55 protein-coding genes, 2 tRNA genes and 1 pseudogene are annotated in these 53,993 nt (G+C 68.7%); 39 read left to right on the forward strand and 19 right to left on the reverse strand.

Annotated features, from left to right (window positions below):
* Together DI526_RS09905 and tatC are read left to right on the forward strand one after the other, a co-directional pair.
* A pseudogene (locus DI526_RS09905) lies at positions 1-151 on the forward strand (twin-arginine translocase subunit TatB); the annotation flags it as partial.
* Positions 148-1,044 carry a twin-arginine translocase subunit TatC gene (tatC, locus tag DI526_RS09910; protein ID WP_304277131.1) on the forward strand — a complete coding sequence of 299 codons (897 nt, stop codon included), beginning with the start codon at positions 148-150 and terminating at the stop codon, positions 1,042-1,044. The pseudogene DI526_RS09905 and the gene tatC, both read left to right, overlap by 4 nt.
* Before the next feature lie 59 nt (positions 1,045-1,103).
* On the opposite strand, the gene DI526_RS09915 is transcribed toward tatC, so the two are convergent.
* Positions 1,104-1,586 (reverse strand): hypothetical protein, encoded by a 483-nt coding sequence (locus DI526_RS09915; protein WP_304277133.1) that lies wholly within the window; start codon positions 1,584-1,586, stop codon positions 1,104-1,106.
* A 294-nt stretch (positions 1,587-1,880) separates the two neighbouring features.
* Here DI526_RS09915 and serS point away from each other — a divergent pair, with 294 nt between their 5' ends.
* The 4 genes from serS (at position 1,881) to DI526_RS09935 (ending at position 6,640) form a co-directional block, all read left to right on the forward strand.
* Positions 1,881-3,176, forward strand: a complete 1,296-nt coding sequence (gene serS, locus DI526_RS09920) for a serine--tRNA ligase (protein ID WP_304277135.1) — start codon at positions 1,881-1,883, stop codon at positions 3,174-3,176.
* A complete protein-coding gene (gene surE, locus DI526_RS09925; RefSeq protein ID WP_304277137.1) occupies positions 3,173-3,988 on the forward strand; it encodes a 5'/3'-nucleotidase SurE in 816 nt (271 codons plus the stop codon). Before serS ends, surE begins: the two co-directional genes overlap by 4 nt.
* A complete protein-coding gene (locus tag DI526_RS09930) occupies positions 3,985-4,653 on the forward strand; it encodes a protein-L-isoaspartate(D-aspartate) O-methyltransferase (protein WP_304277138.1) in 669 nt (222 codons plus the stop codon). The genes surE and DI526_RS09930 overlap by 4 nt, the downstream gene beginning before the upstream one ends.
* A gap of 94 nt (positions 4,654-4,747) precedes the next feature.
* Positions 4,748-6,640 carry a LysM peptidoglycan-binding domain-containing protein gene (locus DI526_RS09935; RefSeq protein ID WP_304277140.1) on the forward strand — a complete coding sequence of 631 codons (1,893 nt, stop codon included), beginning with the start codon at positions 4,748-4,750 and terminating at the stop codon, positions 6,638-6,640.
* 43 nt (positions 6,641-6,683) lie between these two features.
* On the opposite strand, the gene DI526_RS09940 is transcribed toward DI526_RS09935, so the two are convergent.
* Positions 6,684-7,535 carry an ATP-binding protein gene (locus DI526_RS09940; protein WP_304277141.1) on the reverse strand — a complete coding sequence of 284 codons (852 nt, stop codon included), beginning with the start codon at positions 7,533-7,535 and terminating at the stop codon, positions 6,684-6,686.
* A gap of 119 nt (positions 7,536-7,654) precedes the next feature.
* Here DI526_RS09940 and yajC point away from each other — a divergent pair, with 119 nt between their 5' ends.
* The 6 genes from yajC (at position 7,655) to DI526_RS09970 (ending at position 12,472) form a co-directional block, all read left to right on the forward strand.
* The gene (yajC, locus tag DI526_RS09945; RefSeq protein ID WP_013078592.1) at positions 7,655-7,960 is read left to right on the forward strand and encodes a preprotein translocase subunit YajC; all 306 of its coding nucleotides are present in this window, start codon (positions 7,655-7,657) and stop codon (positions 7,958-7,960) included.
* Positions 7,961-8,019: 59 nt separating this feature from the next.
* Positions 8,020-9,618, forward strand: a complete 1,599-nt coding sequence (gene secD, locus DI526_RS09950; RefSeq protein WP_304277146.1) for a protein translocase subunit SecD — start codon at positions 8,020-8,022, stop codon at positions 9,616-9,618.
* 12 nt (positions 9,619-9,630) lie between these two features.
* Entirely contained in the window at positions 9,631-10,578 is a 948-nt protein-coding gene (gene secF, locus DI526_RS09955) for a protein translocase subunit SecF (RefSeq protein ID WP_304277148.1), read from the forward strand.
* On the forward strand, positions 10,578-10,931 hold the full coding sequence (locus tag DI526_RS09960; RefSeq protein ID WP_304277150.1) for an Mth938-like domain-containing protein: 354 nt from the start codon (positions 10,578-10,580) through the stop codon (positions 10,929-10,931). Before secF ends, DI526_RS09960 begins: the two co-directional genes overlap by 1 nt.
* 140 nt (positions 10,932-11,071) lie before the next feature.
* The gene (locus DI526_RS09965) at positions 11,072-11,686 is read left to right on the forward strand and encodes a urate hydroxylase PuuD (RefSeq protein ID WP_304277152.1); all 615 of its coding nucleotides are present in this window, start codon (positions 11,072-11,074) and stop codon (positions 11,684-11,686) included.
* Between the two features lie 72 nt (positions 11,687-11,758).
* Positions 11,759-12,472, forward strand: coding sequence for a squalene/phytoene synthase family protein (locus DI526_RS09970; RefSeq protein ID WP_304277154.1), 714 nt, complete (start codon positions 11,759-11,761; stop codon positions 12,470-12,472).
* A 143-nt stretch (positions 12,473-12,615) separates the two neighbouring features.
* On the opposite strand, the gene DI526_RS09975 is transcribed toward DI526_RS09970, so the two are convergent.
* The gene (locus DI526_RS09975) at positions 12,616-14,727 is read right to left on the reverse strand and encodes a S9 family peptidase (protein WP_304277156.1); all 2,112 of its coding nucleotides are present in this window, start codon (positions 14,725-14,727) and stop codon (positions 12,616-12,618) included.
* A gap of 286 nt (positions 14,728-15,013) precedes the next feature.
* Between DI526_RS09975 and lpxC the strand changes: the two genes are divergently transcribed.
* The 5 genes from lpxC to DI526_RS10000 all read left to right on the forward strand — a co-directional run bounded on the left by lpxC (position 15,014) and on the right by DI526_RS10000 (position 21,679).
* Entirely contained in the window at positions 15,014-15,910 is an 897-nt protein-coding gene (lpxC, locus tag DI526_RS09980) for a UDP-3-O-acyl-N-acetylglucosamine deacetylase (protein ID WP_304277158.1), read from the forward strand.
* Between the two features lie 99 nt (positions 15,911-16,009).
* Complete coding sequence (locus DI526_RS09985) at positions 16,010-16,942, forward strand: outer membrane protein assembly factor BamD (RefSeq protein WP_304277160.1); 933 nt, start codon at positions 16,010-16,012, stop codon at positions 16,940-16,942.
* Between the two features lie 81 nt (positions 16,943-17,023).
* Positions 17,024-18,721, forward strand: a complete 1,698-nt coding sequence (recN, locus tag DI526_RS09990; protein WP_304277161.1) for a DNA repair protein RecN — start codon at positions 17,024-17,026, stop codon at positions 18,719-18,721.
* Between the two features lie 76 nt (positions 18,722-18,797).
* On the forward strand, positions 18,798-21,149 hold the full coding sequence (gene ligA / locus DI526_RS09995) for an NAD-dependent DNA ligase LigA (RefSeq protein ID WP_304277163.1): 2,352 nt from the start codon (positions 18,798-18,800) through the stop codon (positions 21,147-21,149).
* A 110-nt stretch (positions 21,150-21,259) separates the two neighbouring features.
* Complete coding sequence (locus DI526_RS10000) at positions 21,260-21,679, forward strand: DUF2147 domain-containing protein (RefSeq protein ID WP_304277164.1); 420 nt, start codon at positions 21,260-21,262, stop codon at positions 21,677-21,679.
* A 139-nt stretch (positions 21,680-21,818) separates the two neighbouring features.
* On the opposite strand, the gene DI526_RS10005 is transcribed toward DI526_RS10000, so the two are convergent.
* From DI526_RS10005 to DI526_RS10015, 3 genes are all read right to left on the reverse strand, one after another.
* Positions 21,819-23,630, reverse strand: coding sequence for an aminopeptidase P family protein (locus DI526_RS10005; RefSeq protein WP_304277166.1), 1,812 nt, complete (start codon positions 23,628-23,630; stop codon positions 21,819-21,821).
* 168 nt (positions 23,631-23,798) lie between these two features.
* Positions 23,799-24,665, reverse strand: coding sequence for a 50S ribosomal protein L11 methyltransferase (locus tag DI526_RS10010; RefSeq protein ID WP_304277168.1), 867 nt, complete (start codon positions 24,663-24,665; stop codon positions 23,799-23,801).
* Positions 24,666-24,710: 45 nt separating this feature from the next.
* Complete coding sequence (locus tag DI526_RS10015; RefSeq protein ID WP_304277170.1) at positions 24,711-25,184, reverse strand: hypothetical protein; 474 nt, start codon at positions 25,182-25,184, stop codon at positions 24,711-24,713.
* Positions 25,185-25,255: 71 nt separating this feature from the next.
* Between DI526_RS10015 and DI526_RS10020 the strand changes: the two genes are divergently transcribed.
* The gene (locus tag DI526_RS10020; RefSeq protein WP_304277238.1) at positions 25,256-26,497 is read left to right on the forward strand and encodes a low temperature requirement protein A; all 1,242 of its coding nucleotides are present in this window, start codon (positions 25,256-25,258) and stop codon (positions 26,495-26,497) included.
* On the opposite strand, the gene DI526_RS10025 is transcribed toward DI526_RS10020, so the two are convergent.
* Positions 26,498-28,912, reverse strand: coding sequence for an ATP-dependent helicase (locus tag DI526_RS10025; RefSeq protein WP_304277171.1), 2,415 nt, complete (start codon positions 28,910-28,912; stop codon positions 26,498-26,500).
* A gap of 122 nt (positions 28,913-29,034) precedes the next feature.
* Between DI526_RS10025 and DI526_RS10030 the strand changes: the two genes are divergently transcribed.
* A complete protein-coding gene (locus DI526_RS10030; RefSeq protein ID WP_304277173.1) occupies positions 29,035-29,226 on the forward strand; it encodes a hypothetical protein in 192 nt (63 codons plus the stop codon).
* Between the two features lie 8 nt (positions 29,227-29,234).
* Positions 29,235-29,492 (forward strand): hypothetical protein, encoded by a 258-nt coding sequence (locus DI526_RS10035; RefSeq protein WP_304277175.1) that lies wholly within the window; start codon positions 29,235-29,237, stop codon positions 29,490-29,492.
* Here the strand turns inward: DI526_RS10035 and DI526_RS10040 are convergent.
* The 3 genes from DI526_RS10040 to DI526_RS10050 form a co-directional block, all read right to left on the reverse strand.
* Positions 29,489-29,707, reverse strand: a complete 219-nt coding sequence (locus tag DI526_RS10040; protein ID WP_304277177.1) for a ribbon-helix-helix domain-containing protein — start codon at positions 29,705-29,707, stop codon at positions 29,489-29,491. The two genes, DI526_RS10035 and DI526_RS10040, sit on opposite strands and share 4 nt — an antisense overlap.
* 4 nt (positions 29,708-29,711) lie before the next feature.
* Complete coding sequence (locus DI526_RS10045; RefSeq protein WP_304277179.1) at positions 29,712-29,888, reverse strand: DUF4169 family protein; 177 nt, start codon at positions 29,886-29,888, stop codon at positions 29,712-29,714.
* 70 nt (positions 29,889-29,958) lie between these two features.
* Positions 29,959-30,543, reverse strand: coding sequence for a glutathione S-transferase family protein (locus DI526_RS10050; protein ID WP_304277181.1), 585 nt, complete (start codon positions 30,541-30,543; stop codon positions 29,959-29,961).
* A 155-nt stretch (positions 30,544-30,698) separates the two neighbouring features.
* On the opposite strand from DI526_RS10050, the gene DI526_RS10055 reads away from it, so the two are divergent.
* Positions 30,699-31,334 carry a glutathione S-transferase family protein gene (locus tag DI526_RS10055; RefSeq protein ID WP_304277183.1) on the forward strand — a complete coding sequence of 212 codons (636 nt, stop codon included), beginning with the start codon at positions 30,699-30,701 and terminating at the stop codon, positions 31,332-31,334.
* Positions 31,335-31,463: 129 nt separating this feature from the next.
* On the opposite strand, the gene DI526_RS10060 is transcribed toward DI526_RS10055, so the two are convergent.
* Positions 31,464-32,666 carry a pyridoxal phosphate-dependent aminotransferase gene (locus DI526_RS10060; RefSeq protein ID WP_304277185.1) on the reverse strand — a complete coding sequence of 401 codons (1,203 nt, stop codon included), beginning with the start codon at positions 32,664-32,666 and terminating at the stop codon, positions 31,464-31,466.
* Positions 32,667-32,923: 257 nt separating this feature from the next.
* Between DI526_RS10060 and DI526_RS10065 the strand changes: the two genes are divergently transcribed.
* On the forward strand, positions 32,924-33,514 hold the full coding sequence (locus tag DI526_RS10065; RefSeq protein WP_304277187.1) for a carbohydrate binding domain-containing protein: 591 nt from the start codon (positions 32,924-32,926) through the stop codon (positions 33,512-33,514).
* Here the strand turns inward: DI526_RS10065 and DI526_RS10070 are convergent.
* Positions 33,511-34,050 carry an NADPH-dependent FMN reductase gene (locus tag DI526_RS10070; protein WP_304277188.1) on the reverse strand — a complete coding sequence of 180 codons (540 nt, stop codon included), beginning with the start codon at positions 34,048-34,050 and terminating at the stop codon, positions 33,511-33,513. The two genes, DI526_RS10065 and DI526_RS10070, sit on opposite strands and share 4 nt — an antisense overlap.
* 138 nt (positions 34,051-34,188) lie before the next feature.
* On the opposite strand from DI526_RS10070, the gene DI526_RS10075 reads away from it, so the two are divergent.
* The 3 genes from DI526_RS10075 to DI526_RS10085 all read left to right on the forward strand — a co-directional run bounded on the left by DI526_RS10075 (position 34,189) and on the right by DI526_RS10085 (position 36,833).
* Positions 34,189-34,911, forward strand: coding sequence for a TVP38/TMEM64 family protein (locus DI526_RS10075; protein WP_304277190.1), 723 nt, complete (start codon positions 34,189-34,191; stop codon positions 34,909-34,911).
* A gap of 205 nt (positions 34,912-35,116) precedes the next feature.
* A complete protein-coding gene (locus DI526_RS10080; RefSeq protein ID WP_106907293.1) occupies positions 35,117-35,173 on the forward strand; it encodes a hypothetical protein in 57 nt (18 codons plus the stop codon).
* A gap of 85 nt (positions 35,174-35,258) precedes the next feature.
* Positions 35,259-36,833, forward strand: a complete 1,575-nt coding sequence (locus DI526_RS10085; protein ID WP_304277192.1) for a 2-isopropylmalate synthase — start codon at positions 35,259-35,261, stop codon at positions 36,831-36,833.
* On the opposite strand, the gene DI526_RS10090 is transcribed toward DI526_RS10085, so the two are convergent.
* The gene (locus DI526_RS10090; RefSeq protein WP_304277194.1) at positions 36,830-37,312 is read right to left on the reverse strand and encodes a hypothetical protein; all 483 of its coding nucleotides are present in this window, start codon (positions 37,310-37,312) and stop codon (positions 36,830-36,832) included. The two genes, DI526_RS10085 and DI526_RS10090, sit on opposite strands and share 4 nt — an antisense overlap.
* Positions 37,313-37,440: 128 nt before the next feature.
* On the opposite strand from DI526_RS10090, the gene DI526_RS10095 reads away from it, so the two are divergent.
* The 6 genes from DI526_RS10095 (at position 37,441) to rodA (ending at position 44,610) form a co-directional block, all read left to right on the forward strand.
* Positions 37,441-38,319, forward strand: a complete 879-nt coding sequence (locus DI526_RS10095) for a DMT family transporter (RefSeq protein WP_304277196.1) — start codon at positions 37,441-37,443, stop codon at positions 38,317-38,319.
* A 368-nt stretch (positions 38,320-38,687) separates the two neighbouring features.
* Positions 38,688-39,731 (forward strand): rod shape-determining protein, encoded by a 1,044-nt coding sequence (locus tag DI526_RS10100; protein WP_004623009.1) that lies wholly within the window; start codon positions 38,688-38,690, stop codon positions 39,729-39,731.
* A 47-nt stretch (positions 39,732-39,778) separates the two neighbouring features.
* Entirely contained in the window at positions 39,779-40,906 is a 1,128-nt protein-coding gene (gene mreC, locus DI526_RS10105; RefSeq protein WP_304277210.1) for a rod shape-determining protein MreC, read from the forward strand.
* Complete coding sequence (locus DI526_RS10110) at positions 40,903-41,412, forward strand: hypothetical protein (RefSeq protein WP_304277212.1); 510 nt, start codon at positions 40,903-40,905, stop codon at positions 41,410-41,412. Before mreC ends, DI526_RS10110 begins: the two co-directional genes overlap by 4 nt.
* A 4-nt stretch (positions 41,413-41,416) precedes the next feature.
* A complete protein-coding gene (gene mrdA, locus DI526_RS10115; protein WP_304277214.1) occupies positions 41,417-43,456 on the forward strand; it encodes a penicillin-binding protein 2 in 2,040 nt (679 codons plus the stop codon).
* Entirely contained in the window at positions 43,453-44,610 is a 1,158-nt protein-coding gene (gene rodA / locus DI526_RS10120) for a rod shape-determining protein RodA (RefSeq protein WP_304277216.1), read from the forward strand. The genes mrdA and rodA overlap by 4 nt, the downstream gene beginning before the upstream one ends.
* 155 nt (positions 44,611-44,765) lie before the next feature.
* On the opposite strand, the gene pip is transcribed toward rodA, so the two are convergent.
* Positions 44,766-45,755, reverse strand: a complete 990-nt coding sequence (gene pip / locus DI526_RS10125) for a prolyl aminopeptidase (protein WP_304277218.1) — start codon at positions 45,753-45,755, stop codon at positions 44,766-44,768.
* Between the two features lie 87 nt (positions 45,756-45,842).
* Here pip and DI526_RS10130 point away from each other — a divergent pair, with 87 nt between their 5' ends.
* A complete protein-coding gene (locus DI526_RS10130; RefSeq protein ID WP_304277219.1) occupies positions 45,843-46,103 on the forward strand; it encodes a low temperature requirement protein A in 261 nt (86 codons plus the stop codon).
* On the opposite strand, the gene DI526_RS10135 is transcribed toward DI526_RS10130, so the two are convergent.
* Positions 46,100-47,083: an alpha/beta fold hydrolase gene (locus DI526_RS10135; RefSeq protein WP_304277221.1), complete on the reverse strand. Its 984-nt coding sequence runs from the start codon at positions 47,081-47,083 to the stop codon at positions 46,100-46,102. The two genes, DI526_RS10130 and DI526_RS10135, sit on opposite strands and share 4 nt — an antisense overlap.
* A gap of 133 nt (positions 47,084-47,216) precedes the next feature.
* Between DI526_RS10135 and DI526_RS10140 the strand changes: the two genes are divergently transcribed.
* Complete coding sequence (locus tag DI526_RS10140; RefSeq protein WP_304277222.1) at positions 47,217-48,434, forward strand: multidrug effflux MFS transporter; 1,218 nt, start codon at positions 47,217-47,219, stop codon at positions 48,432-48,434.
* Here the strand turns inward: DI526_RS10140 and DI526_RS10145 are convergent.
* Positions 48,425-48,811, reverse strand: a complete 387-nt coding sequence (locus tag DI526_RS10145) for a DUF423 domain-containing protein (protein WP_304277224.1) — start codon at positions 48,809-48,811, stop codon at positions 48,425-48,427. The genes DI526_RS10140 and DI526_RS10145 overlap by 10 nt on opposite strands.
* 110 nt (positions 48,812-48,921) lie before the next feature.
* Here DI526_RS10145 and DI526_RS10150 point away from each other — a divergent pair, with 110 nt between their 5' ends.
* From DI526_RS10150 to DI526_RS10160, 3 genes are read left to right on the forward strand one after another with little or no spacing between them, the layout of a single operon-like run.
* On the forward strand, positions 48,922-50,028 hold the full coding sequence (locus DI526_RS10150; protein WP_304277226.1) for a hypothetical protein: 1,107 nt from the start codon (positions 48,922-48,924) through the stop codon (positions 50,026-50,028).
* Positions 50,025-51,032, forward strand: coding sequence for a phosphotransferase family protein (locus tag DI526_RS10155; RefSeq protein WP_304277228.1), 1,008 nt, complete (start codon positions 50,025-50,027; stop codon positions 51,030-51,032). The genes DI526_RS10150 and DI526_RS10155 overlap by 4 nt, the downstream gene beginning before the upstream one ends.
* Positions 51,032-51,451, forward strand: a complete 420-nt coding sequence (locus tag DI526_RS10160; RefSeq protein ID WP_304277229.1) for a hypothetical protein — start codon at positions 51,032-51,034, stop codon at positions 51,449-51,451. Before DI526_RS10155 ends, DI526_RS10160 begins: the two co-directional genes overlap by 1 nt.
* A 6-nt stretch (positions 51,452-51,457) precedes the next feature.
* On the opposite strand, the gene DI526_RS10165 is transcribed toward DI526_RS10160, so the two are convergent.
* Genes DI526_RS10165 through rlmB form a run of 3 tightly spaced genes read right to left on the reverse strand, consistent with a single transcriptional unit; the run spans position 51,458 to position 53,442 of the window.
* Positions 51,458-52,198 (reverse strand): TerC family protein, encoded by a 741-nt coding sequence (locus DI526_RS10165; RefSeq protein ID WP_304277232.1) that lies wholly within the window; start codon positions 52,196-52,198, stop codon positions 51,458-51,460.
* Between the two features lie 58 nt (positions 52,199-52,256).
* Positions 52,257-52,601 carry a hypothetical protein gene (locus DI526_RS10170; RefSeq protein WP_304277234.1) on the reverse strand — a complete coding sequence of 115 codons (345 nt, stop codon included), beginning with the start codon at positions 52,599-52,601 and terminating at the stop codon, positions 52,257-52,259.
* A 13-nt stretch (positions 52,602-52,614) separates the two neighbouring features.
* Positions 52,615-53,442, reverse strand: coding sequence for a 23S rRNA (guanosine(2251)-2'-O)-methyltransferase RlmB (rlmB, locus tag DI526_RS10175; RefSeq protein ID WP_304277236.1), 828 nt, complete (start codon positions 53,440-53,442; stop codon positions 52,615-52,617).
* Positions 53,443-53,615: 173 nt separating this feature from the next.
* Here rlmB and DI526_RS10180 point away from each other — a divergent pair.
* The 3 genes from DI526_RS10180 to DI526_RS10190 all read left to right on the forward strand — a co-directional run.
* Positions 53,616-53,701, forward strand: a tRNA-Tyr gene (locus tag DI526_RS10180).
* A gap of 90 nt (positions 53,702-53,791) precedes the next feature.
* Positions 53,792-53,865: transfer RNA gene (locus DI526_RS10185), tRNA-Gly, on the forward strand.
* A gap of 50 nt (positions 53,866-53,915) precedes the next feature.
* Positions 53,916-53,993: hypothetical protein (locus tag DI526_RS10190; protein WP_007443273.1), on the forward strand; the 78-nt coding region annotated here is incomplete at its 3' end.

Below are 53,993 nucleotides of genomic sequence, written 5' to 3' on the forward strand. Positions count from 1 at the left end.
CGCCGCCGAGCCTGCGATCGTCGAGCCGGCCAAGGCGCCGCGCAAGCGCGCGACCGCCAAGAAGGACATTTCGGTGGAGACGCCGAAGGCCGCGCCACGCAAGCGCTCGGCCAAGACGGGCGGCTCCAAAGCTTCGGACATCGTCTCGTGAACGACAAAGCCATCGGATACGACCACGAGGACGAGATCGAGGCCTCGCGCGCGCCTCTGCTGGATCACCTGGTCGAGCTGCGGATGCGGCTGATCATCTGCGTGGCCGCGATCGCCGTGGCGTTCGGCGTGTGCTTCGCCTTCGTGAAGCCGATCTTCCTGTTCCTGGTCCGACCCTTCACGGTGGCCGAGGGGCTGAAGGCCGTGCAGGACGCCGGCGGCCATCACGGCTCGTTCGACCTGATCCTGGCGCTGGTGGGGCTGAAGACCGTGCCGGCCAGCGCCATGGCGGGCGTCACCCTGCAGGCCACCGCGCCGCTGGAGCAGTTCTTCACCAACATCAAGCTGTCGGCCTTCGGCGCCATCATCCTGGCGTTCCCGATCATCGCCTGGCAGCTCTATCGCTTCGTCGCCCCTGGCCTTTACAAGAAGGAGCGCAACGCGTTCCTGCCGTTCCTGGTGGCCTCGCCGGTGCTGTTCCTGATGGGCTCGGCGCTGGTCTATTATGTGATGCTGCCGTTCGTGCTGTGGTTCTCGCTGAGCCAGCAGATCATCGGCGACGGCGTGAAGGTCGTGCTGCAGACGCGGGTGTCGGAGTATCTGACCCTGGTGACCACGCTGCTGCTGGCCTTTGGTCTCAGCTTCCAGCTGCCCGTGGTGCTGTCCCTGGCGGGCCTGGCGGGCCTAGTCGATTCCAAGATGCTGCGGGCGGGCCGTCGCTACGCGATCGTCGCCGTCTTCGTGGTGGCGGCCATCGTCACCCCGCCCGATCCGATCAGCCAGATCACCTTGGCCGTGCCGCTGTGCCTGCTGTACGAGGTCTCGATCTGGTGCGTGTGGCTGATCGAGCGTCGCCGCAAGCGGGAAGACGAAGAAGCGGGTCTGGCCGACTAGCCAAACGAAAAGGGCTCCGCGATCGCGGAGCCCTTCTTGTTTCGGTCTTGCCGCAAGCCTTAGGCGGCGACGCCGGCGCGGGCTTGCTGTTCCGGCTTGGCGATGCGGGCCTGCAGCTGGTTCTTAGCCGCGCGGACCGTGTCGTTGACGCAGCTCTGGTAGCTCACGACGCTGTAGCTGGGCTGGGTCTTGCAGACCGCCTGGGCGGCGGTGCGGATCTCGGCGTGGACCTGGTCGAGGGTCTTGCCCTTCAGCGAGATGCGGACGACCGAGACGCTCTGGGCGACCTGGGTCTTGCCGGCTTCGCGGGCGCGCAGGATCGAGGCCAGCTGGCGGTGGGCGCTGGTGATCGCCTCGTTGACGCAGAGGCCGGCCTGGGCCTGGGCCGCGCAGACGGTGTTGGCGGCGGCCTTGATTTCGGTTTCGATCTGGACCGAGCTCTTGTTGGCGATCGAGACGCGGACCTCGTTGGTGGCGGCGCTGGCCGGAGCGGCGATGGCGGCGGTGATGGCGAGGGCGGCGAAAGCGGCGAAGGTCTTCATGGGCTCAAATCCTGTGAATGATCGAGAGGGCCGGGGAGGGCCGTGAAAGGTCAAAAACGCGTACTGAATTGGGCGCGGCTTTTCGGCCCTCGCGATTAAGTCCCGGTGAGGAAGGAGCCTTAATTCTGCTTAAGCGGTAGGAATTGGGTGCGGCGTGCGGTCGCAGGGAGGCGGGACCGCTCGGCTTCCGCACGCGCGAGTCTTGAGGGCATAGGGGCGTCGCGGCGCTTGGCGCCCCCGCCGACGCGCCTTAGAGAGGGCGTTTCCCACCGCCTCTTCCCGAGCTTGCGTTCGATGCACGACATCAAGGCCATCCGCGACAACCCCGAAGCCTTTGACCGCCACTGGTCGGCCAAGGGACGTTCAGGCGCGGCCGCCGAGGCCGTGAAGCTCGACGCCCAGCTGCGGGCGGCCCAGACCACGCTTCAGGAAGCCCAGGCCAAGCGTAACGAGAGCTCCAAGCTGATCGGCATGGCCAAGGCCAAGAAGGACGAGGCTGAGGCCCAGCGCCTGATGGCCGAGGTCGAGGCGCTGAAGGGCGTGATGGCCGCCGCCGCCGAAGAGCAGGAGCTGGTCGGCGGCAAGCTGAAGGACCTGCTGGCCTCCTTGCCGAACATTCCCGCGCCCGAGGTTCCGGCCGGCGAGGACGAGCACGGCAATGTCGAGCAGCGCCGCTGGGGCGACGCGGCCAAGCTGCCGGCCGGCAAGCTGAACGCGCCCAAGGACCACGTCGACCTGGGCGCGGCCCTCGGCGGCATGGACTTCGAGGCCGCCGCCCGCATGAGCGGCGCGCGCTTCGTGGTGCTCAAGAAGGAGATCGCCCGCCTGGAGCGCGCGATCGGCCAGTTCATGCTGGACCTGCAGACGGTCGAGCACGGCTACACGGAGGTCAGCCCGCCGCTGCTGGTGAAGAGCGATGCGCTTTACGGCACCGGCCAGTTGCCGAAGTTCGCCGAGGATCTCTTCCACACCGACGACGACCGCTGGCTGATCCCGACCGCCGAGGTCTCGCTGACCAACATCGTCCGCGAGCAACTGGTGGCCGAGGAAGAGCTGCCGATGCGCCTGACGGCCCTGACGCCGTCTTTCCGCGCCGAGGCCGGCTCGGCCGGTCGCGACACGCGCGGCATGATCCGCCAGCACCAGTTCTACAAGGTCGAGCTGGTCTCGATCACAACGCCCGACCAGTCCGAGGCCGAGCACCAGCGCATGGTCGAATGCGCCGAGACCGTTCTGAAGAAGCTGGAGCTGCCGTTCCGCACCATGCTGCTCTGCACGGGCGACATGGGCTTTGGCGCCAAGAAGACCTACGATCTCGAGGTCTGGCTGCCCTCGCAGGACATGTACCGCGAGATCAGCTCGTGCTCGAACTGCGGCGACTTCCAGGCCCGCCGCATGGAGGCCCGCTACCGCAAGACCGGCGAGAAGGGCGGCCACTTCGTCCATACCCTGAACGGATCGGGTCTGGCGGTCGGCCGCACGTTGGTGGCGGTGCTTGAGAACTATCAGGACGAGGGCGGCCGCATCCACATCCCGGCCGTGCTGCAGCCCTATATGGGCGGGATCACGCACATCGGGGGCGCGGCGTGAGGATCCTCCTCACCAACGACGACGGGATCAACGCGCCGGGCCTCGCCGCGCTCGAGACGATCGCCCGGGCGCTGAGCGACGATGTCTGGATCTGCGCGCCCGAGTACGAGCAGTCGGGCGCCAGCCGGGCGCTGACGCTGTCGGATCCGATCCGCGTGCGAAAGCTGGACCCGCGCCGCTTCGCCGTCGAGGGCACGCCGACCGACTGCGTGATGATGGCCGTCCAGCAGCTGATCGACGGCCCCGCGCCGGACCTGGTGCTGTCGGGCGTCAATCGCGGGCAGAACCTGGCCGAGGACGTCACCCTGTCCGGGACGGTGGCCGGCGCGATCGAGGGCATGGCGCACGGCATTCGCTCGATCGCCCTGTCCCAGACCATGAACTTCTTCCACGACGAGGTTGTGGCGCACTGGGAGACCGCCGAGCAGTTCGGCCCGGGGATCGTCCAGCGCCTGCTGGAGGTGGGCTGGCCCGCCGACGTGGTCATGAACGTCAATTTTCCGGCCTTGCCGCCCGAGAAGGTCGGCGCGGTCGAGGTGACCCGCCAGGGCTTCCGCGACGGCCTGCTGCGCAACATGGAAAAGCGCACCGACCTGCGCGGCCGCGACTACTACTGGATGGGCTTCTCGGCCAAAGCCTCGGAGCCGGCCGAGGGCACCGACCTGCGCGCCGTGTACGAGGGGCGCATCTCGGTCACGCCGCTGCACATCGACCTGACGCACCACGAGACCGTCCACAAGCTGAAGAGCGTGCTGGGCGGCGCTCCGCCCAAACTCAAGACGCTTTCAGATCCCTCCGGGGGGAGCGAATGAGCGGACGGACGACCAAGGCGGCCGAGAACGCCAAGGCCGACCTGCCGCGCCTGATGCAGGCCCTGCGCGACCAAGGGGTCACCGATCCCCAGGTGCTGAAAGCGATCGAGACCACGCCGCGCGACCTGTTCACGCCGGACCTGTTCAAGGACCGCTCGTGGGAGGACTCGGCCCTGCCGATCGCCTGCGGCCAGACGATCAGCCAGCCCTATATCGTCGGCCTGATGACCCAGGCCCTGACCGTCGAGCCCCGCGCGCGGGTGCTGGAGATCGGCACCGGCTCAGGCTACCAGACCACGATCCTCAGCAAGGTCTCGCGCCTCGTCTACACGATCGAGCGCTACCGGACGCTGATGAAGGAGGCCGAGGGCCGTTTCCAGACGCTGGGCCTGACCAATGTCATCACCAAGTTCGGCGATGGCGGCGAGGGATGGTCCGAACAGGCGCCGTTCGACCGCATTATGGTCACGGCCGCGGCCGAAGATGATCCCAAACGGCTGCTTTCGCAGCTGAAACCCAATGGCGTGCTGGTCGCGCCGGTGGGGAAGGGGCCGGTCCAAAGCCTTCGCCGCTACGCCGGCGACGGCAAGGGGGGCTTCCGGGTCGAAATCCTTTGCGACGTGCGGTTCGTGCCGCTGCTGGCCGGCGTCGCGAAAGATCAGTGAGTTTGGGGCGCCGGAGGTTGTCCGGCGGCCTTGGTGTTAAGACTTGATTCACCCTGGCGGCGCCTTGTGAAGGCCCGACGGGAAAGGAGACGTCATGAGGCAGTTGTGGACGCAAGCGGCGGTGATCGCCCTGTCGGCTGGAACGCTCTCCGCCTGTGCGACCGCTCCGCAATACGCGACGCGCGAGGGCCAAGGCCCGGCGCCCGCGATGCAGATGCCGACGCCCAACTTCCCGATCACTCAGCCGCCGTCTTCAGCCCTCCAAGTCGCCCCCGCGCAGGCCGCCGCCCCTGAGGCCGGCGCCGAGAGCGACGCCGTGGCGACCGCGCCGATGGTGGCCGCCGCGCCGGCCCCGGCGCCCGTGACCTCCCAGCCGCTGGCGCCGGTGACCCAGTCCGAGCTGCCCGCGCCCGCGCCGGCCCGCGCTTCGGCCAAGCCGACCCTGCGCGCCGTGCCGCCCAAGACCGTGGTGACCACCTCGGTGACCGGCCCGGTCGTCGAGGTCGACGGCAAGGCCCAGGTCCACACCGTCAAGTCGGGCGACACCCTGACCTCGATCGCCAAGAAATTCGGCGTCAACGTCAACGACCTGGCCAAGGACAACGACATCAAGAAGGGCCAGAAGCTTCGCCTGGGCCAGAAGATCAGCGGCCCGGCCAGCGAGCAGAAGGCCTATGTCGTCCAGACCGGCGACACGATGTTCGCGATCGCCAAGCGCTTCAACGTCACGGCTTCGGCCCTGGCCGAGGAGAACGACCTGTCGACCGGCGCGGCGATCAAGAAGGGCCAGAAGCTCAAGCTGCCTGACGGCTACAAGGACAAGGGTCCGATCAAGACGACCTCGGTCGTTCCCGGAACCGCCGCGCCCGAGACGGCTGTCGCCGAGGAGGAGGCCGCGCCGACGCCGGCCCCCACGCCGAGCCGCGCCGGGTCGTCGAAGGCCTCGCGCCAGCAGGCCGCCGCCGCGGAACCCACCACCGTCAGCACGACCGCGCTCAGCGTCACCGGCGCCGTGGTCGAGGTCGCCGGCAAGCGCCAGATCCACACCGTCAAGTCGGGCGACACCCTGACCTCGATCGCCAAGAAGTTCGACGTCAACGTCAGCGACCTGGCCGAGGACAACAAGATCAAGAAGGGCCAGACCCTGCGCCTGGGCCAGAAGATCAAGGGCCCGGCCAGCGAGCAGAAGGCCTATGTCGCCCAGTCTGGCGACACCCTGGCCGAGATCGGCAAGCGCTTCGGCGTCACCGCCAAGGCCCTGGCCGCCGAGAACGGCCTGCGCGCCACCGCCACGATCAAGAAGGGCCAGAAGATCCGTCTGCCCGACGGCTTCAGGGATAAGGGCCCTCTGAAGACCACGACCACGGTGACCAAGCCGGCGCCGGTCGAGCCCTCGAACACCTATGCGCGCGTCGAGACGCCGACCACGACCCCCTCGGGCACGCCGTCGGCTCCGGTCCCCTACACCCCCAGCTATCCGCGCCCCAGCGCGCCGGTCGCGGCCCAGCCGATCACGCCTCCGCCGGCCTCGTCGCGCCCGATCATCGAGAGCAGCGCCGCCCCGACCGAGGCCGAGATCATCGCCTCGGGCAAGGGCAAGTTCGCCTGGCCGCTGCGGGGCGAGGTGATTTCCGACTTCGGCGTCAAGGGCACGGGCCAGCGCAACGACGGCCTCAACATCCGCGCGCCGCAGGGAACGCCGGTCCTGGCTTCGGCCGATGGCGAGATCGCCTATGCCGGCAACCAGGTTCCGACCTTCGGCAACCTCGTCCTGGTCAAGCACGCCGACGGCTGGGTGACGGCCTACGCGCACCTGTCCAGCACCACCGTCAAGATGCGCCAGCAGGTCAGGCAGGGCGAGCCAATCGGCGCGGTCGGCGCCACCGGCGGGGTCAACGAACCGCAGCTGCACTTCGAGATGCGCTACGCCCCGACGGTCAAGGACAAGGCCAAGCCGGTCGACCCCTCGCTGCTGCTGCCGCGCTAAAGAAAAGAGGCCCGCTTCGAGAGAAGCGGGCCTTCTTGTTTGATCAGGCCGGCAGTTTGACGCCCAGTTCGCCCGCCAGGTCGCGCACGAACTGCCAGGCCACCCGGCCTGAGCGGCCGCCGCGCTGGGTCGACCACTGCAGGGCCCGGCGGTCGAGGTCGGGGGCCGAGAGGCCGAACCGCTCGGCATAGGCGTGGATCGCGCCCAGATAGGTGTCCTGGTCCATCGGCGGGAAGCCGATCCACAGGCCGAAGCGATCGGAGACGCTCATCTCCTCCTCGGCGTTCTCGGCCGCGGCGATCGCGCCCTGGCTCTCGACGTGGTCGCGCGGCATCAGGTGGCGACGGTTGGAGGTGGCCACGAACAGCACGTTCTCCGGCGGGCCCGAGACGCCGCCCTCCAGCGCCGACTTCAGCGCCTTGGCCGCCGCCGCGCCGTCCTCGAACGAGAGGTCGTCGCACAGGACGACGAAGCGTTCGCCGCGGGCGCGCAGGAGGTCAAAGAGCGGGGGCAGGGCGGTGACCTCGTCGCGGTCGACCTCGATCAGCTTCAAGTCCGGATAGCTGTCGGCCAGGGCGACGAAGGCGGCCTTGGTCACCGAGCTCTTGCCCGTGCCGCGCACGCCCCACAGCAGCACGTGGTTGCAGGGCAGGCCGACGGCGAAGCGGCGCAGGTTCTCGACGAAGCGCGCCTTCTGCCGGTCGATGCCGACCAGCAGGTCCAGCGACAGCGGATAGTCCGGCGCGGGGGCGAAGGCCCCCGTGGCGGGCTCATGCCGAAACAGGCGCGCGCCCGAGAAATCCGGCGCGACCGGCGGCGGCGGGGCCAGGCGTTCCAGGGCGTCGGCGATGCGGGCGAGCAGGGGTCCAAATGGCGGGGGGGCGGCGTCGGTCATGGGCCGTTCCATACCCTCGCGGGCTCGCATTGCAAAAGGGAAGGCGAACGCATAGCTTCCGCCGACTTGGCGCGACCCTATGTAAGGCGGCGCGCCTCATCGGATTTTTTGGAGTCTCCATGAACAGCCTGAACGCCCAGATCCTGCAGCTCGCCCCCATCCTCCTGATGGTTGTGCTGTTCTATTTCATGCTGATCCGCCCGCAGCAGAAGCGCGCCAAGGAGCATCAGACCATGCTCGCCAACCTGAAGCGCGGCGACAGCGTCGTCCTCTCGTCGGGCGTGCTGGGCAAGATCGTGCGCGTCGAGGACAAGGAAGTGGGCGTCGAGATCGCCCAGGGCGTCACCGTCAAGGTCGTCAAGGGCATGATCACCGAAGTCCGCGCCAAGGGCGAGCCGGCCGCCGCCAACGACGCCAAGAACTAAGGCGCACTCCACCCTTCGCGAGGCGTTCGTAGCGGCGCCGCCTGAAAAGTCTCTGATCCATGCTGACCCTCTCCCGCTGGAAGATCATCGCCGTCACCCTGTCGGTGATCTTCGGGATCCTGTTCTCCCTGCCCAACGTGCTTCCTCAGAAGACGTTGGATGCGCTGCCCGGCTTCCTGCCGCACAAGAAGCTGAACCTCGGCCTCGACCTGCAGGGCGGGTCCTACCTGCTCTATGAGGTCGACACCGAGGCGCTGCACCGCGAGCGGCTGTCGAACCTGACCGAAGACGTCCGCACCCAGCTGCGCAGCGAGCAGATCCCGTTCGGCGAGCTGAACCAGCAGGGCGAGATCATCAGCGTCCGCATCGGCGACGCGGCCCGCTACAACGACGCCCTGAACCTGCTGCGCAAGAACCTCGGCGCGCCGCTGGCCGGCGCGATCGGCGGCAAGGACGTCGCCATCTCGGGCAAGGGCGACAACCGCATCGAAGTCCGCTTCGTGCCCGAGGCGATCAAGGCCGACGCGGTGAAGGCCGTCGACCAGTCGATCGAGACGATCCGCCGCCGGATCGACAGCCTGGGCACCAAGGAGCCCTCGATCAACCGCCAGGGCGAAAACCGGATCATGATCCAGGCCCCGGGCGAGAGCGATCCGGGCAAGCTGCGGGACATCATCGGCAAGACCGCCAAGCTGACCTTCCAGATGGTCGACGAGACGGTGACGCCGGAGGACGTCCAGGCCGGCCGCATTCCGCCTGGCTCGGAAGTCCTGCCGGGCGACCAGTTCTCGCCCTACTACGTGGTCAAGAAGCGCGCCCTGGTTTCGGGCGAGGAACTGACCAACGCCCAGCAGCAGTTCGACCCGCAGACCGGCAATCCGGTCGTCCAGTTCGCCTTCAACGCCGCGGGCGCGCGCAAGTTCGGCGACGCCACCGCCCGCAATATCGGCAAGAAGTTCGCGATCGTCCTCGACAAGAAGGTGATCTCGGCGCCGGTCATCAACGGCGCTATCACCGGCGGCAGCGGCATCATCACCGGCAACTTCACGGTCGACAGCGCCAACGAGCTGTCGCTGCTGCTGCGCTCGGGCGCTCTGCCCGCGCCGCTGAACGTCGAGGACCAGCGCACCGTGACCGCCGAGCTCGGCGCCGACGCCGTGCGCGCCGGCTCGATCTCGCTGGCGATCGGCGCGGTGTCGATGTTCGTGTTCGTGATCCTGGCCTACGGCCTGTTCGGCGGCTTCGCGGCCATCGCCCTGGTGGTCAACGTCCTGCTGATCGTCGGCATCATGTCGGCGACCCAGGCGACGCTTACGTTCCCCGGCATCGCCGGCCTGATCCTGACCCTGGCCGTCGCCGTCGACGCCAACGTGCTGATCTACGAGCGCATGCGCGACGAGGCCAACGCCGGGCGCACGCCCATGGCGGCGGCGGACCACGGCTACAAGCTGGCCCTGACCTCGATCCTGGACGCCAACATCACCAGCCTGATCTCGGGCCTGATCATGTTCAGCTTCGGTTCGGGCCCGGTGAAGGGCTTCGCCTGGACCCTGGTGATCGGCGTGTTCACGTCGCTGTTCACCGCCATCTTCATCACCCAAGTGCTCATCGGCTGGTGGTTCAAGGCCACCAAGCCGAAGAAGCTGCCGATCGCATAGGAGACCCGACCAATGCGTTGGCCCCTCATTCGCTACATTCCGCGCGCCACCAAGTTCCGCTTCGTGCGCTGGGCGCCCATCGCGGCGATCTTCTCGGCGATCCTGATCGTCGGCTCGATCGCCTCGCTGTTCGTGCAAGGCCTGAACCTCGGCATCGACTTCAAGGGCGGCAACGCCCTGGAAGTCACCATGCCGCGCCCGGTTCCGCTGGCCGAGCTGCGCGCGACCATGAACCAGATCGGCGTCCACGACGCCCAGGTCCAAGGCTTCGGCCAGCCGACCTCGGCCATGGTCAAGTTCCTGCCCGCCAAGGGCGAAGCCCCCAGCGCCGCCTCGGCCAATGTCGAGCGCGAGCTGGTCAAGCGCTTCCCCGACCTGAAGGTGACCAGCCGATCGGAAGTGGGCGCCAAGGTCTCGGGCGAGCTCCTGATGTCCGGCTTCAAGGCGCTGGGCGTCGCCCTGCTGCTGACCCTGGGCTACATCTGGTTCCGCTTCGGCCTGTCCTACGGCACGGGCGCGGTCGTGGCCGTGATCCATGACATCGTCCTGACGCTGGGCCTGCTGTCGGTGGTCGGCATCGAGTTCTCGATGACCGAGATCGCGGCCCTGCTGACCGTGATCGGCTACTCGATGAACGAAAAGGTCATCACCTTCGACCGACTGAAGGAGAACCTGCGCAAGTACAAGACGACCCCGCTGCGCGACATCATCGACCTGTCGGAAAACGAGCGTCTGTCGCGGACCATCATCACCGGCACCACGGCCTTGCTGGCCCTGGGCGGCACGATGGCGTTCGGTGGGCCGGTGCTGTTCCCGCTGGTGACGACGATGATCTTCGGCATCGTGATCGGCACCTATTCGTCGATCTACATCGCCCTGCCGATGATCCTGATCTGGGGCGTCAAGCGCAACGACGACGAGGCCACGCCGATCAAGCTCGGCGCGGCGTCGCGGCCCTGATGCGGCAGCCGCCCTCCATCGACGCCTGGGGCGGCGGCGGCTTTCGGGTCGCCGGCGTGTGGCGGCCCGGCTCGCTGCTGATCCTCGACGATCAGCCGCGCGACTGGGCCGCGACCAGCCTGGCGGAGCTGACGCCCGAGTCCTTCGCCGAGGTCTTCGCGGCCGGCGGATCGGTCGAGTTCGTGCTGCTCGGCGTGGGTCTGGCCAACGCCCTGCCGCCGCGTCCGGTGCGCGACGCCCTGAAGGCCGCCGGCTTCGGCCTCGAGTTCATGAGCACCGAAGCCGCCGCCCGAACCTACAACGTGCTGGCCAGCGAGGGCCGGCGACTGGCCGCGGCGCTGATCGCGGTCTGAGCTCGTTTCACCGTCATCTCGCCAACAAGTCGCGGGATAACAGGGTAAGAGCGCCCAGAACCGCGTTCGCCCCAACTTTGCCCGCGGCGGCGAACACCCCTATGGTCTCGCCAAGCAAAAGGGATCCGAGGGGGAAACCGATGTCTGGACTGCTCTCCAACTTCCGCAACACCATCATCGTCAGCTTCATCCTGGCGCTGGTGATCGTGATCGGCTACGGCCACGGCCCGCAGGGCCACGGCCTCGTCTATGCGCAGGCGATCTTCCGTTGGCTGCACGTGTTGTTCGGCATCCTGTGGATCGGCCTGCTGTACTATTTCAACTTCGTGCAGATCCGGGTGATGCCGCAGATCCCGGCCGAGCTGAAGCCGGCGGTCACCCAGTACATCGCGCCGGAGGCCCTGTTCTGGTTCCGCTGGGCCGCGCTCGCGACCTGGGTGATGGGCGTCATCCTGGCCTATAGCCGCGGCTACATCCTGGAAGCGTTCACCCTGGGCCTGGCCGGCGGCTACACCCCCGGCGTCGATATGGGCTTCACCTTCATCGGCACCGGTATGTGGCTGGCCACGGTGATGTTCCTCAATGTCTGGGGTGTGATCTGGCCGAACCAGAAGCGCGCCCTTGGCATCATCGAGGTCGACGCCGACGCCAAGGCCAAGGCGGCCAGGACGGCCATGCTCTTCAGCCGCATCAACACGCTGCTCAGCATCCCGATGCTGGCGACCATGGCGATGAACCAGACGGTGTTTGGCTGACGCCGACGACGACACGCTGTAAGGGGAGGGCCCGCCGCAAATTCGCCGGCGGGCCTTCTTCGTTTTGAGCGCATGGCCGACACCGAAACCCTCGAAGACCTCGTCCGCCGCGTCGATCCCGACCGCTGGCTGACGACCCGCTTCATCGCCGACCCGGCCGCGCGGGCCGACGTCATCGCGCTGTACGGCCTGAACTACGAGCTGGCCCGCGTAGCCGGCGGCGTCTCCAACGCCCTGATGGGCGAGATCCGCATCACCTGGTGGCGCGAGGCCATGGAAGAGGTGGCGGTCGGCAAGGCGCCGCGCAAGCATCCCAATGTCGAGGCGCTGGCCGCGTCGGGCTTCGATCCCAACGCCCTGGCCGCCCTGGCCGACGCGCGCTTCACCGACCTCGACGAGGGGCCGCTGAAGGACGAGGCGGCCGTGATGGCCTATGTCGACGGCACGGCGGGGGCGCTGGCGGTGCTGGCCGCGCGGCGGCTGGACGCCAGCGCCGACCCGCACGCCGTGAAGGGCGCGGCGCGGGCCTGGGGGCTGGCGGGGCTGTGGCGTCTGAAGCAGGCGGGCCGCGCACGGCTGCCGGAGACCTGGACCCAAGCTGACGTCAAGCAGCGGGTCGAGGCGCAGTTGAAGGCCGCGCGGAGCGAGGTGAGGCGCCTGCCGGTCGCGGCGTTCCCGGCGGTGGCCCCGGCGGCTCTGGCGCGGGCCTATGCAGCTGGGCGTGAGATGGGCGAGCTGGAGAAGAAGGCGCGGCTGACGTTTTCGGTGGCGACGGGGCGGCTGTAGCCCTTCTCCCGACCTCCCCGGCGAATGCCGGGGCCCAGATCGTATGGCTTTGAAGCGCATGCAAGAACGCCCGCGACCTTTCTAGGATCGCGGGCGCTTTGGCATCTGGGCCCCGGCATTCGCCGGGGAGATCGGGTTTTAAGCTAGCGGCCCGGCCGCGTGTTTCCCGTCCACTGGTCCAGCCAGTCCAGCACTTCCTTGTGCCACTGCACCGAGTTCTGGGCCTTCAGCACCCAGTGGTTCTCGTTCGGAAAGTACAGCAGCTTGCTGGGCACGCCGCGCCGTTGCAGGGCGGTGAAGGTGGCCAGGCCCTGTTCGACCGGGATGCGATAGTCGAGCTGGCCCTGGACGACCATCTGCGGCTTGGCCCACTTGTCGACGTGCAGCGCGGGATTGAACTTTTCGTAGGTCGTGCCCGGCTGCCAAGGCGTGCCGCCGTTCTCCCATTCGGTGAACCACAGTTCCTCGGTGGCGAAGCCCATGGCGCGCGTGTCGAAGACGCCGTCATGGTCGACCAGGCACTTCCACGGCTGGTTCCAGTTCCCGGCGATCCAATTGATCATGTAGCCGCCGTACGAGGCGCCCAGGGCGCAGGCGCGGTCGGCGTCGAGGAACGCATACTTCTGGGTCGCGAAGGTCCAGCCCTTCTGCAGGTCCTCCAGCGGGCGGTCGCCCCAGTGCTGGCTGATCGCGTCGGTGAACGCCTGGCCATAGCCGGTCGACCCGTGGAAATCGATCATCACCACGGCGTAGCCGGCGTTGGCGTAGACCTGCGGGTTCCAGCGGTAGGACCAGCTGTTGCTGAACGAGCCCTGCGGGCCACCGTGAATCAGGAAGGCGACCGGGTACTTCTTGGCCGGATCGAAATTGGCGGGCTTCAGCACGAAGCCGTGGACCGTCTCGTCGTTCCATCCCTTGAAGTTGAACTGCTCCGGCTCGCCCCAGGCGACGTCCTTCAGGGCGTCGCTGGAGACGCTGGCGACCTTCACGGCCGGGCCCTTCGCCGGCAGGAAGAACAGTTCCGACGGGCTCTTCAGCGAGTCGGCGGCGTAGACGATGCCGTTCGGACCAACGTCGAAAGCGCTGACATGGCCCTCGCCGGTCAGGGCCGTGACCTTGCCGGTCTTCACGTCGATCGCGAACAGCTTGCCTTGGCCGACATCGAGGGCGGTGGCGTAGATCGTCTTGCCGTCGCGGCTCCAGGCGATGGCGTCCGCCGAGCGGTCCCAGGCAGGGGCCAGTTCACGATCTTCCTTCGTGGTCCGATCGCGGATGATAATGGCGAACCGATCCGCCTCGAAGCCGGGGCGCTTCATGGCGCGATAGGCCGCGAACTTGCCGTCGGGCGAGATCACCGGCGCGGTGTCCCAGGCCTTGTTGGCCTCGGTGCGGTTGCGCGGCTTCTCGGAACCGTCGATCTTCACCGCCCAGAAGTCGAAGTTGGTGGTCCAGGCCTCGTCCTTGCCGGCGACCTTGGCCGAGAACACCACGGCGTCGTTCTCGGGCGTGATCGCGAAGTCGTTGTCGTCGCCGAACGGTTTGGTGGGCGTGTCGCCATCGAACCCCTTCATCAGGTCGATCGGCTGGCCGGTCGCCACGCCGCCGGCGTCGAGCGCATAGGCGAACAGGTGATTCTTCGTTCCGTCGTTCCAGGTGTCCCAGTGGCGGACCATCAGGCGGTCGTAGACGACTCCGGTGGCCTTGGTGTCGGCCTTGGCGGCGAGCCGCGCCTCGGTGCAGGCCAGGTCGGCGCAGTCGGGGAACACGGCCATGCCGACGACGATCGTCTTGCCGTCCGACGCCACGCGGTAGGCCTGGACGTCGAACGGGGTGCGGGTCACCTGGGTCGCCGTCTCGCCCGTCGCGTCGGTCCGGAACACCTGGTCGGTCCCGCCCGCGCGGCCCGAGATGAAATAGATCGCCTTGCCGTCGGCGCTCCAGCGGCCGCTGCTGGCGCCGCCGTCCGAGATCTTCAGCCGGCGTGGGGCCATCTTGGTCTTCAGGTCGGCGATCCACAGGGACATCGCGGCCTTGTTGGCCGGATAGTTCATGGTCCGCACCGCGTAGAGCACGTAGCGACCGTCCGGCGAGACGCGCGGATCGCTGAGGCGATCCAGGCTGGCCATGTCCTTGGCCGTGAACACGTGCGGCTTGGAAGCGGCCGGCGGTCCCGCAGGGGCTTGCGCGTGGGCCGCGCCGGCGAGGGCGATGGACAGCGCGGCGGCGGAGGCGACGAAACGCAAGCTCTTGATCATGAAACCGAAAACCCTGGAGACGGTTATGCCTTTTGCGGCGGAGCCTAGACCTGCTTTTCACCGGCCGCTAGGCGAGACTCGCAAGAGATCACCGCCCACAGATCGTCGAGCGACGTTCTGTTTCATGGCGCGCATGCGTGCAATAAAAGTGAAATAAAGTCAGAAGCTTAGAGCGTAACAATCCGAAACAGGACTTGCTTTGCCGCGACGCAGCATCGCTCCTACATGCTAAGTCGGGGCGAAAACGGCGGACCTTGGTTCGACCGTCTAGCAATAAGGGTCTCTAGTGTCGGCTTCGGGTTATTTTCAGCACACGGTCGCAGGACCGGTGATCTTCGCGGGGATCGGCCTGCACACCGGCGCGCATGTGCGCGTCGTGGTGCGTCCGGCGGCGCCCGACGCGGGGATCGTCTTTGTGCGGACCGATGTGCATGACCGCGACAACCGCGTTCCGGTGAGCGCCCAGTCGGTCTGCCAGACTCAGCTGGGCACCGTGATCGGCAACGCCGACGATGTCCGCGTCTCGACCATCGAGCACCTGATGGCGGCCCTCGCGGCCCTGTCGATCGACAACTGCGTCGTCGAGCTGGACGGCCCCGAAGTGCCGATCATGGATGGCTCGTCCGAGCCTTTCGTCCAGATCCTGGACCGCGCCGGCCGCCGCAAGCAGGAAGCCGTCCGTCACTACATCGAGATTCTCGCGCCGATCGTGGTGGAGGAGGGCGACAAGCGCGCCGCTCTGCTGCCGGCCGACCGATTCGAGGTCGCCTTCGAGATCGCCTTCGGCAGCAAGGCCATCGGACGCCAGGCCGTCGATCTCGCTATCGACGAAGAATCGTTCCGTTCGGAGCTGTCCAACTGCCGCACCTTCGGCTTCCTCCGCGATGTCGAAGCCCTGCGCGCCATCGGCCTAGCCCGTGGTGGCTCGATGGAAAACGCCGTCGTGATCGATGGCGACCGCGTGCTCAATCCCGAAGGCCTGCGCCGCCGGGACGAGTTCGTTCGCCACAAGGCGCTGGACGCCATCGGCGATCTTTATGTGCTGGGCAAGCCGATCCTCGGCCGCTTCGAAGGCGTTCTGGCCGGTCACGGCCTCAATAACGCCGTGGTTCGAGCGTTGCTGGCCCAGCCGCGCGCCTGGCGCCTGCGCGCCCTCGCGTCGGAACTGGCTGAAGCGGTTTAAGAGCGTCTCGAAGAGTCGGGGCTCGGCCTTCGCATTTGCGCCTTTTGCGGCGTGGTGTAGAAGCCTTGCACGGCGCAGGGGCGCACGTTTGCTTCGAGGGTGAGAGACTCCGTGCTTCGTAATTTCTCGGGACGTTCGGCCGTCACTATCGCCGCTGTTCTCGCCGCCGTGTCGGTGGCGGGCTGCGCCGGCAAGTCCAAGAAGCCGAGCCTCGCCTACGAAGAACGCCCCGTCGAGCTGCTGTATTCCACCGGCGCCGACCGCCTGGACCGCCGCGCCTGGAGCGAGGCCGTGGACTATTTCCGCGAGGTCGAGCGCCAGCACCCCTATTCGGAATGGTCGCGCCGCTCGATTCTGATGACCGGCTACGCCCACTACATGGGCAACAACTACAACGACGCCATCGGCGACGCCGACCGGTTCATCTCGCTGTATCCGGGCAATCCTTCGGCCAGCTACGCCTATTATCTGAAGGCCGTCTGCTACTTCGAGCAGATCGTCGACGTGAACCGCGACCAGGCCGCCACCGAACAGGCGCTGGCCGCCCTGCGGGACGTCGTCCAGCGCTATCCCAATAGCGAATACGCCACCGACGCCCGTCTGAAGATCGACATGGTCAACGACCAGCTGGCCGGCAAGGAAATGGCCATTGGTCGCTACTACCTGAAGAACGGTCAGACCCTGGCTGCGATCGGCCGTTTCAAGGCCGTGATCGAGCGTCACCAGACCACGTCGCACACGCCCGAGGCGCTGTATCGCCTGGTCGAGGCCTATCTGACTCTGGGCCTGATGGACGAAGCCAAGCGCAACGGCGCGGTCCTGGGGTACAACTTCCCGGGCGACCGCTGGTACGCTGACGCCTACAAGCTGCTGAACGACAACGGCCTCAAGCCGGCCGTCGAGCCGCTGAAGGCTGGCACCAAGCGCAACGCGCTCGAGCGCCTGCTGTCGAAAGACAAGGACACCACCCTGGCCCCGCCCGGCGAGAAGAAGTCCAAGAAGGGCGGCGTGATGGGCGTTCTGGGCATGTGATGCGACGGGATCGTGGCTCGATCCCGTTTCGTTCCGCCTTGGCGCTTTCAAAAACTCTGATTCCCGGCGATCCTGCGCACCATGCTGATCGGCCTTTCCATCCGTGACGTCGTGCTCATCGAGAGCCTGGACCTCGCCATCGGCGAGGGCCTGACCGCGCTGACGGGTGAAACCGGCGCCGGCAAGTCGATCATCCTGGACGCCTTGGGCCTGGCGACGGGCGCGCGCGCCGACGCCGGTCTGGTGCGGCGAGGGGCCGCCGGCCACGCCTCGGCCACGGCGATCTTCGCCCTGCCGGCCGACCATCCCGCCTTCGCCTATCTCGACGACAAGGGCCTGGACTACGCGCGCGACGAGGACCTCGTCTTGCGCCGCCAGCTGTCGCCGGACGGCCGCAGTAGAGCCTTCGTCAACGACCAGGCCACCAGCGTCGGCGTGCTCAAGGACCTGGGCGGGCTGCTGCTCGAGGTTCATGGCCAGCACGAGACGGTCGGCCTGCTTGATCCCAAGACCCACCGGGGTCTGCTCGACGCGTTCGGCGGCGTTTCCGTTTCGGCGGTCGGGGCGGCCTGGAGCGCCTGGCGCGCGGCGCGTGACAAGGCCGAGGCCCTGCGCGATCTCGCGGGCCGCGCGGCGGCCGAGACCGAGGAACTGACGCTTCGCCTGTCGGAGCTCGACAGGCTGGACCCTCGCGAGGGCGAGGAGGCCACGCTGGCTGAGGAGCGGGCCTTGCTCAGCTCGGCCGAGAAAGCCATCGCCGACATCGCCGCCGCCCAGGACGCGCTCGGCGGCGACAGCCTGTCGGGCAAGCTGGCCCAGGCCTTCCGCGCCCTGGAACGGGCCCGTGACCGCGCCCTCCAGGCCGGCGCGCCCGCCGATGGCGTGGCCATGACCCGGCTGTCGGCCGCCTGCGAGGCGGTAGACCGCGCCATCGTCGAGGCCCAGGAAGCCAGCGCTTCGATCGACGCCGTGACCGAGGCCTTCGAGTTCGAGCCTGACCGCCTGGAGAAGGCCGAGGAACGGCTATTCGCCCTGCGCGGCATGGCTCGGAAGCTGAATATCCTGGTCGAGGACCTGCCGGCCAAGCGCGCCGAGTTCGCCGCGCGGCTGCAGGCGATCGAGACGTCCGAGGACGCGCTGAAGGCGGCTGACAAAGAAGCCGCCGAAGCCCGCGAAGCCTATCTCTACGCCGCCGAGGCCCTGTCGGCCGAACGCCGCGCCGCGGGCGACGCCCTCGCCGTGGCCGTCGAGGCCGAACTCGCGCCGCTGAAGCTGGAGAAGGCCAAGTTCCGCGTCGCGCTGGAGCCGCTGGCCGAGGATCGCGCCGGCCCGACCGGCCTGGACCGCGTCGCCTTCGAGATCTCGACCAACCCCGGCGCGCCGTTCGGGCCGATGGAGGCGATCGCCTCGGGCGGCGAACTCGCGCGCTTCGCCCTGGCCTTGAAGGCCGCCCTGGCCGGACGTGGCGGCGGCCCGCAGCCCTTGATGATCTTCGACGAGGTCGACCAGGGCGTCGGCGGCGCGGTGGCCGACGCCGTGGGCCTGCGGCTCAAGCGCCTGGCCCAGAACGCCCAGGTGCTGGTCGTCACCCACTCGGCCCAGGTCGCCGCCCGGGCCGACGCGCACTGGCGGATCTCCAAGTCCGGCGACGAGACCTCGACCCGAACCAAGGTTGAACCGCTCTCCCCCGCCCAGCGCGAGGAAGAGATCGCCCGCATGCTGTCGGGCGCGGAAGTCACCGAAGCGGCGCGAGCGGCGGCCCGGGCGTTGATGGCTTAGGCCGATCGCTGACTCCCCCCGTCAGGAGGAGGTTGCTAACCTCGCGCCTCGTTCCCGTCCTGCCGGATTCGCCGCCGTGTCCCTGATCCCCGTCGCCGACCTCACCGAAGCCCAGGCCGTCGAGGAACTGGAGCGCCTGGCCGACACGCTGGCCACGCACGACATCGCCTATCACCAGCAAGACAACCCGACGATCAGCGACGCCGAGTATGACGCGCTGAAGCGGCGAAACCTGGATATCGAGACCCGATTTCCGCACCTGGTGCGCGACAACTCTCCGTCCATGCGCGTGGGCGCGGCGCGGGCGGAACAATTCGCGCCGGTGCGCCACGGCGTGCCGATGCTGAGCCTCGACAACGCCTTCTCGAACGAGGAGGCCGAGGAATTCGACGCCCGCGTCCGCCGCTTCCTGCGGCTGTCGCCGGGCGAGACCCTGGCCTATACGGCCGAACCCAAGATCGACGGCCTGTCGGCCTCGCTGCGCTACGAGAAGGGCGTCCTGGTCCAGGGCGCGACGCGCGGCGATGGCCAGACCGGCGAGGACGTCACCGCCAATCTGCGCACGATCGGCGACATCCCGCACCGCCTGAAGGGCTCGGGCTGGCCCGACGTGATCGAGGTGCGCGGCGAGGTCTATGTCGAGCTGGAGGCCTTCGCGGCCTTCAACGCCGCCGCCGAGGCCGCCGGTCAGCGGACCTACGCCAATCCCCGCAACTTCGCGGCCGGCTCCTTGCGTCAGATCGATCCCGCGATCAGCGCCCAGCGCCCTTTGCGGTTCTTCGGCTACGCTTGGGGCTTGGTGTCCGAGCCTTTCGCAGCGGGGCAGTGGGAGGCGCTCGAGACGCTACGCTCCTGGGGTTTCGTGACGACGGCGCCGCCCGCCCGCCGCGTCGAGAACGCCCAGGGCCTGCTCGATGTCTACGCCGCGTTCGAGGCGCTGAGACCGACCCTGAACTTCGACATCGACGGGGTGGTCTACAAGGTCGACGACCTGGAACTCCAGCGTCGCCTGGGCTTCGTCTCGCGCTCGCCGCGCTGGGCCATCGCCCGCAAGTTCCCGGCTCAGAAGGCCCGCACGGTCCTCGAAGCCATCGACCTGCAGGTCGGTCGCACGGGCGCGATCACGCCGGTGGCGCGTCTGAAGCCTGTGACCGTCGGCGGCGTCGTCGTGACCAACGCCACCCTGCACAATGGCGACGAGATCGAGCGCCTCGACGCCAGGATCGGCGACACCGTCGTCGTCCAACGGGCTGGCGACGTCATCCCGCAGATCGTCGAGGTGGCGCTCGACGCGCGGCCCGACCCGGCGCCGGAGCCCTACGTCTTCCCGCACGAGTGCCCTTGCCCGCTGAAGACGCCGCTGGCCCGCGAGGTCACGGCCTCGGGCCAGGAGTCGGTGGTCCGCCGCTGCACCGGCGAGTTCGCCTGTCCGTTCCAGCGGGTCGAGCACCTGCGCCACTTCGTCTCCCGCCGCGCTTTCGACATCGAGGGGCTGGGCGAGAAGCAACTGCAGGCCTTCTTCGACGAGGGCTGGATCACCGAGCCAGCCGACATCTTCAAGCTGGCCCGCGACGAGGACAAGCTGGCGGCGCTGCGTGAACGTGAGGGCTATGGCGAGACCTCGGTCGCCAATCTGGTGCGGGGCGTCGAGGCCCGGCGCACGATCAGTATGGACCGCATGATCTACGGCCTGGGCGCGCGCGACATCGGCGAGACCACCTCGACCGTGCTGGCCCGCAACTTCGAGCGGTTCGAGGATCTGCAAGCCGCGGCCGAGGCCGCCGCCAAGGGCCTGCCGGGCGAGACCTATCTGGAGCTGTCCACCGCGCCGGGCGTCGGCCCCAAGGCGCTGGACACGCTGGTCGAGGCGGGCAGGGGCGGGCTCAAGGCCGATCCCTGGCCCCAGACCGACGACCTGGAGATCAAGATCGGCCACGCGGTCCCCAAGCTGACCCGGCCCGCGCGCGCGGCCCTGGCCCAGCGCTACGGGACCTGGGACGCGTTCGCCGAAGGCCTGGCGGCTGCGGCCGCCGGCGCGCCGGGCGACGACTATCTGCATCTGGCCGCCATCGACGGCGTTGGCCCGGTGGCGGCTCAGTCGCTGGCGCGCTTCTTCGCCGAGGATCACAACCGCCAGAAGGTGGCCAACCTCGTCGCCCAGCTCGACATCCAGCCGGTCGAGAAGCCCAAGACCGACACCGCGGTCGCCGGCAAGACCATCGTCTTCACCGGCGCGCTGGAGAAGATGACCCGCGAAGAGGCCAAGGCCCAGGCCGAGGGGCTGGGCGCGAAGGTCGCCTCGTCCGTGTCGAAGAAGACTGACCTGGTCGTCGCCGGACCGGGCGCGGGCTCCAAGCTCAAGACCGCGACCGAGCTGGGCGTCCAGGTCATGACCGAAGACGAGTGGCTGGCTCTGGTCGCAAGCTGATCGCTTTCCGAATTCTCGCCGCGTTTTCGTGTCAGCCCTTGTCCCGAGGGACGAGATCGCGCAACCAAGCGATCAAACGCGCATTTGAAGCGCGATCCAGGGAGTCCTTGATGTTCCGCACCACGATGATCGCCGCCGCCGCGCTCGGCCTGCTGGCGACCCCCGCCTTGGCCGCCGATGTCGCCGGCCTGTGGCAGACCCCCACCAACGGCGGTCAGGTCGAGATCTCCCACTGCGGCAACAGCCTGTGCGGCAAGCTGGTCAGCTCGAACCACATTCGCGAAAATCCGGCGCTGAAGGACGTCAAGAACAAGGACGAGTCCCAACGTGTCCGCACGCTGAAGGGGCTGCAGATGCTCTACGACTTCACCGGCGGTCCGACGAAGTGGAAGGATGGCAAGGTCTACAACCCCGATGACGGCGGCACCTATTCCGGCACGATCGAACTGATCGGCGAGAACCAGCTGAAGCTGAAGGGCTGCATCGTCGCGCCGTTCTGCAAGACGCAGGTCTGGACGCGGTTGCGGTAATTTTTCCTTCTCCCCTTGCGGGAGAAGGTGTCATCCGCAGGATGACGGATGAGGGGTTTCTCGGCGACGCCTGCGCGACCCCTCACCCGACCCGCTTCGCGGGCCACCCTCTCCCGCAGGGGGAGAGGGTTTTCTTTCCTCACAACGGCGCGCAGGCCGCTTCCATCCAGGCCCGGACCTCCGGCTCAACGCGGGGGCCGATCTCGCGCAGCACTCGTGCGTGATAGGCGTCGAACTGGGCGATTTCCTCGGGCGTCAGCAGCGACTTGTCGATCAAGCGGCGGTCGATGGGCGCCAGCGTCAGGGCCTCGAAGCGGTGCATCGGGCGCTCGCCGCCCGGCACGTCCTCGGCCGGCATGACGACTTCCAGGTTCTCGATGCGGATGCCGTATTCGCCGTCCTTGTAGTAGCCGGGCTCGTTCGAGACGATCATGCCGGGCTGCAGGGCGATGGTGTTGGGCGCCTTGGAAATCCGCTGCGGGCCCTCGTGGACCCCCAGATAGACGCCGACGCCGTGGCCGGTGCCGTGGTCGTAGTCCAGGCCATGGGCCCACAGGGCCGCGCGGGCGAAGGCGTCGATCGCCGAGCCGGTCGTGCCGGCCGGGAAGCGCAGGCGGGCGATGGCCAGGTGGCCTTTCAGCACCAGCGTGTTGCGCTGGACCATCTCGGCCGAGGGCTCACCGATCGCCACGGTGCGGGTGACGTCCGTGGTGCCGTCCAGGTACTGGCCACCGCTGTCGACGAGCAGCAGCGAACCCATCTTGGCGCGTTCGTTCGACCGTTCGGTCGGGCGGTAGTGGGGCAGGGCGCCGTGGCCGTTGGCCGCGCCGATGGTGTCGAACGATAGATCCCTCAGCACGCCCGTGGCCTCGCGGAAGGCTTCCAGCTTGGCGACCGCTTCCTTCTCGTCGGGCGGATTGACCTGGCCCTCGGTAGCCAGCCAGTGCAGGAAGCGCGTCAGGGCCGCGCCGTCGCGGCGGTGCGCCTCGCGCGTGCCGTCCAGCTCGACCGCGTTCTTGCAGGCGCGGGGCAGGGTGCAGGGGTCCATGGCCCGCACGATCCTGGCGCCGGCGGCGGCCAGGGTGTCGAAGTACCAGGCCGAGGACTGGGCCGGATCGACCACCACGCTCTTGCCCGACAGGTCGCCCAGGGCCTCGGCCAGCTTGTCCGGGGCCTCCAGCGAGACCTGGTTGCCGAGCCAGGCGGGCAGGTCCGGCGTCACCTTCGCCGGCTCGATGAACAGGCGCGCCGAGCCGTCGGCGTTCAGGATGGCCTGCGACAGCGGCAGGGGCGTGCGGATGACGTCGCCGCCGCGCACGTTGAACAGCCAGGCGATCGAGGCCGGGGCGGTGATCACCGCCGCCTCGGCGCCAAGCGCCGCCACCGAGGCGCCGACGCGGGCGCGCTTGGCGTTGGACTCCTCGCCGGCGTACTCGATCGGCTGCGGGACGATCGGCGCCATCGGTTGGGCGGGGCGCGCCTCGCCCCAGGCCTGGTCGACGGGATTGGCGGCGACGGGCTTCAGGGTCGCGCCGGCGCGGCTGGCGGCGGCCTTAAGGCCCTCCAGCGCGGCGGGGCTGTGCAGGCGGGCGTCGTAGCCGATCACCGCGCCCTTCGAGACGGTCTCGAGATAGGCGGGCACGCCGCCCTCGACGAGGTCGCGGATCTCGAACACGCCCTGATCGACCTGCTCGCGGACCTGCAGGGTGTAGCGGCCGTCGACGAACACGGCGGCGCGGTCTTTCAGGATCACGCCGGCGCCGGCCGAACCGGTGAAGCCGCTGGCCCAGGCCAGCCGGTCATTGGCGGCGGGCAGGTATTCGTTCTGGTGCTCGTCCTCGTGCGGCACGAGGAAGCCGTCCAGCCCCTGCGCCGCCATGGCCTGGCGGATCAGCGGGACGTGCTTGGGGCCGAAGGAGGGATCGGTGGATTCGTCGAAGGTCTGGCGCATGGGGAGGATTTAGGCCCGTCCGAGCGCGCAGGGAAGACGTTCAAATCCTCCCCCTCGCGGGGGAGGTGTCGGCTCGAAGAGACGACGGAGGGGGAAGAAGCAAGTCTTCAGCACTTCCCCCACCGGCCTTCGGCCACCTCCCCGCTAGGGGGAGGATTGGCTTTCGTTTTACGGCCGTTGCAAAACCAACGTCGCCCAGGCGTCGCGGTGGATGCGGCTCTTCACCTTGAAGCCGCGCGACAGGTAGGCGGCCTTGACCATCCGCTCCTGGGTGCGCAGCAGGCCCGATAGGATCACCGTGCCGCCCGGAACCAGGGCGCGCTTGATGTCCTGGGCCAGGCTGATCAGCGGGCGGGCCAGGATGTTGGCGAAGACGAGGTCATAGGGCGCGTTCTCGGCGACCAGCCGGTGGCCCAGGCCCGAGGCGTGGACGAAGCGGGCGTTGGCGCGGTTCACCTGGGCGTTCTCCTTGGCGATCCGGACGCTGGGCTTATCGATATCGGTGCCGACGGCCAGCTTGGTGCCCGTGCGGGCGGCGGCGATGGCCAAGAGGCCCGTGCCGGCGCCGACGTCCAGCACCTTGTTGAACTTGCGCGCCTTGATCAGGCGGTCATAGGCCTGCAGGCAGCCGACGGTGGTGCCGTGGTGGCCGGTGCCGAAGGCCGCGCCGGCCTCGATGCGCAGGTTGACCGTGCTGGCCGGCAGGCGGCCGCGATCGTGCATGCCGTAGACGAAGAAGCGGCCGGCGCGCACCGGCGGCAGGCCCGACAGCGCCATGGCCAGCCAGTCGGCGTCGGCCAGGGTGTCGCGCGTGACCTTCAGGTCGTACTGCGCCAGCAGCGCCATCAGGCCGTCGTCTTCCTCCTGGGTGGTGGGGAAGGCGTCGATGCGCCAGACGTTCTTGTCCTCGTCCTCTTCCAGGATCGAGTAGGTCGCGCCTTCCAGGCCGGGATGGTTGTCGATGGCGTCGGCGGCGGTCTCGGCATCGGCGCGCGCGCCGCGGGCGACGATCTGCTGGGGCGTATAGTCGGTCATGCCGCTCCGTTAGCGGCAAAACCGCCGAAAAGCGAGCCTCCAGCGCTAGGGATTGATGCCGGCGAGCACGGTCGGGACCGGCGCGCGGGGCGCGTCCTCGGGCAGGGAGACATTCAGGATGTCGCCTTGCGCGGAAGCCCACCGGCTCTCGTCGGGCGCCGGCGGCGGATCCGCCGGGCCGTGGTCCGCCGGGACGTAGGGCGGCAGCTCCGGCGCGGGGGGCGGCTCGTAGTCCGCATACTGAACGACGGGGATGGGCGCGGGCGGCGGTCTCAGGGCGTCCGTGCCGATCACATAGTTCGGGACCTTGCCGCTCGGCCAGGCGATCGGCTCGGCTTCGGCCAGAACCGGGCGTTCGACCCGCTCCATCTCCGGGACGTAGGGGCCGTCCTGGGGGCCGGTCTGCAGGACAAGGCCCGCCAGCACGCCGGCGATGGCGACCGACGGCGCGCCGTAGGCCACCGGGCGGGTGGTGACGAAGGCCTTCAGGCGATCAAGGATGGCGTCCAGGCGTTCCATGTCGCTAGAGCGCGCGAAACGACGGTTGGTTTCTGACCGACGGCCGCGGGACTGGCTTCAAGGCCTTGACTGTGGTCAACCAGGGCATGGCCGACACCAAGACGCCGCTCCTGCGCGAGCGCAAAGCCGCCGAGCACGCCCGCGTGACCTATGCGGAGCTGTTCTTCGACCTGGTGTTCGTGTTCGCGGTCACCCAGCTCTCGCACGCGGTGTTGCGCCATCCGGACGGTCCCGGCCTGATCCACGCGACGGTGCTGCTGCTGGCGGTGTGGTGGTCATGGATCTACACCGCCTGGGCGACGAACTGGCTAGACCCGGAGCGGGGCCCCGTCCGGCTGATGCTGTTCGTCATGATGGCCGCCGCCCTGGTGCTGGCGGCCGCGATCCCCGACGCCTTCGGAGAGCGGGGCCTGGCCTTCGCCGCCGGCCACGTGATCATCCAGGTCGGCCGCACGGCCTTCTTCCTGTGGAGCGCCTGGCGCGCGCCGCAGCACCGGCGGAACTTCGCGCGCATCCTGTCCTGGCTGGTGTTCGCGGCGGTGTTTTGGATCGCCGGCGCCTTCGTGAAGGGCGAGGCGCGGCTGCTGATCTGGGGCCTGGCGCTGGGGATCGAGTATCTGTCGGCGGCGGTCGGCTTCTGGACCCCGGGCCTGGGCCGCACCAAGAGCCAGGAGTGGAAGGTCGAGGGTGGCCACATGGCCGAGCGCTGCGCCCTGTTCACGATCATCGCCCTGGGCGAGTCGATCATCGTCAGCGGCAGCACGGTGATGGGCATGCCGTGGGACCTGCCGGTGATGGCGGCCTTCGCCAGCGCCTTCCTGTGCAGCCTGGCGATGTGGTGGATCTATTTCTCCTCGACCGCCGAGGCGGCCAGCAAGGCGATCGAGGAGGCGAGGGACCCCGGCGCGATCGCCCGCGTGGCCTATACCTACACCCACATCCTGCCGGTGGCCGGGATCATCGTCGCCGCGGTCGGGGACGAGTGGGTGATCCACCATCCGCTGGGCCATGCGGACTTCAAGATCGCCGCCGCCGTGATCGGCGGGCCGTTCCTGTTCCTGCTGGGCACGCTGCTGTTCAAGCTGGCGGTCTTCCGCCGCTGGTCGCGGTCGCGGATCACCGGGCTGATCGCCCTGGCGGCCCTCGCGCCGGTGGCGCTAAGCCTCAGCCCCCTGGCGCTGTCGGCGCTGTCGACCCTCGTCCTGGTCGCCGTCGGGGCCTGGGAAAGCCTGACCCCGCGCCCGGCCGAGAAGCCGCCCGAGCATGACGGGATCAAGCCCGGGCTGAAGCCCGAAAAGACCAAGAAGCGCTGATCAGGCCTTTTCGACGAAGCTGTCGATCACCTTCTTCTCGCCGGCCTTGTCGAAGGCCACGGTCAGCTTGTTGCCCTCGATGCCGGTCACCTTGCCGTAGCCGAACTTGACGTGGAACACCCGGTCGCCGCGCGAATAGGCGCTGTTGGTCGGGGCCGAGACGGCGACCAGCCGGCCTTCGCCCTCGATCGGGGCCGAGCGGGCGGCCGAGCCGGCGCGCACGCCGCCGCCGCGCCAGGAGCCGCCGCGTTCGGCGAAACCGGAGGTCCGCTCCTGGGCGCGTTTCCAGCCTGGGCTGTCGTAGCTGCCGGCCTGGAAGGCCGATGTGCCAGGATCGTCCCAGCGCGACGCCGCCGTCGACTGCATGCCGGGGCCGCCGCCATAGTAGCCGGTCTCCGACGCCGCATCGACGTGGGCGATCGGCAGTTCGTCGACGAAGCGGCTGGGCAGCTGTGACGTCCAGCGGCCATAGACCTGCCGGTTGGCCACGAAGCTGATCCGGGCCTCCTCGCGGGCGCGGGTGATGCCGACATAGGCCAGGCGCCGTTCCTCTTCGAGGCCCTTTTCGCCCTTGTCGTCCATGCTGCGCTGGCTGGGGAACACGCCTTCCTCCCAACCGGGCAGGAAGACCAGCGGGAACTCCAGGCCCTTGGCCGAGTGCAGGGTCATGATCCACACGGCGTCGCCGGTGGCCTCGCGATCCAGGTCCATGACCAGCGACACATGCTCCAGATAGGCCTCCAGTGTGTCGAACGCGCCCATCGACTGCACCAGTTCCTTCAGGTTCTCCAGCCGCGTCTGGCTGGTCGGGCCCTTGTCCAGGCGCAGGGCGTCGGTATAGCCGCTCTCCTCCAGCACCGTTTCCAGCAGGCGCTGGTGGTGGACCGACCCGACCAGCGAGCGCCAGCGATCCAGGTCGCGGATGAAGTTGCTGAGCGCGGTGCGCGTGCGGGCCGGCAGGTCGTCGCTGCCGATGATCACGCGCGCAGCCTCGACCGTCGAAATCCCTTCCAGGCGGGCGATCTGCAGCAGCTTCTGCACCGAGGTGTCGCCGATGCCGCGCTTGGGCGTGTTGACGATCCGCTCGAAGGCCAAATCATCGTCCGGCGACTGAATTAGGCGCAGATAGGCGTGGGCGTCGCGGATTTCGGCGCGTTCGAAGAAGCGCGGGCCGCCGACCACCTTGTAGGGGATCTGCAGCATCACGAAGCGCTCTTCGAAGGCGCGCATCTGGAAGCTGGCGCGGACCAGGATGGCCATCTGGCTGTACTTGCGGCCAGCCTTCTTGGCCCGCTCGATCTCGTCGGCGATCAGCCGGCTTTCGGCTTCGCCGTCCCAGACGCCCGAGACCTTGACCTTCTCGCCGCCCTTGGCCGGGGTCCACAAGGTCTTGCCCAGGCGGCCCTTGTTGGCGGTGATCAGGCCCGAGGCGGCGGCCAGGATGTGCTCGGTGGAGCGGTAGTTGCACTCCAGGCGCACGACCTTCGAGCCTGGGAAGTCGCGCTCGAACCGCAGGATGTTGTCGACCTCGGCCCCGCGCCAGCCGTAGATCGACTGGTCGTCGTCGCCGACGCAGCAGACGTTCTGGCGGCCCTGGGCCAGCAGGCGCAGCCACAGGTACTGGGCGACGTTGGTGTCCTGATATTCGTCGACCATCACGTATTTGAACCGGCGCTGGAACTCGTCCAGCACGTCGGGATGGCCGGTGAAGAGGCTGATGTTGTGCAGCAGCAGGTCGCCGAAGTCGCAGGCGTTCAGGATGCGCAGCCGCTCCTGGTACTGGCGGTAGAGGGTGATCCCCTTGCCATTGGCGAACTCGCCGGCCTCGCTGGTCGGGACGCGGTCGGGCGTCCAGCCGCGGTTCTTCCAGCCGTCGATGATCTGCGAAAGGATCCGGGGCGTCCACCGCTTGGCGTCGATGTTCTCCGCCTCGATCAGTTGCTTGAGCAGCCGTTCCTGGTCGTCGGTGTCGATGATCGTGTAGTTGGACTTCAGCCCGATCAGCTCGGCGTGGCGGCGCAGGATCTGGGCGGCCACCGAGTGGAAGGTGCCGAGCCAGCGCAGGCCCTCGGCCTCCGGGCCGATGATGTGGGTGATCCGCTCGCGCATCTCGCGCGCGGCCTTGTTGGTGAAGGTGACGGCCAGTAACTCCCACGGGCGCGCGCGGCCCGTCGCGAGAATGTGGGCCAGTCGCGTCGTCAGCACGCGGGTCTTGCCGGTGCCGGCCCCGGCCAGGACGAGCAGGGGGCCTTCGGTGGTCTCGACCGCCTCGCGCTGTTCGGGGTTCAGGCCGTCCAGATAGCCGGGCGCCGCGCCCGCAGGCGGCCGGGCCCGGGCGAGGTCGGAAATACGCGGAGCGGGAAGGTCGCCCGGGAATTCATCGTGGAATTCTGGCGAGTCGGCGTTGGAATGCATGGGAACATATGTAGCACACGGAACGCGCGGCTTAAGCCCCAACCCGTCCTTTCCGGGAACTCCCCGCCCGTCGTGTCGTTGATCCGACACTGGAAAAAACGCCGGAAGGCAGGGAGAGGAATATGGCTGAACAGACCAGCAGCGGCGGCGGCAACAGCGGCCTGGCGTTCATTGTCGGCGGCTTGGTGGTGATCGTCGCCGTCCTCGCCTTCTTCATGTGGTCTGGCGGCATCGGCCACAAGAAGCAGGTCGACGTGAACATCTCGGCCTCGGCGCCGAAGCTGCCCGACGCGCCTAAGGCGCCGGGCGGGTGAAGCCGGGCATGACCGCCATGGCGCAGGAGCGCCGTTCGGAAGCCCGTCGCGACCGCGGCGGGCTTTGGGCGGCCGTCTTGGTTCTGGCGCTGCTGGCCGGCGCCGTCTGGGGCGCCTGGCGGCTGGGGGTGATGGCGGGCGAGGGCGCGTCCTGGCGTCAGTCGCTGCCCAGCGTGCCGGAAGCCTTGCGCAAGACCCCTATGCCCAAGCCGCCGACCCTGCCGACGCAGCGGAGACCGGCGGTCGAGCCGGGCGTTGGCGGCTAGCCGGCCCCGCGCGCGGCTTGCTCCAGCGCGAACACCCGGCAGGCCGAGGCTAGGGCGCGATCGCCCCGGGCGTTGTCGATCCGCTGGATCAGAGCGGCCAGGCTGCCGCCATCCGTCGCGGCGGCGCGTTCTAGCACCGCCCAGAACTCCGGCTCGAGCGCCAGCGAGGTGGCGTGGCCGGCCAGGTTCACCGATCGCTTCTTCAGTCCGGCCAAGCGGTCAGTCCTCGCGCTTGGCGCCGTCCAGCTCGCGCCGCAGCTTGTCGGCGCGAGCCGCTTCCAGGGACTTCTCGGCCTTCGTCCGGCCGAAGCGAGCGCGGTTCTCGGCCGCGCGCGCCTTGTCGTCGGCCTTGGCCTTGGCCTTGCGAGCCTGGTTCAGATTGACGACGTCGGCCATGGCGCTTGCCTCCGAGCTGCTCGGTTCTCGACGGTAATCGGACGATCCCGCCGAGGACGCAAGCCCCGCCTCAGGCGTCGTCCTTGGCCAGGGCGCGGGCGAGCGCGGGGCGGGCGTTGGCGCGCGCCAGCCAGTCGTCATAGACCTTGTGCGGCGGCAGCATCTGTCTGGCGAACTGCAGCAGGCTCACGAACATGATGTCGGCGGCGGAGAAGGTGTCGCCCAGCAGCCAGGGCGAGGCCTCCAGCGTGGTGCGAAGGCGGTCGTCCATGGCTTGGTACTGCGCCTTGTCCTGGTCGTCCTGCCGCTGCTTCCAGAGATTGGTCACCGCCGGTTCCAGCACCCCGGCATAGTAGGCCAGCCAGGTGAGATAGGGGCCGCGCAGGGGCGCGCCGATAACCGGTCCCAGGCCCGCCTGCGGAAACTTGTCGGTCAGATAGAGGGCGATGGCCGCCGATTCCGTCACCAGCACGCCGTCGTCCATCAGGGCCGGCACCTGGCCATGCGGGTGCGGATTGGCGGGGTCGCGGGCGCCGGTGTTGCTGACACTCCGATAGACATCGACCTTGCGGATCTCGTAAGGCGCGCCGAGCTCCTCCAGCAGCCAGATGAACCGGGTCGAGCGTGAGCGGGGCGCGTGGAAGAGTGTCAGCATAGGGCTTCCTCGGTCTGTCTTATTGATCAGAGCCTGCCTTGGCTCCGAACGCCAGGGTGGCCTCCTTCGATCCCGGATCTGGCAGCAGGCGTCTTCGTCTTGACGGTTAGCCAGAACCACTCGCCTATCCGCCGCGACAGCGCGGAGGCTCGACGATGTATACGCTCTATGGTTCGCCCAGCACGGCCGGCACGGCCACCCACTGGATGCTGCTGGAGCTGGGCGTCCCGTTCGAGCTGAAGCTGCTGGACTTCGACAAGGGCGAGCACAAGACGCCCGACTATCTGGCGCTCAATCCGGACGGCGTGGTGCCCACGCTGATCGTCGATGGCGCCCCCGTGACACAGATGGCCGCGCTGGCGACCCTGCTGGCCGAGCGCCATCCGGAGGCTGGTTTCGCGCCGGCGGTCGGCTCGCCAGAGCGCGCGGCTTATCTGAGCTGGAGCTTCTGGCTGGCCAACAGCTTCCAGCCCCACTTCCGCGCCTGGTTCTATCCGCACGAGCCGGCCGGCGGCGAGGCGCAGGAGGCGGTGAAGGCGGCGGCCCGCAAGAGCATCGAGGCGGGGCTGACGCGGCTGGACGCCCATCTGGCCGATCGGGACTATATCGTCGGCGACAGCTTCACGACGGTGGACCTCTTGGCCACGATCCTGTGCCGCTGGTCGCGCAACATGCCTCGGCCCGCCACCGACTGGCCGAACCTCAAGCGCTACCTCGACCGCATCCGCCAGCGCCCGGCGCTGCGCGAGGTCCACGCCCGCGAGGGGCTGACGGACTGGATCGATGGGTAGGAGCTAAAGTCCTCCCCCTAGCGGGGGAGGCGGCCGAAGGCCGGAGGGGGAAGTGCAGTTATCCGGCCTCTTCCCCCTCCGTCGTCTCTTCGAGCCGACACCTCCCCCGCTAGGGGGAGGATTTGGGGTCTACTTCACGTTCGCGCAGAAGCGCTGGATGCGCGAGCAGGCGTCTTCCAGGACCTCGTTGCTGGTCGCGTAGCTGATGCGGAAGAACGGCGAGAGGCCGAACGCCGCGCCGTGCACGACGGCCACGCCTTCCGACTCCAGCAGTTCGGTCGCGAAATCCTCGTCGCTCTCGATGACCTTGCCCGAGGGGGCGGTCTTGCCGATCAGGCCGGCGCACGAGGGATAGACGTAGAACGCGCCTTCCGGGGTCGGGCAGTGCAGGCCGGTGGCCTGGTTCAGCATCGACACGACGAGGTCGCGGCGCTCCTGGAACAGCTTGGCGTTCGGCTTGATGAAGTCCTGCGTGCCGTTCAGCGCCTCGAGCGCGGCCCACTGCGAGATCGAGCAGGGGTTCGAGGTCGTCTGGCTGATCATCTTGCCCATGGCCTTGATCAGCGGCTCCGGGCCACCGGCGTAGCCGATGCGCCAGCCGGTCATCGAATAGCCCTTCGACACGCCGTTCATCGTCAGGGTGCGGTCATAGAGCTTGGGCTCGACCTGGGCGATGGTGGTGAACGCGAAGTCGTCGAACACCAGGTGCTCGTACATGTCGTCGGTCAGCACCCAGACCTGCGGGTGGCGCAGCAGCACCTCCGCGATCGCCTGCAGTTCGGCGCGGGTATAGGCGCCGCCCGAGGGGTTCGAGGGGCTGTTGATGATCAGCCACTTGGTCTTGGGCGTGATCGCCGCTTCGAGCGCGTCCGGGGTGATCTTGAAGCCGCTCTCGGCGGTGGTCTCGACCGAGACGGGCGTGCCGCCGGCCAGCAGGGTCATGTCGGGGTACGACACCCAGTACGGCGCGGGGATGATCACCTCGTCGCCCGGGTTCAGGGTGGCGACCAGGGCGTTGTAGATCACCGGCTTGCCGCCCGGGGCGACGTGGATCTGGCTCGGCTTGTACTCCAGGCCGTTCTCGCGCTTGAACTTGGCGCAGATGGCGGCCTTCAGCTCGGGCATGCCGTCCGGGTCGGTGTACTTGGTCTTGCCGGCCTTGATGGCCTCGATGGCGGCGTTCTTGATATTGTCCGGCGTGTCGAAGTCGGGTTCGCCCGCGGAAAGGGCGATCACGTCACGACCGGCGGCTTTCAGCGCGCGCGCCTTGGCGCTGATGGCGATGGTGGCCGACGGTGCGATGCGCCGCAGGGCGGCGGACTCGAGCGACATCTTGCAGGACTCCCCTGGGTTTGCCTGGTCCGACTGGAGGACCGTTTCAGGATTGCGGGGGTCTTTACGCCCCCGTTCGCCGCGGTGCAACGCGGCGCGGCGCGTTTCGTCGAGGTTTTGGCCCCGCTTGCGCCGCGCGGCGTTCTTGCGCCCGGCGAGCCCGCGCGATAGCGGTAACAGGCGTGAGGTCGATCACCGCCAAGGTGACGGCCCTCGCGGGGGAAACGGCGGCCGCTCGTCGGCCGGAAGGGGGCATCGTGAAGACGAAGATCCTGTACATCGCCTTGGCCGTCGTGGCGCTGGCGATCGGCGCGGCCTCGCCAGGCCTGGCCCGCCAGTCGGGCGATGGCGACATCATGCAGAAGGCGATCAACAAGCCGTCCGCGAACTGGACGATCTATGGTCCCGACCAGAAGACCACGGCGATCAAGGACAAGTCCGTCCAGGGCGGCGGGGCGCTCAGGGTCGAGGTGCTGGCCGGAAGCGACAAGCCCTGGGCCGTCGGGGCCTATCAGTCGATCACCGGCAAGGTCGCCAAGGGCGACGTGCTGCTGGTGGCGTTCTGGGCCAAGGCCGAAAGCGTCGACGGCGGACCGGCCAGCGCCGACATCTCCGCCGTGCGCGTGCAACGGGCCGCCGATCCCTACGACGCGGCGATCGAGCGCGGCGTCAAGGTCGGGCCGGAGTGGAAGATGTACACCGTGCCCGGCCGGGCCACGATCGACATCCCGGCGGGGGGCGGCGGAGTCGGTCTGCACCTGGGCTCGGCCAGGCAGACCGTCCTGCTGGGCCCGGTGTTCGTGCTCGACTTCGGGCCGGACTACGACCTGAGCAAGCTGGGCGGCTAGCTTCGCGCCGTCAGGACCGCGGCGAAGCGCGCCAGATGCCCCGCGATCGCCTGGCGGGTGCGCTCGTCGGTCAGCGCGCCGTTCTCGAACTTGGCGTGAGCCTGGCCGACCAGGATGTCCGCCAGCGGGGCCAGGTCGCAGCCGGCGCGCTTGAGGTTCAGGCGCAGGGCGTCTTGGGCGCGGACCGTGCCGGTGATCCCGGGAGTCGCCCCCATCGCGCAGGCGATCTTGCCGTCCAGCGGCGCGGGCTTGCCGCGCGAGGCCCAGTCGATGGCGTTCTTCAGCACCGCCGTCAGGCCGCCGTTGTACTCGGGGCAGGCGATCAGCAGGCCGTCGGCGGCGCGGACGGCGTCCTTCCAGGCGGCGACCGGCGCCGGGTCGCCCTGGTCCTCGACGTCCTGGTTGAAGAACGGCAGGTCGCCCAGGCCGAACATCTCGATCGCCATCCCGGCCGGCGCCAGTTCGCGCGCGGCGCGGAGCAGGGCGGTGTTGTACGAGGCCGCGCGCAGGCTGCCCGAGACGGCGAGAATCTTCATGCGACCAAGTTAGCCCACCTCCATCCCGCATGTCTCGCCGGCGCCCCGCCGGAAAAACGCCGTGATCGCGGCGGATGTCCGCGCCGTGGTTTCCGCGGCGCCGCTTGACCCTGGCCGGCGCCTGCGCGAGGAGGGGCCGTGATCCGCCGTTTCATCGACTTCGTGACCAATATGGACGCCCGCGCCTGGCGCATGGTGGCGGTCTCGTTCGTGCTGTTCGGCGGGGTGGGGGTCGTCTTCCTGTTCGGCGCGCAGCTGCTGGGCGTCAACGGCGAGGCGGCGGTCGAGCACTGGCTGGGCGCGGCGACGGGGCCTTGGGCCCTGCCCGTGGCGGTGGCGGCCTTCGCGGTCATGGCCTTCCTGGGCGTGCCGCAGTTCGTGCTGATCGCCGCGGCGGTGGTGGCGTTCGGCCCGTGGACGGGCTTCGCCTACAGCTGGATCGGGACCCTGGTGTCGTCGCTGGTCGGCTTCTGGCTGGGGCGGATCTACGGGGCCAAGATCCTGCGCGAATTCGCCACCGAGGGCGTCAACAAGTTCATGCGGATGATCGGCAAGAACGGCTTCATGGCCAGCCTGATCGTGCGCCTGGTGCCTTCGGCGCCGTTCATCGTCGTCAACATGGCCGCGGGCGTCACGCCGATGCGGCTGCGCGACTTCACCGGCGGCACCGCCATCGGCATCGTGCCCAAGATCGCCCTTACCGCCTTCGCCGGTAATTCGATCGTCCAGGCCATGAAGGGCGGCGGCAAACAGCACATCCTGATGATCGTGCTGGCCATCGTCATTTGGCTGGGCATGGGCCTGATCAGCCGCGCCTGGCTGAAGAAGCGCGAGGCGGCGGAAGAGGGCGCTTCGTCCTAGGTTCATCCTCCGGCTCCGCCGCTGGGCAAGAAGCGTGCAGATGAACGGCCGATGGCGGGCGGCCTTGGCGCGCAGCGGCGCTTAGCTCGCAAGCTTATCTCTGACTTTGGTTCAGCGTGGGATAAAAATCCTCATTCCTGCGACCGATCGCGCCCTGGGCGCAAATTGCTTGCTCGATTCAAGGCGCCTGTGTAGAAAGTCGCTCATGACTGTCGCGCGCGACCTGCTTTCGCTTCGGCTTACCAGCCCCTGGGCGCTCTAGGGGCCGCGCTTCGTCGTGGCCGGGCGCACAGGGGATTTCTGACCCGCAGCCCGCACGCCACACCCCCCTTTCGACGAGTATCTCCATGACTTCCGTATCCGCCGGCGCTTCCGACAAGCGCGACAACGTCGTCATTTTCGACACCACGATGCGTGACGGCGAGCAGTCGCCCGGCGCTTCGATGTCGCTGGAAGAGAAGCTGGAACTGGCCAAGATCCTCGAGGAGATGGGGGTCGACATCATCGAGGCCGGCTTCCCGATCGCCTCGAACGGCGACTTCGAGGCCGTTCGCGAAGTGGCCAAGATCGTCAAGAACTCGACCATCGCCGGCCTGTGCCGCGCCCACCAGGTCGACATCGACCGCTGCGCCGAGGCCCTGAAGCCCACCCAGCGCGGCCGCATCCACGTGGTGATCGCCACCTCCGATCTGCACATGAAGCACAAGCTGCAGATGGAGCCGGATCAGGTCATTGACGTGATCGCCCGCTCGGTCAGCCACGCCCGCAACCTGCGCGACGACGTCGAGTGGTCGGCCGAGGACGCCACCCGCAGCGACCGCCAGTTCCTGCGCCGCGCGGTCGAGACCGCCATCAAGGCCGGCGCCACCACGATCAACCTGCCCGACACTGTCGGCTACACCTATCCGTCGGAATACGCCGACCTGTTCAATTGGATGGTCAACAACGTCGAGGGCGCCGATCGGGTGATCTTCTCGACCCACTGCCACAACGACCTGGGCCTGGCCGTGGCCAACAGCCTGGCCGGCGTGCAGGGCGGGGCCCGCCAGGTGGAGTGCGCGATCAACGGCCTGGGCGAGCGCGCCGGCAACGCCGCGCTGGAAGAGATCGTCATGGCCCTGAAGGTGCGCGGCGACCGCCTGCCGTTCCGCACGGGCATCGACACGACGCACATCACCCGCGCCAGCCGTTATGTCTCGGCCATCACCGGCTTCCCGGTCCAGTACAACAAGGCCATCGTCGGCAAGAACGCCTTCGCGCACGAGAGCGGCATCCACCAGGACGGGATGCTCAAGAACCGCGAGACCTACGAGATCATGACGCCGGAGTCGGTGGGCCAGGCCCCCTCGAGCCTGGTCATGGGCAAGCACTCGGGCAGCCATGCCTTCCGCGCCAAGCTGAAGGACCTGGGCTACGAGCTGGGCGAGAACGCGCTGAAGGAAGCCTTCGGCCGCTTCAAGGACCTGGCCGACCGCAAGAAGCACGTCTACGACGACGACATCATCGCCCTGGTCGACGACGCCCTGGCGCGCGGCTCGGAGAAGATCCGCGTGTCGCGCCTGCGCGTGGTGGCCGGCACCGACGGCCAGTCGGCCGAGCTGACCCTGGATGTGGACGGCGTCTCCAGCACGGCGGAAGCGACGGGCGATGGTCCCGTCGACGCGGTGTTCAACGCCATCCACAAGATCGTGCCGCACAGCGCCGCCCTGCGCCTCTTCCAGGTGCACGCGGTGACCGAGGGCACCGACGCCCAGGCTCAGGTCTCGGTGCGTCTGGAAGAGGACGGCCGCATCGCCACCGGCGCGGCCGCCGACACCGACACCCTGACCGCCTCGGCCAAGGCCTATGTCAACGCGCTCAACAACCTCTTCGCCCGCAAGGAGAAGAGCCGGCCCGAAGCGGCGATCGCCAGCGGCTTTTAGGCTGCGTTAAGTCGACTGAACGGCCGCGTCGCCAGGATTTCAGCCCCCAGGTGCGCCTGGGGCTGAACGTCCAGACCCAATTCCCGCAAGCCTTCGGCGAGCGCCCTGCGGGGCGTCTCGTCGAGAAGTGCGCTCGCGTCCACGACGAGCGTCCCGCCGGGGCGCAGCATCGTGTAGGTCGCGGCGACGACGGCGCGCGCGTCATGAGCCGTGGGGCAGTCGATGACCAGCAGGACGTCGCTGCGTTCGTCCGCCGCGCCGCAGGTGGCCCGGCGGGCGGCCTCCACGCGCTGATAGCCGCGCCGCCAGAGCTGGCACATCGCATCCCCCGCCCCGGGACCGGCCACGGCCACGAAGCATAGCGGCGTGGCCTGGGCGAGCTCGAGCATCCGGTCCAGGGCGGGATTGATCCCCTCGGCGGGCAGGCCCAGCAGAAACTGGGCGGCTTGTTTCAGGGGACGAAGTGGCTGGGGCGACATGGCTGAAACCTCATCAACGCAAGCGTTCGCGTGTCGGCGACGCCGGACGCCGTGTCTTGCGCCCGGGGCGCGTAAAGGCTCCATGCGAGACCGCCCCGTCCGCCTAAAGGCGGCGTAAAGGTAGAGAGATGATCTGGATTCCCATCACCGTCGCGGCCGCCGGCCTGCAGGTCGCGCGTAACGCCGCCCAGCGCTCGATCATGGGCGGCGCGGGGCCCTGGGGCGCGACCCTGGTCCGGTTCCTGTTCGGCCTGCCGTTCGCCACGGTGTTCGCGGCCGTCGGATGGCTGCTGACGCCTGGGGCGAGCGCTCACCCGACCGCGGCGTTCTGGCTTGCCTGCTTCGCCGGAGCGGCCTTGCAGATCGCCGCGACGGCGGCGCTGCTGACGGCCATGCACCGTTCGACCTTCGCCCTGGGCACGGCCATGCAGCAGAGCGGCTTGCCGTTCTCCCTGGTCTGGGGCGCGCTGTTCTTCGGCGATCACGTCGGCGCGGTGACCTGGATCGGCGGCCTGATCGCCAGCCTGGGCCTGGCGGCCTTGACCTGGCCGCGCGGCGAGGTGGTGATGCGCCGCGGCGCGGTGCTGGCGGGCCTGAGTTCCGGCGCGGTGTTCGCCCTGAGCGCCAACTGCTTTCGCCAGGCCAGCCTGGCCTTCGAGCCCGCGCATCCGGCGGCGTCGGCGTTCGTGACGGTGATGGTCGTGCAGGCCATCCAGACCGTCGGCCTCACCGGCTATCTGGCCTGGCGAAATCCGGACTCCCTGAAGGCTGTCATCGCCGCCTGGCGGCAGTCGCTGGGCGCCGGTTTCTGCGGCGCGGCGGCCTCGGGGCTGTGGTTCACGGCCATGGCGCTGTCGCCGGTGGGGCCGGTGAGGGCGGTGGGGGTCGTCGAGATGCCGATCGCCGCGATCGCCGGGCGTCGTCTGTTCAAGGAGCGTCTGACCCCGCTGCAAATGCTGGCGGGCGCGGTGACGGCCGTCGGCGTCGTCATGGCGGCCTTGGGCTAGATTTCGCCACGATCGGGCGCCAGGACGCATTGGTTGCAGAAGCCTCGATGTCCGGGCCGAATAGACCTTGAAATCAACGCTTTCGCAGGGCAAACGGCTTCGGTCGATGCGTTTTGACGATCAGGACCACGGCGCGGCCCGGAGGCGGCGCTCAGGACCGGCGTTCGCGCGCTCTGACCGGGTCGAAATCCTCAATTTGCGGGAATCATGTTGTCCTCGCATTGATTTGAAGTAGGAGCCTTTTCTCTTCGTCGCCTCCGCCGCCGGATGTTCGGACGGAACGGCCTCCCTGCTTCCTCGACCTGCCCAGCCTAAATCGATCTGCCCGCCCCCCTTCAAGCCCCTCCTACCCTCAACCAGGGCCTTCAATGTTTTCTTCCCTCTTCGGCGTGATCTCGAACGACATCGCCATCGACCTCGGCACGGCCAACACCCTCATCTATATGAAGGGCAAAGGGATCGTGCTGAACGAGCCGTCGGTGGTGGCCCTGCGTAACGTCGGCGGTCGCAAGATCGTCCACGCCGTGGGCATCGAGGCCAAGCAGATGCTGGGCCGCACGCCGGGCCACATGGAAGCCATCCGCCCGATGCGCGACGGGGTGATCGCCGACTTCGAAGTCGCCGAGGAGATGATCAAGTACTTCATCCGCAAGGTTCACAACCGCAAGGGCTTCGTGAACCCGAAGGTGATCGTGTGCGTGCCGTCGGGCGCCACCGCCGTGGAGCGCCGCGCCATCAACGACAGCTGCCTGAACGCCTCGGCCCGTCGCGTCGGCCTGATCGACGAGCCGATGGCCGCCGCGATCGGCGCGGGCCTGCCGATCCACGAGCCGACCGGCTCTATGGTCGTCGACATCGGCGGCGGCACCACCGAGGTGGCCGTGCTGTCGCTGTCGGGCATCGTCTATTCGCGCTCGGTCCGCGTCGGCGGCGACAAGATGGACGAGGCGATCATCAGCTACATGCGTCGCCATCATAACCTCTTGATCGGCGAGACGACCGCCGAGCGCATCAAGAAGGAAATCGGCACCGCCCGCGCGCCGGCCGACGGCGAGGGGCTGTCGATCGACGTCAAGGGCCGCGACCTGATGCAGGGCGTGCCGCGCGAAGTCCGCATCAGCGAGAAGCAGGCCGCCGACGCCCTGGCCGAACCGGTCGGTCAGATCGTCGAGGCCGTGAAGGTCGCCCTGGAAGCCACCCCGCCGGAACTGGCCTCGGACATCGCCGACAAGGGCATCATGCTGACGGGCGGCGGCGCGCTGCTGCGCGGCCTGGACGCCGAGATCCGCGACCACACCGGCCTGCCGGTCACCGTGGCCGACGACCCGCTGTCGTGCGTGGCCCTGGGCTGCGGCAAGGTGCTGGAACATCCGAAGTGGATGAAGGGCGTCCTGGAATCCACCCTGGCCTAGTCTTGCAGCTCCTCTAGAGGCGCCGGGGGGCGCCAGGAGAACAGTACGTGCCCTTTCGCGAAGGTCCCCTCGGCGACCTGAAAGTGCCGCTTACCTGGACGGCCGCCGTGGCCTTGGTGGTGGCGGCCGTCATCGCCGTGGCCTTTCTGCTGGCCGACCGGCGCGAGACCCTCCAGGAGCAGGCCTACGGCGTCACCCGCCAGACGGTGGACACGGTGGCCAAGCCCGTCAGCGGGGCCATCGCCGCGCCCGGCCGCTGGACGGGCCTGGGCGTCGACTATGTGCGCAGCTACTTCTTCACCGCGTCGGAGAACCGCCGCCTGAAGGTCGAGATGGCCGAGATGCGCCAGTGGCGTGATCGCGCCCTGGCCTTGCAGGATCAGAACGAGCGCTTCCGCTCGCTGCTCGGTCTGCGCACCGACCCGCCGATCCCGATGACCGCCGCCCGGGTGGTCAGCGACAGCCGCGGCCCCTTCGCCAATACGCGGCTGGCGGACGCCGGCTCCGAGCGTGGCGTCGAGGTCGGCAATCCGGTCCTGAACGAGCGGGGTCTCGTGGGGCGCGTCGTCGGCGTTTCCAAGGGCGCCAGCCGCCTGCTGCTGCTGACCGACATCGCTTCGCGCACGCCGGTAATGATCGACCGCACCAACGCCCGCGCCATCCTGACCGGCGACGGCGGACCCAATCCCAAGCTCGAGTACCTGCGCGGCGTCGATCCGATCCAGCAGGGCGACCGGGTGGTGACCTCCGGCGACGGCGGCGTGGTGCCGCGCGGCCTGCCGGTCGGCGCGGCGGTGAAGGGGCTGGACGGCCGCTGGCGGGTGGTGCTGTTCGCCGACCAGTCCTCGATCGACTATGTCCGCATCCTGCTGTTCAAGGACTTCGCCCAGCTGGCGAACCAGAAGGAGCTGCAGACCCACAGCCTGCCGCCGGTGACGACCGAGGATCCGCAGGCCTCCATCCTGTCGACGCCGGTCGCTCCGGCCGCCGCGCCGCCGGCGCAGGCGCCAGCCGCTCCGGCGACCACGGCGCCCAAGCCGGCGGCGGCCGCGCCCTCCACGACGGGCAAGCCTGCGCAAGCCTCTTCGACCCCTCCGGCCGCCGCCAAGCCGGCGCCCGCGCCCGCCAAACCCGCGGCGGCCAAGCCGGCCGCCACGACGGAACCACCGCGATGAGCGGCGCGCGGCCGCTGAACCCGGTCATCTGGCTGGGCGGCCCGATGCTGGCCTGCGTGGTGGCGACCGTGCTGCTGGCCGCGCCGCTGCGCGTCTGGGGCCTGCAACTGCCCGAGCCGGTCTTCGCCATGGTTCCGGCCTTCGCCTGGGCCCTGATCCGTCCGTCGATCCTGGCCCCGTTCGCCATCCTGCTGCTGGGGCTGTTCCTCGACGCCTACTGGGGTGGGCCGACGGGGCTTTGGGGCCTGTCGCTGCTGCTCGGCTATGCGGTCGTGCTGCTGTTCCGCAGCATGATGACGGGGCAGAGCCAGCCAATCCTCTGGGGGTGGTTCGCGGCGATCACCGCCATCACCATGGCGGGCGGCTATCTCTTCACCATGCTCGACAGCCTGGCCATGCCCAGCCTGATGGCCGTGTTCTGGCAATTCCTGGCGACGGTCGTGCTGTTTCCGTTCGCCTATCGCCTGATCGACCGCTTCGAGGACGCCGACGTGCGGTTCCGGTGAGGTCATGAGCGAGCCTTCGATCTTCTTTTCCGAGGTCAACGAGCGCCAGGGCGTCTTCCACCGTCGCGCCTTTCTGCTCGGTGGCCTGACGGGGGCGGGCCTGCTCGCCCTAGGCGGCCGGCTGGCGCAACTGCAGTTGGTCGAGGCCCAGCGCTACCAGAAGCTTTCGGCCGGCAACCAGTTCAACTACCGCCTGGTGCCGCCGCCGCGCGGCCTGATCCTGGACCGCAACGGGGTGTCCCTGGCGTCCAACCGGCCGAACTTCCGGCTGATGATCAACAAGGACAAGGACCTCGACGCCGAGGGGGTGCTCGACGACCTGTCCAAGCTGGTGCCGATCGACGGCTCGCGCCGGGCCCGCGTGCTCAAGGAGCTGGATCGCGCGCCCAAGAAGGCGCCGGTCGTGGTGATGGAGGACCTGTCGTGGGAGGAGTTCTCCCGCGTCAACATCCGCGCGCCGGAACTGCCCAACGTCACCGCCGACATGGGGGAGGTGCGGGTCTATCCGTTCGGCGGCGCCTTCGCCCACGTGATCGGCTATGTCGCCAAGGTCTCGGACCGCGACCTGAAGGCCGCCGAGGGCGACACGACCCAGGACCAGGAGCTGCTGCATCACCCAGGCTTCCGGATCGGCAAGCAAGGGGTCGAGAAGGCGTTCGACAAGCAACTGCGCGGCCGCGCCGGCGCCACCAAGACCGAGGTCGACGCGCAGGGGCGGGTCGTGCGGCTGGACCCGGCGGGCGACATTCCCGCTACGCCGGGCAAGGAAATCCGCCTCACCCTCGACGCCGACATCCAGAACCGCGCGCTGGAGGTGATGGGCGACGAGAGCGGCGCCATCGTCGTGATGGACGTCCGCAACGGCGACCTGCTGGCCATGGTCTCGGCCCCCAGCTTCGACGCCAACCGCTTCGTCAAGGGGCTATCCGGCGCCGAGTACAAGGCGCTGGCCGAATACGAGCGCAAGCCGTTGCTGGACAAGTCGATGACCGGCCTGTTCCCGCCGGGCTCGACCTTCAAGCCGACGGTGGGCCTGGCCGCGCTGACGGCGGGCATCGATCCTGAAATCCGCATCAACTGCCCGGGCAGCTGGTACTATGGCGGCCGGGTCTGGCGCTGCTGGGAGAAGGGCGGCCACGGTCCCCAGAACATGCACGACGCCATCAAGAACTCGTGCGACATCTACTTCTACCAGACGTCCCTGAAGATCGGCCCGGACGCCATCGCCGCCGCCGCGCGAGCCATGGGCTTTGGCCAGCTGTTCGATATCGGCATTCCCGGCCAGAAGAAGGGCAATGTGCCCGACCGGGAGTGGAAGAAGCGGGCCTTCAAGAAGAATCCCGCCAACCAGATCTGGTTTCCGGGCGAGACGCCCAGCTACGGGATCGGGCAGGGGGCCCTGACCGTCAACGCCCTGCAGCTGGCCGTGATGACCTCGCGCCTGGCCAACGCCAAGAAGGCGCTGGTCCCGCGCCTGATCAAGTCGGTCGGCGGGGTCGAGCAGCCCAGCGGCGCCGAGGTGCCGGACCTGCCGTTCTCGCAGGAGCACCTGGACTACGTGCGCGGCGGCATGGCCGCCGTGGCCAACGACGTCCGAGGCACCGCCTACAAGCAGAGCCAGCTCGGGCTGGGCGACGTGCAGATGGCCGGCAAGACCGGCACCGCCCAGGTGCGCAGCTACGATGGCGTCGCCAACCGCAAGGGCACGGGCACCATCTGGCGGCTGAAGGACCACAACCTTTTCGTCGCCTTCGCCCCCTATGACGATCCGCGCTACGCCGTGGCCGTCATCGTCGAGCACGGCGGCATGGGCGGCGCCACCGCCGGCGCCCCGCGCGCCCGCGAGGTCATGCGCGTGGCCCTGCTGAAGGACCGCGAGATCCGCGCCCGCATCGAGCGGCCGATGCCTCTGCCCGAGGCGGCGCCGGACGACGTCATGGAAGGCGCCGCGCCAGACGATCCGGTCGAGACGCCGCCGCCGCCGACCGGGGCGGCCCCGGCCGCTACGCCTCCATCCACCCCTTCGCAGGGAGCGCCCCGATGACCCTCAGCGGCGGCCTGACCCGGCCCGGCGAACGCGACCGGCCGATCATCAAGTTCATGGAGGTCGACTGGACCTTCTGCCTGGTGCTGGCGCTGATCGCCGGCGTCGGCAGCCTGATGCTGTTCTCGATCGCCGGCGCCTCCTGGGAGCCGTGGGCCGACAAGCATCTGCTGCGCTTTGGCGTCTACTTCATCATCATGATCATCCTGGCCATGTGCGACCTGCGCTGGTGGTTCGCGATCGCCTATCCGGTCTACGCCGTGGGCCTCGTCCTTCTGGTCGCCGTCGATCTGGTCGGCGACATCTCGCTGGGCGCGCAGCGCTGGCTGCAGCTGGGGCCTGTGCGTTTCCAGCCGTCCGAGGTGATGAAGATCGGCCTCGTCCTGGCCCTGGCCCGCTATTACCACGGTCTCTCGGCGGACTCGGCGCGCCTGTCGTGGCGACTGCTGATCCCGGCCGCCATGATCGCCGTGCCGTTCCTGCTGGTGGCCAAGCAGCCGGATCTGGGCACGGGGATCCTGCTGGCCGCCACCGGCGGCGCCATCATGGTGCTGGCGGGCCTGGACTGGCGGATCATGGCGGCCGGCGCCGGCGCGGCGCTGGTGGCGATCCCGCCCTTCATCATGTTCGGGCTGCACGACTATCAGCGCAACCGGATCCTGACCTTCCTCAATCCCGAGCAGGACCCTTCGGGCGACGGCTATCACATCCTGCAGTCCAAGATCGCCCTGGGCTCCGGCGGTCTGCTGGGCAAGGGCTTTGGCCTGGGCTCGCAGAGCCAGCTGAATTTCCTGCCCGAGAAGCAGACCGACTTCATCTTCGCGACCCTGGCCGAGGAGTTCGGGTTTGTCGGCTGCTTTGGCGTGCTGTTCCTGTATGGCGCGGCCATCTTCATGGCGCTGCGGATCGCCTCGATCAGCCACAGCCACTTCGGCCGGCTCGCCGCGGCGGGCGTGACGGCGACCTTCTCGTTGTACGTGCTGATCAACGGGGCGATGGTCATGGGCATGGCCCCCGTCGTCGGCGTGCCGATGCCGATGCTGTCCTACGGCGGCACCGTCATGGGCACGGTCATGATCGGCTTTGGCCTGGTCCAGGCCGTGCGCGTGCATCGCTATACTGAAGTCACCAGCGGCAAGGGCTCGCTGGTTTAAGACCAACCCCGCAAACCGATCTCCCCGGCGAACGCCGGGGGCCAGATTCATCCGGAACGGTTTGGGTGTTCGCGCCCTTGCGCCGCGACGCGATGGTCGAACCTTGGCGCGTTCGGTCTGGACCCCGGCGTTCGCCGGGGAGATCGGATGGATTGTTAGCTGATCAGCGCCGCGTCCGTCGCCCGCACCAGGCCGTCGATGACGCCGGGCTCGGTCGAGGCGTGGCCTGCGTCCCAGATGATGTCGAAGCGCGCCTCGGTCCAAGCCTTGTGCAGCCGCCAGGCGCTGTCCAGCGGCGTGACGACGTCGAAGCGGCCCTGCACGATCCAGCCCGGGATGTGCCGGATCCTGTCGATGTTCTTCAGGATCCAGCCGTCCTCGTCGAAGAACCCCTTGTGGGTGAAGAAGTGGCATTCGATCCGCGCGAAGGCGATCGCGAAGTCTTCCTCGTTGAATTTCGGCGGCCGCGCCTCGGGACCGCGCAGCGAGATGGTGTCGCCCTCCCACTGGCTCCAGGCCGCGGCGGCCTGGGCCTGCACGCGACGGTCGGGCGAGGTGAGGCGACGATGATAGGCCGCCATCAGGTCGCCGCGCTCCTCGACCGGGATCGGCGCCAGGAACCGCTCCCAGGCGTCGGGGAACAGCATCGAGGCGCCGTCCTGGTAGAACCAACCCAGCTCGCGCTCGGTCAGCAGGAAGATGCCCCGAAGAACAAGGCCCTCGACGCGGTCCGGATGGGCGATGGCGTAGGCCAGGGCCAGGGTCGAGCCCCAGGAGCCGCCGAACACCGTCCACTTCTCGACGCCCAGGTGCTCGCGCAGCCGCTCGATGTCGGCGATCAGGCTCCAGGTCGTGTTGTCGTCCAGGCTGGCGTTCGGACGCGAGCGGCCGCAGCCGCGTTGGTCGAACAGCGCCATGCGCCACTTGGACGGATCGAAGAAGCGGCGCATGGTCGGATTGACCGCGCCGCCGGGGCCGCCGTGCAGGATCACGCAGGGCTTGCCGCGCGGATTGCCGCATTCCTCGTAATAGATCTCGTGCGGGCCGCCGGTCGGCATCCAGCCGAACGAGAACGGCTCGACCTCGCGGAACAGGCCGCGACGGCCAACGGAGCTCATGGCGGCGGCGGAGGCATGACGATCCATGTGCTAACCTAACTTGGTTTCCGTTCGCCTGTGAACGGAGGATCGCCACGGGCTCGCGCCTTTCCGCGGCTCCTGTATTCTGCACGCATGATTCAGCCGGCGCCTGAAGACTACACCGACGAAGAACTGCTCGAGATGCTCAACCCTCGGCAGCTGGCGCAGCTTGACCGCCAGATCGGCGAGATGTTCGGCGCCGAGGGCGTCGATCGGGTCGAGGCGCTGTTCGCCATGGCCAATGTCTATTCCATCCGCGCCGCCGAGCGCGACGAAGTCACCGCCCTGGCCATGCTGCAACTGGCCGCCGCCATGCGCCGCCGGGCCGATGCGCTTCTGAACGCGCGCGGCTAGCCGTTCAAGGGAAACTTCCGGTCCAGCCAGTCCAGCAGCGCGGCGTTCACTTCGGCGGGTTTTTCCTGCTGCGTCCAGTGACCGCTGCCTTCGATCAGCACCTTCTCGAGGTCGCCGATCTGGTCGCCCATGCGGTCGGCCATCGCGGGGGGCAGCACCACGTCGTGCTCGGCCATCAGCATCAGGCAGGGCACGCCGTCGATCCGGTTGGGCAAACCCTCGGCCATGCGCCAGTTGCGGCTGAAGTTGCGGTACCAGTTGATGCCGCCGGTGAAGCCGGTGCGCTGGAACGCCTCGACGAACACAGACAGTTCCTCGGGGGAGAGCAACTGGTGTTCGTCGGTCGTCGGGTCGTAGTGCGCCAGGCCATCCTGCAGCGCCAGGCTGCGCTGCTCGGGCGGGCGGGATGCAAAGTCCTGCTGCGTCCCCTTGGGGAGCCGCATGAAGAAGCGGATCGTCTTCTCGACGTCCGCGCCCAGCTGGGCGTCGGCCACCCCCGGCTTCTGGAAGTGGACGATATACATGTCCTCGCCATAGGCGTTGCGGAACATCTCGATCGGGTCCAGCGGCAGGCGCGGAATGAAGGGCGTGTTCAGGCCCACGACGCCCGCGACGCGGCTGGGATGCAGCAGCGGCAGGGCCCAGACGACGATCCCGCCCCAATCGTGGCCAACGAAGATCGCCTTGTCCGCGCCCAGGTGATCCAGCAGTCCGACCAGGTCGCCGGTCAGGTGCGCCATGTCGTAGGCTTCGACCGCATCCGGCCCCTGCGTGAGGCCGTAGCCCCGCTGGTCCGGCGCGATCACCCAGCGGCCGGCGGCGGCGAGGGCGGCGATCTGGTGGCGCCACGAAAAAGCCAGCTCGGGAAAGCCATGGCAGAGGACGATCGGCACGCCGCCGCGCGGTCCGGCCTCGTAATAGGCCAGGCGGACGCCGTTGATGTCGGCGAACTGTGGCGCGGGCAGGGCTGGGGCGGGCATGGCGGGCGTCTCCCTTGGCGTCTTCTTATGTGATTGGCGTTCACCCTGATGCCTGGCGCGACAGGGCGCAAGTATTCGGCGTCGGTTCGCCATCAAGTATTTCCTGCGCGGCGAACGCGCGTAAAAAGCGCGGATGACCGAGACCGTTTCGCCGCCCGCCGTCGTTCCCTGGCGACTTGTCGTGCTTCTGGGCGCGCTGACGGCGTTCGCGCCGATGTCGATCGACATGTACCTGTCCAGCCTGCCGGCGATCGGACGGGCCCTGCGAGCGGGCCCGGAGCAGACCCAGGCGACGCTGGCGGCCTTCTTCGCGGGCATGGCGATCGGCCAGTTCATCTATGGACCGGCGTCGGACCGTCTGGGCCGCCGGCCGCCGCTGCTGATCGGCATCGCCGTCTTTCTCGTGGCCTCCGCCGTTTGCGCCCTGGCGCCGAACATCGAGACCCTGATCGCCGCCCGCTTCGTGCAGGCCCTGGGCGGCTGCGCCGGGGCGGTGATCGCCCGGGCGGTGGTCCGCGACCGCTTCGGCCAAACCGACACCGCGCGGGTGCTGTCGCTGATGATGCTGATCATGGGGCTCGCGCCCGTGCTGGCGCCGCAGCTTGGCGGCGTCGTCCAACTGGTGGCGGGCTGGCGCGGGGTCTTCTGGACTCTGGTGGTGTTCGCGGTGGTGATCGGCGTCTGGGTGACGTTCGGCCTGCCGGAGTCGCGCTCGCCCGAGACCCTGGCCCAGGCGCAGTCCGAGAACCCGCTGCGGGCCTATGCGGCGCTGTTTCGGATGCGGCGGCTGGTGGGCTACGCCCTGGCCGGCGCGTTGAACGGGGCGGTGCTGTTCACCTATATCTCGACCGCGCCGGATCTCGTGATGGGGACCTATGGCCACACGCCGCTGGTCTTCAATCTGATCTTCGCGCTGAACGCCGTGGGCATCATCGGCGCCAGCCAGATCAACCGCTGGCTCCTGCGGCGCTCGACGCCCGACCAGGTGCTGCGCAAGGCCAGCATCGCCTCGATCGCCGCCGCTCTGCTGCTGACGCTCGCCGCCTGGACCGGCTGGGGAGGGCAGTGGACCGTGCTGCCGCTGCTGTTCGCGGCCCTGTCGGTCTATGGCCTGATGGGCGGCAACACCATGGCCGGCGCGCTGAGCGTCGATCCTCGCCGCGCCGGTTCGACCTCGGCCCTGATGGGGGCGGCGTCGTTCGGGGCGGGGGCCCTGGCCTCGTGGGTGGGCGGCCTGCTGCACGACGGCACGCCGCGTCCGGTGGCGGCGGTGATGTTCGCCTGCCTGGTCGGCTCGTCGCTGGCGATCTTCTTCCTGGCCTTGCCGGGCGGGGCCAAGGTTCAGGCCTGAGCCTCGGCCGACATGCGGAACGCCCGGTCAGCCATCACCGCCCAGCCGATGATGAACGACAGGCCTCCGAACGGGGTGATCGCGCCCAGGATGCGTGGCGCACCCAGGGCCATGGCGTAGAGCGAGCCCGCGAACAGCAGGCTTCCGCCCAGGAAGAATGCCGACGCCAGGCCCATGCGCTTCGCGCCGGCGCGATGCAGGCCAAAGGCCGCGAACACCGCCAGGGCGTGGACCATCTGGTACTGCGAGCCCGTGTGCAGCCACTCGACCGGCTTGGGCGCGCTCATCCCGTGCGCCGCGAACGCGCCGAACGCCACGGCCAGCATCCCGCTCGCCGCCGCCAGACCCGTCCAGGTCCTGGGTGTCCACCCGCTCATCGCCTTGACGCTCCGGAAACATTGCAATCGTCGGGCGCGACCTTAACGTCGTTCATCCGGACGTAAAGCGGCGTCGCCAGAGCGTCGCGTGATCCGGGGGGGAGGACGGCATGGCGCTCACCTGGGGCGACGATTATCCGATCCATCAGACGCCCGAGCCGGTGGCCTATGCCGGCACGGATCGGAATTTCTACGACCGCTATTTCTTCAACGGCTACGCGCCGTCCGACGATGGCGACGAAGTGTTCTTCGCGGCCGCCTTCGGTGTCTATCCACACCTGAACATCGCCGACGCCGCCTTCTGCGTGATGAAGGACGGCAAGCAGGTCAACCTCCACGCCAGCCGCTGGCTGGAGATGGAGCGGATGGACCTCACGGTCGGGCCGATCGCCATCACGGTGTTGGAGCCCCTCAAGCGTCTCAAGCTGACCGTCACCGCGCCCGAGCAGGGGATCGCCGCCGAGATCGTCTTCGAGGGCCGAGCCTTCCCGATCGAGGAACCGCGTTTCGTCCGCCGCAACGGCCCGCGCGCCTTCATGGACTACACCCGCCTGACCCAGAACGGCCGCTATTCGGGCTGGGTCGAGGTCGACGGCGTCCGGTCCGGCGTCGATGGCTTCGTCGGCACGCGGGACCGCTCGTGGGGCGTGCGGCCAGTCGGCGCGCGCGACCCCCAGGAGCTGGCGCCGCCGGTGCTTCCGCAATTCTTCTGGCTATGGGCGCCGTGCAATTTCGAGGACGGCGGGCTCTTCTTCCACACCAATGACGACGAACTGGGCCGCGCCTGGAACCGCCGCGCGCTGTGGCTGGGCGACGGCGAGCGCGAGCTGGAGTTCGGCGGCTTCGCCGAGGCCTCCTACGCCATCCACTGGAAGAGCGGCACGCGCCACGCCCGCGCCGCCACCCTGGACTTCGGCGCCGACGGGGCGATGACGGTCGAGCCCAAGCGCGAGTTCTTCATGCTGGGCCTGGGCTACACCCACCCGACCTGGGGCCACGGGCTGAACCAGGGCAAGTTGAAGGTCGAGCGCGAGGACTTCGTCACGGCCGACCTCGACCGCGCCGTTCCCCAGCACCTGCACGTCCAGGCGCTCAGCGACGTCACCTATGTCGACGGCGCTGGCCGGACGCGGAGGGGGCGGGGGGTCTTCGAGCAACTGGCGATCGGACCGCACGCGCCGTCCGGCTTCGCCTCGATCCTGGACATGGCGCCATGAGCCTGGCCGAACGCCTGGAGGCGTACCTGTCGCGCGTGTGGGGCGAGGCGGTCACGGTGGTCGATCTCTCGCGCATTCCCGGCGGGGCCAGCCGCGAGACCTATCGGTTCAGCGCGCGGACGGCCAAGGGCGAGCGGCCGCTGATCCTGCGTCGCGACCCGCCCGGCAGCCTGATCGAGACCGACCGCAACCAGGAATATCTGGCCTTCGAAAGCTTCCACGACCGTCTGCCGGTGCCGCGTCCGGTGGCGATGGAGGCCGAGGGCGCGGAGCTGGAGCGGCCGTTCTTCATCATGGAGCGGGTCGAGGACGGGGCGGCCGCCTCGCCGTTCACCGTCGTTCCCTATGGCGAGCACGCGCGGGCGATCGGGGAGCAGTTCTTCTCGATCCTGGGGACGATCGCGGCCGCCGATCCGGCCGGCCTGCCGCTGGCCAAGGCCGCCGAGGCGCCCGCGCCCGACGCTTGCTGGAAGGTTGCCCTGGACCACTGGGCCGCGGTGATCGAGGCCGACCAGCAGCATCCGCAGCCGATCGTCTGGGCGGCGATCCGCGCCCTGCGCCGCCGCCCGCCGCCGGCGGCCCAGGCCATCCGCGTCGTGCATGGCGACTACCGGACCGGCAACTTCCTGCACGACGGCGCGGGGAAGATCCTGGCGATCCTCGACTGGGAGATGGTCCACTTCGGAGATCCGCTGGAGGACTTGGGGTGGGCGCTCGATCCGCTGTGGGGCCACTTCGAGGCCGACAAGGTCTCGGGCATGCTGCCGCGCGACGAGGCTCTCGCGATCTGGAAGCAGGCCAGCGGCCTTGAGGTCGACGAGACGGCCCTGGCCTGGTGGAGCCTGTTCAACGCCGTGAAGGGCCAGGCGATCTGGACCTCGGCCGCCAAGGAATATCGCGACGGCGGCTTCAAGGATCCGGTGCTGGCCATCTCGGGCTGGTACACCGCCCGCCGCCACGACGAGATCCTGGCCGAGGCCTTGCTTCAATGGGAGGGCCTGTGATGACGCCCAGCCTGCCCGACATCCTGGTCGGCAACTTCCTGTGCATGATCGACCCGCCGCCGCCCGAGCAGCAGGGCGAGTTCATGGCCGGCAAGGTGGCGGTGGTGGCGCTGCTGTCGCTGCTGGCCGCCCAGGAGGCCGAGCGCGGCGTCGCCGCGCGCGTGGCCGAGAACGCGGCGATCGCGACCCTGCTGGACGAGGCGTCGAGCGACTATGGGATCGAAGGTGTCGAGATGACCGACGACCTGTCGATCGGCGGCCTCGACAAGGTCAACGCGCAGCTGCGCCGGGCGTTGATCGGCTTGCACGAGGCGGTCGAGGCTCGCGGCGACACTGCGCGCCACCACGCGATCCTGCGGCTGTACGCCCGGATGGCGGACCTCCGTCGCCTCGACATGCCGCCGCTGCCGGGACGGTAGTCCCGGCTATTTGTGCCGGTTGTGCTTGGCCACTTCCTCTGGGCTGATGTCCAGAGGGGCGGGGGCCGCGGCGTTGTAGGCGCCGGTCTGGTTGAGGTCCATCACCACGCTGCGGTGGCCTTCCCAGATCATGTGGACGGCGACGTAGAGCACGATGGCCAGGCCCACGAAGCCTATCCAGCGGTGCTTGTGCAGCAGGTTGGCGATGGCGCTGGCGGCCAGGCCCATCAGGGCGATCGACAGCAGCAGGCCGAAGACCAGGATCGCCGGATGCTCGCGGGCCGCGCCGGCCACGGCCAGCACGTTGTCCAGCGACATCGAGACGTCGGCGATCAGCACCTGCAGGAAGGCTTGCTTGAACGACTTGGCCGGTCGGGCGCGCGGCTCGGTGTTGGGGTCTGCGTCGACCATGGCCACCGCGTCGGCCTGATCGTGCGAGGCCTGTTCGCGCAGCTCGCGCCACATCTTCCAGCAGACCCACAGCAGCAGGAAGCCGCCGGCCAGCAGCAGGCCGATGACGCGCAGCAGCCAGGTGGTGATCAGGGCGAAGCTGATCCGCAGCACGACGGCCGCGCCCAGGCCGTACAGAATGACCTTCTTGCGGTCCTTGGGCGGCAGGCCGCCCGCCGCCAGGCCCACGGCCACGGCGTTGTCGCCCGCCAGCACGAGGTCGATCATCAGGACTTGCAGGAACGCGGTCAGCGGTCCCTGAAAGCCATCCAGGTGGGCCATCAACGTGTCGAACATGCGCCCTCAATGGGATGACGCGCGCAGGGATGCAAGGCGCAAAACGGCGGCTCGCGACCTAAACGCGCTTGGCCGCCGATCGGCGGCGCCGGGCCAGCCATCGTACGAGCGCGACGATACTCAGCAAGGCGGGGATCAGCAGCAGCAGGCCTGCGTCGCGACGCGGCGCGGGTTTCGGGGAGGGCGCTGGCGGGGCCGGCAGGTTCGGCCTCGGCGCCGCCGTCGTCGCGCCCGGACCGGGGGGCGGCTGCTCGCCCGTGACCGGCGCGGGCGGCGGGCTCACGGCCTTAGTCGCGACGGGCCGCGCCGCCGCCAGTCGCGCCTGCGTCTCGGCCGTCGAGGCGAGCGCGCCGTCGGCGGCCTGGACCGCGACGACAGCCGCGACGGCCAGCAACCTCCGCATCGTCCGGACGCGCCTAGACGGCCGCCTTGCGCGGCCTCGACGCCTCATAGAGCGCGATCGCCGCCGCCGCCGAGACGTTCAGGCTCTCGAAGCCGCCGGGCATCGGGATCTTGCCCAGGACGTCGCAGTGCTCGGCGACCAGCCGGCGCACGCCTTCGCCCTCCGAGCCCAGAACCAGCACCGTCGGCCCGCCGTCCAGCACCTCGTCCAGGGTCTGTTCGGCCTCGCCGGCCAGGGCCACGGCGCGCCAGCCCAGGTCGGACAGCTCCTCGAGCGCGCGGGAAAGATTGACCACCCGCGCGTAGGGCACCTTGTCCACCGCGCCGACCGCCGTCTTGGCCAGCACGCCGGTCAGGGCCGGGGCGTGGCGATCCTGCAGGATCACGCCCTTGGCGCCGAACGCGGCGGCCGAGCGGAAGATGGCGCCGATGTTCTGCGGGTCGGTGATCTGGTCCAGCATCACCAGGAAACCGTCGTTCGAGGCGGCCAGTTCGGCGATCGACAGCGACTCGGGCTCGTCGATCTTCAGGGCCAGGCCCTGATGCACCGCGCCCTGCGGCAGGTGCTTGGCGATCTCCTGGCCTTCCATCACCTGCAGGCAGGCTAGTTTCCGCAGCTCGGGGCTGAGTCGGCTGGCGCGGTCCGGGGTCGCCAGAAGGCGCTTCGGGGCGGGGCGCTGGGGGTTCGAAAGCGCCGCCTCGACGGCGTGAGTCCCCCAAATCCAGTCCTTGGCGTCGCCCTGGCCCCTGGAAAAGTCGTTTTGTTTCCGTGGCTTGGAACGAAAATCGCGTCCTTGTGCAGAAGGGCGTTTCCGGTCGTTGCGTTCGGAATGAGAGGACACTATAAGACGCGCTCCGATTTGGGGCCCCGAGGGCTTCTCGGCCAGCCGGCGCTGCTCTTAGCATCGTCCGTCACCGGTCCAAGAAGCTTTTGTTTCGCATCGGCGTTTGACGGCTTGCCGTCGCGCGTCGAAGCGGATAAAGGCCGCCGGCTTCGGAACTCCATCGCGTGCTTGGGGGAATGTCCCGAGTGGCAAAGGGGGGGGACTGTAAATCCCCTGGCGTAAGCCTTCGTAGGTTCGAGTCCTACTTCCCCCACCATGCGCGCGACGGGTTCCGGAAGGCAGCAGGGCGTCCCAGAGCCAGAGACCGGGAGCCGACGCGACCCCGCAAGTCCCATTTGGGTATTGGGCGGGTATAGCACAGTGGTAGTGCAGCAGCCTTCCAAGCTGAGGATGCGGGTTCGATTCCCGCTACCCGCTCCAGCTCCCCGAGTTATCCCAACAACCCAGCCGCCGGCGCGAAGGTAGAGACGATGGCCAAGGAAAAGTTCGAACGTACTAAGCCGCACTGCAACATCGGCACCATCGGTCACGTTGACCATGGCAAGACC

Origin of the sequence: Caulobacter segnis (genome assembly GCF_003243465.1) — a bacterium.
Lineage (GTDB): Bacteria > Pseudomonadota > Alphaproteobacteria > Caulobacterales > Caulobacteraceae > Caulobacter > Caulobacter segnis_A.

What these genes read in the sequence shown, in the direction of transcription:
- DI526_RS09915 (WP_304277133.1), bottom strand. Translation starts at nt 1,586, where the DNA reads ATGAAGACCTTCGCCGCTTTCGCCGCCCTCGCCATCACCGCCGCCATC.
- serS (WP_304277135.1), top strand. Translation starts at nt 1,881, where the DNA reads ATGCACGACATCAAGGCCATCCGCGACAACCCCGAAGCCTTTGACCGC.
- DI526_RS09930 (WP_304277138.1), top strand. Translation starts at nt 3,985, where the DNA reads ATGAGCGGACGGACGACCAAGGCGGCCGAGAACGCCAAGGCCGACCTG.
- DI526_RS09935 (WP_304277140.1), top strand. Translation starts at nt 4,748, where the DNA reads ATGAGGCAGTTGTGGACGCAAGCGGCGGTGATCGCCCTGTCGGCTGGA.
- DI526_RS09940 (WP_304277141.1), bottom strand. Translation starts at nt 7,535, where the DNA reads ATGACCGACGCCGCCCCCCCGCCATTTGGACCCCTGCTCGCCCGCATC.
- yajC (WP_013078592.1), top strand. Translation starts at nt 7,655, where the DNA reads ATGAACAGCCTGAACGCCCAGATCCTGCAGCTCGCCCCCATCCTCCTG.
- secD (WP_304277146.1), top strand. Translation starts at nt 8,020, where the DNA reads ATGCTGACCCTCTCCCGCTGGAAGATCATCGCCGTCACCCTGTCGGTG.
- secF (WP_304277148.1), top strand. Translation starts at nt 9,631, where the DNA reads ATGCGTTGGCCCCTCATTCGCTACATTCCGCGCGCCACCAAGTTCCGC.
- DI526_RS09960 (WP_304277150.1), top strand. Translation starts at nt 10,578, where the DNA reads ATGCGGCAGCCGCCCTCCATCGACGCCTGGGGCGGCGGCGGCTTTCGG.
- DI526_RS09965 (WP_304277152.1), top strand. Translation starts at nt 11,072, where the DNA reads ATGTCTGGACTGCTCTCCAACTTCCGCAACACCATCATCGTCAGCTTC.
- DI526_RS09970 (WP_304277154.1), top strand. Translation starts at nt 11,759, where the DNA reads ATGGCCGACACCGAAACCCTCGAAGACCTCGTCCGCCGCGTCGATCCC.
- DI526_RS09975 (WP_304277156.1), bottom strand. Translation starts at nt 14,727, where the DNA reads ATGATCAAGAGCTTGCGTTTCGTCGCCTCCGCCGCCGCGCTGTCCATC.
- recN (WP_304277161.1), top strand. Translation starts at nt 17,024, where the DNA reads ATGCTGATCGGCCTTTCCATCCGTGACGTCGTGCTCATCGAGAGCCTG.
- DI526_RS10000 (WP_304277164.1), top strand. Translation starts at nt 21,260, where the DNA reads ATGTTCCGCACCACGATGATCGCCGCCGCCGCGCTCGGCCTGCTGGCG.
- DI526_RS10005 (WP_304277166.1), bottom strand. Translation starts at nt 23,630, where the DNA reads ATGCGCCAGACCTTCGACGAATCCACCGATCCCTCCTTCGGCCCCAAG.
- DI526_RS10010 (WP_304277168.1), bottom strand. Translation starts at nt 24,665, where the DNA reads ATGACCGACTATACGCCCCAGCAGATCGTCGCCCGCGGCGCGCGCGCC.
- DI526_RS10015 (WP_304277170.1), bottom strand. Translation starts at nt 25,184, where the DNA reads ATGGAACGCCTGGACGCCATCCTTGATCGCCTGAAGGCCTTCGTCACC.
- DI526_RS10025 (WP_304277171.1), bottom strand. Translation starts at nt 28,912, where the DNA reads ATGCATTCCAACGCCGACTCGCCAGAATTCCACGATGAATTCCCGGGC.
- DI526_RS10030 (WP_304277173.1), top strand. Translation starts at nt 29,035, where the DNA reads ATGGCTGAACAGACCAGCAGCGGCGGCGGCAACAGCGGCCTGGCGTTC.
- DI526_RS10035 (WP_304277175.1), top strand. Translation starts at nt 29,235, where the DNA reads ATGACCGCCATGGCGCAGGAGCGCCGTTCGGAAGCCCGTCGCGACCGC.
- DI526_RS10045 (WP_304277179.1), bottom strand. Translation starts at nt 29,888, where the DNA reads ATGGCCGACGTCGTCAATCTGAACCAGGCTCGCAAGGCCAAGGCCAAG.
- DI526_RS10050 (WP_304277181.1), bottom strand. Translation starts at nt 30,543, where the DNA reads ATGCTGACACTCTTCCACGCGCCCCGCTCACGCTCGACCCGGTTCATC.
- DI526_RS10055 (WP_304277183.1), top strand. Translation starts at nt 30,699, where the DNA reads ATGTATACGCTCTATGGTTCGCCCAGCACGGCCGGCACGGCCACCCAC.
- DI526_RS10060 (WP_304277185.1), bottom strand. Translation starts at nt 32,666, where the DNA reads ATGTCGCTCGAGTCCGCCGCCCTGCGGCGCATCGCACCGTCGGCCACC.
- DI526_RS10070 (WP_304277188.1), bottom strand. Translation starts at nt 34,050, where the DNA reads ATGAAGATTCTCGCCGTCTCGGGCAGCCTGCGCGCGGCCTCGTACAAC.
- DI526_RS10085 (WP_304277192.1), top strand. Translation starts at nt 35,259, where the DNA reads ATGACTTCCGTATCCGCCGGCGCTTCCGACAAGCGCGACAACGTCGTC.
- DI526_RS10090 (WP_304277194.1), bottom strand. Translation starts at nt 37,312, where the DNA reads ATGTCGCCCCAGCCACTTCGTCCCCTGAAACAAGCCGCCCAGTTTCTG.
- DI526_RS10095 (WP_304277196.1), top strand. Translation starts at nt 37,441, where the DNA reads ATGATCTGGATTCCCATCACCGTCGCGGCCGCCGGCCTGCAGGTCGCG.
- DI526_RS10100 (WP_004623009.1), top strand. Translation starts at nt 38,688, where the DNA reads ATGTTTTCTTCCCTCTTCGGCGTGATCTCGAACGACATCGCCATCGAC.
- DI526_RS10110 (WP_304277212.1), top strand. Translation starts at nt 40,903, where the DNA reads ATGAGCGGCGCGCGGCCGCTGAACCCGGTCATCTGGCTGGGCGGCCCG.
- mrdA (WP_304277214.1), top strand. Translation starts at nt 41,417, where the DNA reads ATGAGCGAGCCTTCGATCTTCTTTTCCGAGGTCAACGAGCGCCAGGGC.
- rodA (WP_304277216.1), top strand. Translation starts at nt 43,453, where the DNA reads ATGACCCTCAGCGGCGGCCTGACCCGGCCCGGCGAACGCGACCGGCCG.
- pip (WP_304277218.1), bottom strand. Translation starts at nt 45,755, where the DNA reads ATGGATCGTCATGCCTCCGCCGCCGCCATGAGCTCCGTTGGCCGTCGC.
- DI526_RS10130 (WP_304277219.1), top strand. Translation starts at nt 45,843, where the DNA reads ATGATTCAGCCGGCGCCTGAAGACTACACCGACGAAGAACTGCTCGAG.
- DI526_RS10135 (WP_304277221.1), bottom strand. Translation starts at nt 47,083, where the DNA reads ATGCCCGCCCCAGCCCTGCCCGCGCCACAGTTCGCCGACATCAACGGC.
- DI526_RS10140 (WP_304277222.1), top strand. Translation starts at nt 47,217, where the DNA reads ATGACCGAGACCGTTTCGCCGCCCGCCGTCGTTCCCTGGCGACTTGTC.
- DI526_RS10145 (WP_304277224.1), bottom strand. Translation starts at nt 48,811, where the DNA reads ATGAGCGGGTGGACACCCAGGACCTGGACGGGTCTGGCGGCGGCGAGC.
- DI526_RS10150 (WP_304277226.1), top strand. Translation starts at nt 48,922, where the DNA reads ATGGCGCTCACCTGGGGCGACGATTATCCGATCCATCAGACGCCCGAG.
- DI526_RS10155 (WP_304277228.1), top strand. Translation starts at nt 50,025, where the DNA reads ATGAGCCTGGCCGAACGCCTGGAGGCGTACCTGTCGCGCGTGTGGGGC.
- DI526_RS10160 (WP_304277229.1), top strand. Translation starts at nt 51,032, where the DNA reads ATGACGCCCAGCCTGCCCGACATCCTGGTCGGCAACTTCCTGTGCATG.
- DI526_RS10165 (WP_304277232.1), bottom strand. Translation starts at nt 52,198, where the DNA reads ATGTTCGACACGTTGATGGCCCACCTGGATGGCTTTCAGGGACCGCTG.
- DI526_RS10170 (WP_304277234.1), bottom strand. Translation starts at nt 52,601, where the DNA reads ATGCGGAGGTTGCTGGCCGTCGCGGCTGTCGTCGCGGTCCAGGCCGCC.